Raw genomic sequence first — 57,671 nt, forward strand, 5'->3', positions numbered from 1 at the left:
GGAGTTCGCCGCCAGAAATAGTTCTTCTATTTGAATGCTCGGCAACTTGGCCATGCAAATGCAAAAATGCTTTTAAGATGTGCGTGAAGTGGATTGATGCTGCGAATCGCGGAAGGGAAAAAGCAAAAATGGAAGCCGTACTGCGCTTCCATTCATAATTTGCTGCCAACAATTTTCATAAAATAAATTCGGAGTTAACCCAAATTTATCCCAGCACTCCCGCAAATCCCGAGAATACTGGTAGGCACGATTGGACTCGAACCAACGACCCCTACCATGTCAAGGTAGTGCTCTAACCAGCTGAGCTACGCGCCTAAAGAAGCGAAATTATAATAGCAAATCTCGTTTGTGGCTAGTGTCTCGTATCAATTTTTTACAAGCTCAGTTTTGCGGCGGATTTTCTGCGGGGTTGGCCTCCGGCTGGCGCCATATGCACGCGCCTTTTGCATCCTTGTCCAAACCGTTGAGCAGCAACTCATGTTCGGCTAACTCTTCCGCGTTCGCCGTCCGCACTGCAATCTCCGCCAAAGGCAGCAATTCCAACGCAGCGCCTTCGCCATCCTTATCCCCGTGCCCCGCTCCCACGTCAATGCTGAAGCTGTTCTGCCCACGCGTCATCGCCAGGTATACCTCCGCCAGCAATTCGGAGTCGAGTAATGCGCCGTGCAAGGTGCGGTGAGCGTTGGAGATGCCGTAGCGGTCGCACAGGGCGTCTAGCGAGTTGCGCTTACCGGGGTACATTTCCTTGGCTTGTACCAAGGTATCGATGACGCCGGCGATATCACGCGAAAAGGGGCCATGGCCCAGGAATTTGTATTCGGCGTCCAGGAATCCCAAATCGAAGGGCGCATTGTGGATGATGACCTGGGCGCCGCGCGTGTACTCGCGCAACTCTTCAAATATTTCTGCAAACTTTGGTTTGTCGCTGAGAAAGGCGGTGGTCAAACCGTGGACTGCCAGCGCGCCTTCCTCTGAATCGCGTTCGGGATTGATATAGCGATGAAAATTATTGCCGGTCAGGCGCCGGTTCATTAGTTCGACGCAGCCGATTTCGATGATGCGGTCGCCGGTGCGCGGGTTGAGGCCGGTGGTTTCGGTATCCAGAACAATTTGTCGCATGGTCACTTAATCGTCAATACAAACATAAAAATATACTCAGCATAAGAGCATCGCCGGCAAAGTGGCGTGCTATTGCCGCTCTATACAACGGTGGTCACGCCGCGATTGGCCAACTGGTCGGCGCGTTCATTGCCAACGTGGCCGGCATGCCCTTTTACCCAGCGCCATTCGATTTTATGTTGGGCTTGTGCTGCGTCCAGCGCCTGCCACAGGTCGACGTTTTTCACCGGCTCGCGTGCCGCGGTTTTCCAGCCGCGCGCCTTCCAGCCGTGAATCCATTCGCTAATCCCCTTTTGCACGTACTGGCTATCGGTAAAGACCGTCACCTCGCAGGGGCGGGTCAAAGCAGTCAGCGCTTCAATCACCGCTTTCAGCTCCATCCGGTTGTTGGTCGTATTGCGTTCACCGCCAAACAATTCCTTTTCCTTGCCATCCGCCACCAATAACGCGCCCCAACCGCCGGTACCAGGATTGCCCTTGCAAGCGCCATCGGCAAATATTTCCACTTTATCCATACTTTTATGATTCACTTTCGCTGCTTTGTTATGACGGCGCGCCAGGGCTACCCAACGCGCCGGGTGTTGAAAAATACCAGCTTACTACTTTGCTCCGTTCTGATCCGTCTTGTGAATCTTGTTGGTGGCCGGCACGCCCCGTCCAGCCTTGATCACCTGCTTGCTGAAAGCCGGGCCGATCAGGTGCATGCCTTTCACCCGCTTGATCGCCTGCACAATGTATACCGCGCCGAAATACGGCCACCAGCGATTACCTGCCTTCTCCATGAAGGCAAAGCGGTGCAACCATTTGCTGCTGGTGTACGGCGGTGCGTAACAGCCAAAGTGGCCGCGATTGACTTCCATGTTCAGCAGTTTCAGCCAGTCTTTCAGGCGCAGCAAACTGATGAATTCGGCGTTTTGCGGCAAGAAGTGCACGCCAGACATACGGCCGACGGTTTGTCGAATACCCCATAAGCTGGCCGGATTAAAACCGCAAATGATAACCTGCCCTTCCGGGATCAGCACCCGTTCGACTTCGCGCAAAATCTGATGCGGCTCGGCCGCGAATTCCAGCACGTGCGGCAACACCACCAGATCCAGACTCTGCGAAGCAAACGGCAGCTCGGCAAAATCGTGGGTCACGACCACCCCGGATTGCACTTCGCCCGAATTGGGCAGGCGGCTATCCGTCAGCCACTTGTGGCGCATCCGGTTCGCTTGCAAGGCTTTGATTTGCGGCACGCCAATCTGCATCGCGTTGAAGCCGAAAATATCCGCCGTCATCGCGTCCAGACGCGCCTGCTCCCACTCCAGCATGTAACTGCCGGTGGGCGTCTGCAGCCAAGGGCCGAGCGCTATAATGGACTTTTCTGATGACGGATGTCCCATGCCTGCCTTAGTTGCTAAAATTGCTAAGTTAATCGATGAGTCGCCGGATGAATCAATGCATGATGAATCAATGCATAAGTCTCTGAGTGTATTGGCTGTGCCGGCATTTAACGACAACTATCTCTGGCTGATTAACGATGGCCGCCATGCCGCTGTGGTCGACCCCGGCGACGCCCAGCCGATTCTGGCCGCACTCGACGCAAATGGCCTGACACTTGTCGCTATTTTACTGACACATCATCATGCTGACCATGTCGGCGGCGTACAAACCTTGCTGCGGCATTTCAACATTCCCGTCTTCGGCCCTGCCGGCGAGACCATCGCCGGCGTCAGCCACACGCTCAGCGAAGGCGATACTGCGACCATCCCACAACTAGGGCTGAATTTATCGGTGCTGGACGTGCCGGGCCATACCAGTGGCCATATCGCCTATGTGGCGCAAGGCCAGCCATGGCTGTTTTGCGGCGATACGCTGTTCGCGGGCGGTTGCGGGCGCCTGTTCGAAGGCAGCCCGCAACAAATGGTCAACTCGCTGGCCAAGCTGAGCCGCTTGCCGGAGCACACCCAAGTGTATTGCGCACATGAGTACACGGTGTCAAACCTGCGTTTTGCGCTGACGGTAGAGCCGGACAATTCCGCCCTGGTAGCCCGCATGGCAGACGAACAAGCCAAACGCGAACGGCAGCAAGCGACGGTACCGTCGACCATCGGCCTGGAGAAGACCACCAATCCCTTCCTGCGCTACCAACAGCCAACCATTATTGCCAGCCTGCATGCCAGCGGCCGCCTTAACGATCCGCACCGGCAAGCCGACCCGGTTGCGGCATTCGCCGCGCTGCGCGAATGGAAAAACAATTTCAAGTAATCCGGCAAAAATAATTCGGCAACTCAGAACGTCGAACACAGTGATGCATTGTAAATGTTCGTTAGATAGCCCCTAGATATCGATTTCTCAAAAGTAATACCTGATAAATCAATCACTTATCGCTTGTAACAGTGCAATTTTTGCTTGACGGGAGAAAACTGCCTTACGTACACTGCGTCTAATCCATTATTACCGGTTGATGACATCCCGGTTACATAAATTGAACCCATGTATCAGCTAAAACTCAAGACTTTCGCTTTTGCCGCACTGGCTTTTTTCGGCGCCCCGCTCTTGGCCCAGGCCAACGACATTTCCATCTATACCCCCACTTTCAGCTTGATCGACCCGAACGACCCTAGCGCCGGCATGCTTGGCATGGAACAGGTCGATATCTGGGCTCGCATCCGCAAGGGTTTCGGCATTCCCGATCTGGACAACCAGCAGGTGGTCAGCCAGACCGACTTTTACAGCGCCCGCCCGGAATATTTCGAACGCACCACGGTGCGCGCTTCGCGCTATCTGTTTCACGTAGTACAAGAGTTGGAAAAACGCGGCATGCCAACTGAACTGGCTTTGCTGCCGTTCATTGAATCGGCCTTTAATCCGCAAGCCTATTCCAGCGCCAAGGCAGCGGGCATGTGGCAGTTCGTGCCGGCTACCGGCCGCGACTACAATCTCAAGCAGAACATGTTCAAGGATGAGCGCCGCGACGTCCTGGCCTCTACTGACGCCGCCCTGACTTACCTGCAAAAACTGTACGGCATGTTTGGCGATTGGCAACTGGCGCTGGCCGCCTACAACTGGGGCGAAGGCTCGGTGCAACGCGCCATCAACAAGAACCAGGCCGCCGGCCTGCCGATCGACTTCAACAGCCTGGCGCCGCTGATGCCAGCGGAAACCCGCAATTACGTACCCAAGCTGCAAGCCGTCAAGAACATCATTGCAGCGCCGGACATGTACAACATCGCGCTGCCTAAGGTGGACAATCAGCCTTACTTCGTCACCATTGGCAAGACCCGCGATATCGATGTCAAGGTTGCCGCCCAATTAGCGGAACTGTCGCTGGATGAGTTCAAGGCCCTGAATCCGCAGTTTAACCGCCCGGTGATCATCGGCAGCAGCGACACCAAGATCCTGCTGCCTGAAAGCAATGCCGAGAAGTTCAAAAGCAACCTGACCAAATGGACCCAGACACTTTCTTCCTGGACCTCGCACACTGTCAGCAGCGCCCGCGAACGGATTGAAACCATTGCCGCCCGCTTCGATACCACACCGGCGGTGATACGGGAAGTCAACCACATTCCGCCAAGAATGCTGCTAAAAGCCGGTTCCACCATCCTGGTGCCGAAAACCGAAGCTGCCAGCAACGACATCACCGCCGAAGTCGCCGACAACGCCACCATGGCAGTCACCCCGGACGCTCCCGAAACCCGCCGCATCTATGTCAAAGTAGGAAAACGCGACACCCTGGCGTCGATTGCCGCCCGCTATCGCGTCAGCGTGAGCCAGGTGAAGGAATGGAACGGCTTGCACCACGACGGCGTCAGCCGCGGTCAAAGCCTGCAGTTGCAAGTACCGAACCGCATGGTGGCTTCTTCCGGCGGCAAAAAAGCCAGTCACAACGTTCGTTATCACACAGCAAGCGCCAGTCATAGCAGCAAAAGCAAGGTAGCCGCGAAAAAAGGCGGCAAACCAGTGGTTCTGGCTTCGGCCAGAGGTTCGCGCAGCTGATCCCTGACCGCCGTCCTGCGGCAGAAATGACTCATGGCGCTGCTCGCAAGCACCATGAGTCATGGTAAAACCCTTCCCGATATTGAAAATACATCATCACCAGGCAAGCAGGCGGAGTTGCCGTCCTTGCGGCGAACCCCTACAATCCTGTCCTGTTCGATAAGAACTTCAACAGAATATCCGGTGCACAAGCATCACACCAACGCCAGCAGCACACGCGGCGCACATCTGGAGTCAATATGGCATTCCTGCAAGGCAAAAAAATTCTGATCACGGGCTTGCTGTCCAATCGCTCGATCGCTTACGGCATCGCGCAAGCCTGCAAGCGCGAAGGCGCCGAGCTGGCGTTTACTTATGTCGGCGAGCGCTTCAAGGAACGCATCACCAATTTCGCCAAAGAATTCGACAGCGAACTGATTTTCGACTGCGACGTTGGCAGCGACGAACAAATCAACGCCCTGTTTGCCGATCTCGGCAAGTCTTGGGAGCACCTGGACGGTCTGGTGCACGCCATCGGCTTCGCACCGAGCGAAGCGATCGCCGGCGATTTCCTGGACGGCCTGTCGCGCGAGGGCTTCAAGATTGCGCACGATATTTCCTCCTACAGCTTCCCGGCAATGGCAAAAGCCGCCCTGCCGATGCTGCGCCCGAATTCAGCACTGCTGACACTGACGTATCTGGGTTCGGAACGTGTCGTGCCCAACTACAACACCATGGGCCTGGCCAAAGCATCGCTCGAAGCCAGCGTGCGCTACCTGGCTGGCTCGCTGGGCCCCAAGGGTGTGCGCGTGAACGGCATTTCAGCCGGACCGATCAAGACCCTGGCTGCCAGCGGCATCAAGGGTTTTGGCAAGATCCTGGGTTTTGTAGCCGAGCACGCACCGCTGCGCCGCAACGTCACGTTAGAGGACGTGGGCAATGCCGCCGCCTTCTTGCTGTCGGATCTGTCCAGCGGCATCACCGGTGAAATCACCTATGTCGATGGCGGTTTCTCGCATGTGGTGGGTGGCATCGCCGAATAATTCGGTGAGCGGCCCTGTCCGTAGCAGCAGGACGCGGACATGCTGTCAATCTCAGTTCGAAAAAAACGCCCGGTACAGTCTGAGTCGGGCGTTTTTTCAGCTTCTTAGCATTACTGGTGGACACTCACTTCGACCCGACGACGGCTCAGACAATTTCCAATGCCGCTTTCTGTTCACTATCATTATTTTCCATAAGCGTGCCCCTATTGTTGAATTGCAAATATTTGATTGCATCTGATCTGAATACGTAAAACATGCACCGCAAACAACGCTACAGACGCAAATCGGCAGCTAATTCACAGCAATCGCATGAATAAGGTGCGTCAAATACAAAAGTCATGTATTATTCTGTGCTGCGTTGCAATATGAACGCAGACAGCGAGTTATTGGATTTTGATCATATTTATTTCCATTGGCGCTGTAAAAAACAATAAGTAGCTGCGCAAGCCTAAGCATGTCCTGATCTCTGTAGGGCATTGCATTGTAAAAGCCCTCCCGCCTTGTGTGTCGATCCTGACACCGTCCCGGCGCAAAGCTTTTGTGCCGAAATTTCTTTGTATTTGTTTCTTAGTCATTTCGTTGGTTGGCGTTGCTTTTTTGCGTTCGCTGCATTCGTCGCATGGTCGACTGTTTGCAGTTTATGACGCTGCACTTTACGAAAGAAAAAAATGACTTTTGAATCACTAGGCCTCCACACGTCCGTTATCAAAGCACTGACCGAAGCTGGCTACACAAAACCGACAAGCGTTCAAGAACAAGCTATCCCTGCCGCCATCGAAGGCCGTGACTTGCTGGTTTCCTCGCAAACCGGCTCCGGCAAGACTGCAGCATTCATGCTGCCGGCATTGCACAAATTCGCCTCGGAGCAGCAAGTTGCTCCGGCTGCAGTTGGCAAGACTCCTAATCAAGAAATGCAAGCCTCCCGTTCACGCGGCGAGCGTCCGCGTTTCAAGCCGGCACAACCAAAGATGCTGGTATTGACACCGACCCGCGAACTGGCTTTGCAAGTGACCACCGCTACTGACAAGTACGGTTCGCACATGAAGCGCGTCAAGGCGATCTCGATCCTGGGCGGCATGCCTTATCCAAAGCAAATGCAATTGCTGGCCAAGAATCCTGAAATTCTGGTCGCTACCCCTGGTCGTTTGATCGACCACATGGAATCCGGCAAGATCGATTTCTCGCAACTGCAAATCCTGGTGCTGGACGAAGCTGACCGCATGCTCGACATGGGCTTCATCGACGACATCGAAAAAATCGTCGACGCTACTCCTGAGTCGCGTCAAACCATGTTGTTCTCGGCTACGCTGGATGGCGTTGTCGGCAACATGGCAAAACGTATCACCAAGAACCCGATGATCATCCAGATCGCCGGCTCTGCCACCAAGCATGAAAACATTCAACAGAAGGTTCACTTCGTCGACGATCTGTCGCACAAGAATCGCCTGCTGGATCACCTGCTGCGCGACGTCACCATGGATCAAGCGGTTGTATTTACCGCCACCAAACGTGATGCCGACACTATCGCCGACCGTCTGAACATCGCCGGTTTCGCTGCTGCTGCTTTGCATGGCGACATGCATCAAGGCGCGCGTAACCGCACCCTGGACAGCCTGCGTCGCGGTCAAGTCCGTGTTCTGGTAGCTACCGACGTTGCCGCTCGCGGTATCGACGTCCCGGCCATCACCCACGTATTCAACTACGATCTGCCGAAATTCCCGGAAGACTACGTCCACCGTATCGGCCGTACCGGCCGTGCTGGCCGTAACGGTGTTGCCGTATCGCTGGTGAATCATGCTGAAGGCGTCAACGTCAAGCGTATCGAACGTTTCACCAAGCAATTGATCCCGGTCGATGTGGTTGAAGGTTTCGAACCAAAGCGTTCGGCATCTGCTCCGCGCTCGAACCACAAACCAGGCGGCTGGAAACCAGGCGACAACCGTGGCGGCCCTGCTAAACCAGGCGGCCGTACTTTCAGCAAGCCAGGCGCACCGCGTAAAGACGGCGGTGGCGGCGGTTACAAAGGCAATCGTTCCAACGACAGCGGCGCTCGTCGCTCGTTTGGCGACCGCTAAGTAACCAGGGCGATCTTGATGATCGCTCCGCAGTTCTGGTAATAAATAAAAAGGCCGCTGAAACTACAGCGGCCTTTTTCATTGAGGGCGTCGCAAGCAAGTCGCAAGTAAGTTGCAAGCAATAATCTATGCCGACCACCCCAGCGTCACCGCACCTAGCGCAATCACTGCGCACGATAATAACCTGCGCATAGTCAGCGCCTCCCCCAAAAACATGCGGGCGATCAACGCCGCAAACAATACCGAAGTCTCACGCAAAGCCGACACCGGCCCCATCGGCGCCAGGGTAATAGCCCAAATCACAATGCCATACGCCAGCAGCGACATCGCGCCGCCACCCAGCGCATTCCAAGTGGCGCGCTCACGCAAGGCAATCCGCAGGCTGCCGTGCATCGACAGATAAATCACCAGCAAGGGCAAGCCGTCCAGCAAGAACATCCAGCCGGCGTAGGATGCAGCACTCCCTGCCAGGCGTGAACCAAGGCCATCGACGATGGTGTAGCCGGCGATGAACAGGCCGGTGGTAAACGCCGACAATGGCGCATCCCATTGCCGGCTGACGGCCAAGCTGCCGGCGCGCGTGAATTTGATCTGCGCCAAGCTGATGATGCCGACCGAAATCAAGGCTACGCCAATCAGGGTCAGGGTTCCCAACTGCTCGCCTGCCATCAGGGCTGCCCCGAGCGACACTAGCAACGGCGAGGAACCGCGTGCAATCGGATAGGACTGGCCGAAATCGCCAGCCCGGTAAGCGCGGACTAAAAACAGGTTGTAACCGGCATGCAAAACCACCGACAGTAGAATGTAAGGCCAACTGGCAGGCGCCGGCAGCGGCGCCCACAGGACAATGGGGACGGCGGCTACAGCGGCGCCGATGGTCATCAAGGTGATGGCCCACAGGCGATCGCCGCTGCTCTTCAGCATGGCGTTCCAGGAGGCATGCAGCAAGGCTGCGCACAATACCAAAGCAATCACGCCAGCCGTCATGCGCTAGCTCCGCGGGAACACCATGAGTACTTGAACATAGATTTGAAATGACGGCGCTGAGTAGCAAAGCCGTAGATTGTAAATGCAACGCGGGGTTTGCGCCCACTGCCCGCTGTTACCCCCTCCCCGCATATTTTGCTGCTACCGCCAGAACTACCAAACCCGACTACTGAGCGCGCGTCCGGCCGGAACTGAGATAGTCGGCGATCGAGTCCTGGGTCACTTCCCCCAGATAGCTATTATCCTGGTCGATCACCGGCATCCAGCTGGTGCTGTGTTTGTACATCTTGGACAGCACCACGCGCAGATTTTCGTCGGGCGCCGCGCTGACGGCAAACGGTTTCATCTTATCGATGCAAGCGCCCTGCGCGCCGCGCGCATCGCGCCTGGCGACATAACCCAGCGCATGATTGGCGGCATTGGTGACCGTCACATACCGGTAATCGTGCTCGTCCATCACGCCGTACGCGACCGCCATGCTAGCGTCTTCCAGCACCGTCGCCGAGTTGGCGGCGGCGTCGCCGGCACGCACCAGCAGCAAGCGCTTCAAGGTAGCATCCTGGCCAACGAAAGAAGCGACGAATTCATCCTTGGGACGCGCCAGCAAAGTATCCGGACGATCCACCTGCACCAGTTTCCCGGCGCGGAAGATGGCGATCTTGTCGCCTAGTTTGATCGCTTCATCGATGTCGTGACTGACCATGATGACGGTTTTATTGAGCTGGCGCTGCATCTGGAAAAATTCATTCTGGATCGATTCACGATTGATCGGATCGACAGCGCCGAACGGCTCATCCATCAACAACACGGGAGGATCCGCCGCCAACGCCCGGATCACGCCGATGCGCTGCTGCTGGCCGCCAGACATTTCACGCGGATAACGCGACAGAAAGCGCTTGGGATCGAGCGCCACCATCGCCATCAACTCAGTAGCGCGCTCGTGACAACGTTTCTTGTCCCACCCGAGCAGCCGCGGCACCACGGTAATATTTTCTTCGATGGTCATGTTGGGAAACAGACCGACTTGCTGAATCACGTAACCGATTTTCCGGCGCAAGCTGACTTCATCGAGGCCGGTAGTATCTTCGCCGTTCAGCAATACGCGGCCGGAGGTCGGCGCAATCAGGCGGTTGATCATTTTCAGCGTAGTGGTTTTACCGCAACCGGATGGCCCCAGGAACACGCAGATTTCGCCTTCGGCAACCGTCAGGTTAACCTCATCCACCGCCTTGACTTTGCTGCCGTCCTTTTGTGTGAATACTTTACTGAGCTGGTCGAGTTGAATCATGATTTTTGCATTCCTTTCGGTGTAAGCAGCCGCTGCAGGACTTGCAGCAGCAGGTCGGCGATAATCGCCAGCAAGCTGATCAATACCGCACCGACTACCAGTTTTTGCATATTGCTTTGGCTGATGGCGTGCAGGATCAGGACGCCGAGACCACCGGCGCCGATAATCGCCGCCACCGCCATCACGCCGATGTTCATTACCACGGCGGTACGGACGCCGCCCAGGATGACTGGCACCGACAAGGGCAAATCGACCAGCCGCAAGCGCTGCCAGAAGGTCATGCCGATGCCGATCCCGGCTTCCTTGATGCCGTGGTCAATGCCGTCCAGCGCCAGATAGGTATTGCGCATGATCGGCAGCAAGGAGTACAGGAACACCGCCGTAATCGCGGGCAGCGGCCCAAGTCCTTGGCCAAAGCGGGAAAACAAGGGGATCATCAAGCCAAACAAGGCGATCGACGGCAAGGTCAGAATCACGGTAGCCAAGCCCATCAGCGGACTGGCCAGCCAGCGGTGGCGGATCATCACGACGCCCAGCGGCACGCCGATCAGAATCGCCAGGCCAACCGCGATCCCCACCAGCATCAGATGCTGGATCGTGAGATGCAGGATTTCCGGCCAGGCGCTCAGTAAATAATTAAAGAATGTCATGCGGCGCCCCTATATCAAACCTTCGGCGCGCAGGAAATCTGCGGCGACCTGGGATATCGGTAGCTGATCGATATCGACTTTTTTGTTCATCTCGGTCATCTTGGCGGTATCGATCTTGGCCGACAGCGCATTCAGCTGATCAGCAAGCTGCGGGTTGGCGTCGAGGATCTCCTTACGCACTATCGGCACCGCGCTATAAAAGGGGAAAAAACCTTTGTTATCCTGCAGCAGTTTCAGATTGAAGCCCTGCACCCGGCCGTCAGATGAATACGTCAGCCCGACATTCAACTGATCGTTATGCAAAGCGGTATAGACCAGGCCTGCATCCATCTGCTTTACTTCACTGCGATCCAACTTAAAACCATATAGCGCTTGCAGCGGGCCAAGACCGTCCGGGCGTGAAGCAAACTCGAAATCGACCCCCATCAGGTATTTTTTATCTGGGTCTTGCTGGCGCGCTTGATTGATCTTGTTCGCCAAATCTTCGATGGTATTCAAACCCTCTGCATCGGCGCGTTGCTGCGGCACCGCCAACGCATAGGTGTTGTTCAATTCAGATGGCTTGAGCCAGACCAGATTCCTTGGCGCATCCAGTTCCTTGACCCGTTGATAGGATTGGTCGCGGTCCAGCTTTTCATCTATCTTGTTGTACACAATCATGGCGGTGCCGGTGTAATCCCAGACGATATCGATCTGGCCGCTCTCCAGCGCCTGGCGCATGATGGTAGTGCCGAGGCCGTTCTTCAAATCGACCGTATAACCTTTGGCGCTCAGATACTGCTGCGTCATGGACGACAGAATCAATTGCTCGGTAAAGTTCTTGCCGCCGACGACCAGAGCGGCCGCACTCGCTTGCGCCATGCCGAACAGAGCGAGCGTGAAAGCGAGAAACGCTGCAATACGTGACGCTGTAATTCGTGCCGCTGTAGTACGTGCCGCTTCGATACGTGATGCATGCATATTTTTTTCCTTATTAGAATAGGCCGCCATCAGCGCAGCAGACCGCGCTTGCTCAGGTAAGCATTGCTGCCGAGCGAGACGATCGCATCCAGCATCAACGCCAGCACTGCGGTAGCGGTAGCGCCAAGCAGCAGTTGGCCGTGGTTGTTCAGATAGATGCCCGGGAAGATCAGGCCGCCCAGGCTTTCGCCGCCGATCAGGATCGACAATGGCGCGGTGCCGACGTTGATCGCCAATGCGGTGCGGATACCGCCAACGATGATCGGCAAGGCATTCGGCAACTCGACCCGGAACAATACCTGCAGCGGCTTCATGCCGATGCCCTTGGCCGCCTCCTTCATCGCCGGCGAGACCTGCCGCAAGCCCTCATAGGTATTGCGCACGATAGGCAGCAGCGACGCCAGCCACAAGGCAATGATGGCAGGCTTGTCGCCGATGCCGAACAAGGCCAGCGCCAGCGCCAGCACGGCCATGGAGGGGATGGTGTTACCGATATTGAAGATTTGCATCCACTTTTCGGCATGCCGCGCAAAATACGGCCGGCTCAGCATGATGCCGGCAGGTATGCCGCACAACAGCGCCAGCGACATCGACCACCCGACCAGCACCAGATGACGCCCGGTGTAATAAATCAGATCGCCCTGATATTGATGGATAACGGCGGGGCCAATCGACCAGCCAATGGCGGCCACGACCAGAATAGTGATGGCTGCGCCAACCATGGCGTTGCGATAGCGATTCGTCATGCTTACTCCCTTGCATAAGCAGCGGCAAGCAAAACGCGCGTCACGACACGCTGGCTTTTGCCAACGAGCGCGCAACCGGCTTTCTTTTCCGCTGCGTATTGAATGATCGCCAGCTACAGGACAGCCTAAGCAAAGGCACAGCCGGGACCTGTCAGCGCGACATACAACCTCAATTTTTTATGATCTCGTCCGGTCTTCCCGCAGGGAGGACATTGAACAAGCCGACTACCGCATGGGGCGGCAAAGAATGCGAGGACATCCCCGACTTTGATGAAACTCCGGCGTTGCCGAAGCGTGAGACAACCCGCTGACGCGAGTCACGAAACCCAAAAATGTGCCGTTGAGGCAGCACCATGTTGTTGAGAGTTTGCCATTATAGCCAACTTCCTTGATGACGTCCAGTAATGAGATTGGCAAAAGCTATTACCCGAATGTCTGAAGGTCAAGATAACACAGGACATTTCTACGAAATTTGAGAAAAATCCGATTCTTGCGGTAATAAAAGGTTTGGGGATAAAGATGGACTACAGCTAGGGGGTACAGCTAGTCGCAGCCGCCATGCCTGATAAGCATGGCGGCTGCTGCGGGAGGGAGGAGATGATTTAAAGCGCCTTGCGCAACTGGCTGGCGGCCGCAGCCAGTGCGGTGATGCGCGCCCAGTCGCCGGACTTCAAGAGTTCTTTCGGCGTCAGCCAGGAACCGCCGACGCAGGCGACGTTTTTACAGGCCAGGAATTCCGGTGCGCTATCCAGCGAAATGCCGCCGGTCGGGCAAAATGTGACATCGCCTAAAGGACCGGCAATCGCGTTCAACATGCCGACACCGCCTGCAGGCACTGCCGGGAACAGTTTCAATTGACGAAAACCGGCTTCCCGCGCCGCCATCACTTCAGACGGCGTCATCACGCCCGGCAACAAAGGCAGGCCGCTGGATTTGGCGGCGGCAATCAAGGCCGGCGTCAAACCAGGAGAAACGCCGAACACCGCGCCCGCATCGCGCGCCGCAACGAATTCGTCAGCCTGGGTCAAGGTACCGACGCCGACAATCGCGCCCGGCACTTGCTCGGCGATGGCACGGATTGCCGGCAAGCCATGAACTGTACGCAAAGTCACTTCAAGCACGCGAATCCCGCCTGCGACCAGAGCTTTGGCCAGTGGTACCGCATGCGCGATATCGTCGATCGCAATCACCGGAATCACCGGCGATGCACGCATGATGTCTAACAACTGGTTGCCGTAAAGGAGATTTGTGGATGTCATATCATTGCTTTCTGTGGTTGTTCCGAATGGTCGGCGCTTTCCGGGTTGTGCAAAACAGGCGGCAAGCCAAAGCTGGTAGCGCCCTCTTCCGCCGCGCTCACAGTGCCGCGGAACATCGCAAACAGCTCGCGGCCCATGCCGACTTGATTGGCGGATAAGTCGATCGCCAGCGGCTGGCGCTGCGCCCATTCGTCCGCGGGCACCAGGGCTTCGAGTATACCCTGCTCGGCGTCCATGCGAATCATGTCGCCGTCGCGCACCAGGCCCAACGGGCCGCCAGCCAGCACTTCCGGCGTCACATGGATCGCTGCCGGCACCTTGCCCGACGCGCCCGACATGCGGCCATCGGTAACCAAGGCCACATGGCGCCCGGCATCCTGCAAAATCCCCAGCGCCGGCGTCAAGGCGTGCAATTCCGGCATGCCATTGGCGCGTGGGCCCTGATGGCTCAATACCGCAATAAAATCGCGATCCAGTTCGCCGGCGCGGAAGGCTTTCATGAACGCATCTTGCGAATGGAACACCAGCGCCGGCGCTTGCACTACCCAATGCTCTTTCTTCACTGCAGAAATCTTGATGACGGAGCGCCCCAGGTTGCCGGTCAGCAGCCGCAAGCCGCCGTCAGCGGAAAATGGCTCAGTGGCGGTGCGCAATACCGATTCATCGCCGCTTAAGTCCGGCGCTGGCTTGAACACCACCGACTCGCCCTCCAGGAACGGCTCGGCACAATGCGCGCGCAGACTGTCGCCGAGGATGGTTTTGACATCTTCATGCATCAGGCCGGCATCCAGCAATTCGCGAATCACAAAACCGGTGCCGCCGGCAGCATGGAAATGATTGACGTCGGCATCGCCGTTTGGATAAATCCGGGTAACCAGCGGCACCACGGCGGACAGCGCATCGAAATCGTTCCAGTCGATGACGATCCCGGCGGCCTTGGCAATCGCTACCAGATGCAAAGTGTGGTTGGTGGAGCCGCCGGTCGCCAGCAAAGTGACGATGGCGTTGACGATGCTTTTCTCGCTGACCACATGGCCGACCGGCAAGTACTGATTGCCGCGATCGGTGATCCTCAAGGCCTGGCGCGCGGCCTCGGCGGTCAATGCATCGCGCAGCGGTGTATTCGGGGTGATGAATGCCGAACCCGGCAGATGCAAGCCCAGCGCCTCCATCAGCATCTGGTTGCTGTTAGCGGTACCGTAGAAAGTACAAGTGCCGGCGCTGTGATAAGACTTGGCTTCCGCTTCCAGCAATTCGGCGCGGCCGATTTTTCCTTCGGCGTAGAGTTGGCGAATCTTCACCTTCTCTTTGTTGGTCATGCCGCTGGTCATCGGTCCGCCGGGAATGAACACCGCCGGCAAATGGCCAAAATGCAGAGCGCCGATCAACAATCCCGGGACGATCTTGTCGCAGATGCCGAGATAGACCGCAGCGTCGAACATATTGTGCGATAGCGCAATCGCCGTCGCCATTGCAATCGCATCGCGCGAGAACAGCGACAATTCCATCCCCGGCTGGCCCTGCGTCACGCCATCGCACATGGCTGGCGTACCGCCGGCAAACTGGGCGACGCCACCAGCGGCATGAACCGCATCCTTGATAATTTGCGGATAACGTTCGAACGGTTGATGCGCGGACAACATGTCGTTATACGACGACACGATCGCGACCGATGAACTTTTATCCTGTTTCAGCCTCAACTTATCATTGGCTGGAAATGCGGCAAAACCGTGAGCGAGATTGGTACATGACAGCGCTCCACGTTGTACATCCTGACGGCGCGCATGCTCCAGGCGCGCCAGATAGGCGCTACGATAAGGCTGGCTGCGCGCAACGATACGTTCGGTGACTTTGGCAACGCTGGCTTGAACAGACATGATTAGATCCTTGAAACAGTAGGAATTTGAAATTTTACTACAAAATAATGCAGCAACGCTAATCCAATACCTTTTTTATCACCCTCACTTGCCTTTACCATTCTTTTCAAGGCAAGCTCGCTCCATACGCAACGTAGCACCCTTAGCCATACGACAAGCTATAGCAGTTACCTGGAAAAAATGGCGGCCAGCCCGGTCGCCACACTCAGCGGAACAACTCCAGACAAGCACATTACAAAATAATTTGTAGTGAAATTACCGCCAACTGTTGTATAGTCGTATAAATTCCTGACCGACAATAAAGACTCCGGATATGCCACAACCAGCGCTTAATACTACTGCCAGCTTTCAAGCCTTGCATGCACATTACGCAGCGATCAAAGATTTATCGTTGCGCGAACTGTTCAGCGCCACGCCATCCCGCTTCGAACAGTTCTCCCTCAAAGCAGCCGGCTTGTTCCTCGATTATGCAAAAAACAATGTCAGCGCGGAAACCATGGCGCACTTGTTTGCCCTGGCGCGCGAACGCCAGGTCGAAGCGCAGCGCCAGGCCATGTTTGCCGGCGCAAAAATCAACACCACCGAAAATCGCGCGGTGTTGCACACGGCGCTCAGAGCGCCGCGCATGCCTACGCTGGAACTGGATGGCCAGCAGGTCAGCGCCGATGTGCACGCGGTGCTTGAGAGAATTCAGACTTTTACCAGCGCACTTCGTTCCGGCACATGGCAGGGATACAACGGCAAACCGATCAGGGATATCGTCAATATCGGCATTGGCGGCTCCGACCTGGGCCCCAAGATGGTATGCCAGGCGTTGCGCCCCTATCAACAGGCCGACCTGAATCTGCACTTCGTCTCGAATGTCGACGGCGACGATCTTGATGCAGTGCTGACGCAAATCGATCCGCAAACCACGCTGTTTGTCATCGCATCGAAAACCTTTACCACCGCGGAAACCATGATGAACGCGCACTCTGCGCGCAACTGGTTTTTGCAAAACGCGGCTGGCGCGCAAGAGTCGGATTTGCGCAAACATTTCGTCGCCGTCTCCACCAATGTCGACGGCGTTACAGCGTTCGGCATCGATGCGGCCAATATGTTCCCGTTCTGGGATTGGGTCGGCGGCCGCTATTCGGTGTGGTCGTCGATCGGTTTATCGGTAGCGCTGGCGATCGGCTTCGAGCAGTTCAGCGAATTCCTGGCCGGCGCGCACGCCATGGACCAGCATTTCCAAAGCGCGCCGCTGGAACAAAACATGCCGGTAATCCTGGCTTTACTGGGCGTCTGGTATCGCAATTTCTTTGATTACCGCTCGGTCTCGATTGCCCCCTATCACCAGGATCTGGGAAGTTTTCCCTCCTATCTGCAGCAGCTTGAAATGGAAAGCAACGGCAAGCGCGTCAGCCTCGACGGCAGCCCGCTTGAGGAAGAATCCTGCCCGATCATCTGGGGCAATGTCGGCACCAACGGCCAGCATGCCTACTTTCAATTGCTGCACCAGGGCACAGACATCACACCGGTCGATTTCATTGCGACATTGAACGCCAGCCATCGCTTGCCCGGCCATCAAGCCGCGCTGCTAGCCAATTGTTTCGCCCAGTCGGAAGCCCTGATGCGCGGCAAACATGCGGATGAAGTGCAAGCGGAAATGCAGGCCAAAGGCATGTCGGCCGGGCAGATCGCCGCCCTGCTGCCGCATCGCACCTTCCCTGGCAACCGTCCCAGCAACACCATCCTGATGGAGGCGCTGACGCCGGCCAGCCTGGGCGCGCTGATCGCCCTGTATGAACACAAGGTATTCGTCCAGGGAGTTATCTGGGACGTCAACAGTTTCGATCAATGGGGCGTCGAGCTCGGCAAGGTTTTGGCAAGCAATATCTTGAACGAACTGACCACTGCTCCTGCGCCGCAAGCTGCAGAAAATGCGCACGACAGTTCGACCAACGGCTTGATTGCGATGGCGCGTTCGGCTTTGTCATGACAGGGTTATACGAGGTTATATATTCATAGCAGGATGAAATGTCCGGCGCTGCACCCATCCACCCAGCATCTGTCTCTCACTATATCTCTCACTAGCGGCAGCAATTTATAGGTCTTATTTATCATGGCACTTGCAGAATTTGATTTGGCAATCTTTGGCGGCACCGGTGATCTGGCAATGCGTAAGCTGCTGCCGGCAATGTATGCGCGCGACCGAGCTAACGACTTGCCGCCGGAGGCCCGCATCCTGTGCATCGGCCGCCATGACAGCAGCGACGAGGATTTCATCAGACACGTGGAACGGGACGCCAAGCCGCACATCGGCAAGGAAAGTTTCGACGCCAGCGTCTGGCAGCGTTTTTGCAAACGCATCAAATACGTCGGCATGGACGCCACCGATGCTGCCTCGTACAAGGCACTGGTCGACGCCATGCGGCCCGACCACGCGATTACCAATGTGTTTTACCTGGCGACGCCGCCCAGCCTGTTTTCAAAAATCTGCAAAAACCTGGCGGCCAGCGGCTTAGCCACCTCCAACTCGCGCGTAGTGCTGGAAAAGCCTTTGGGCCGCGACCTCGCCAGCGCCAAGCAGATCAACCTCGAAGTTGGCGAAGTATTTTCCGAGTCGCAGATTTTCCGTATCGATCACTACCTAGGCAAAGAGACAGTGCAAAACCTGCTGGCGCTGCGCTTCGGCAATGTATTGTTTGAGCCGTTGTGGCGCCGGGAATGGATTTCCGATGTACAGATCACGATTGCCGAAGAGCTGGGAGTCGGCAACCGCATGGGCTACTACGAGACTTCGGGCGCCTTGCGCGACATGCTGCAAAACCACTTGCTGCAACTGCTGTGCATCGTCGCCATGGAACCGCCGGTATCGATTACGCCGGATGCGGTGCGCGATGAAAAACTCAAAGTGCTGCGCTCGCTAAAACGCTTCACGCCGACTACGCTGGCGCAAAACGTGGTGCGCGGCCAATACCGCTCCGGCCATGTCGAAGGCGTTGCGGTGCCGGGCTATCGCAAAGAGGCCGACGCCAATCCCCATTCACGCACGGAAACCTTTGTCGCCCTCAAGGCCGAAGTCGACACCTGGCGCTGGGCCGGCGTACCGTTTTATCTGCGCACCGGCAAACGCATGGCCGATCAGCTGGCGGAAATCGTGATTCGCTTCAAGACCATTCCGCACTCGATTTTTGCCCAGCCGAACAGCAGTTTTGAGCCTAACTGCCTGGTGATCCGTTTGCAGCCGGACGAAGGCCTGACCCTGAACCTGATGGCCAAGACGCCGGGCGACGGCATGCGCCTGAAGCCGGTCGAACTGGAACTGAATTTCCGCGAGAGTTTCAAATCGCCGCGCATGGAAGCTTACGAGCGCTTGCTGCTGGATGTCTTGCGCGGCCAGCTGACACTATTCATGCGCAGCGACGAGCTGGAAGCTGCCTGGGAATGGGTAGAGCCGATCCTGGAATTCTGGGATCAGGAAGAAGATGACCCGATTCCCTACACCGCCGGCACATGGGGCCCGGCCGCGGCCAGCGCCCTGATCGCACGCGACGGCTTGCAATGGCGTGAAGAAGCGCTGCCGGAGCTATAGCATGACCATGCTGCTGGATGCAATCCGGACCCAGATCGACCTGCTGTCAAAGTCAGAGAAAAAAGTCGCCTTGACCATTCTCGACAATCCACAGCTGGCGCTGGCGGAAAACATCACTGCCCTGGCAAAAAACGCGCAAGTGTCGGAACCGACGGTAGTGCGGTTTTGCCGCGCCATCGGTTACGAGGGCTGGCATGATTTCAAGCTGAAGCTGGCGCAAAGCCTGGCGGTGGCCCTGCCGGGCGCCAACGAAATGCTGGCGCAAGACGATATCGCCGCCGATCTGGTCAACAAGATTTGCAGCCGCTCGATCAACACCCTGCTCGATCTGCGCAACCATTTAAGCGCCGACGCGATCCAGAAAGCGCTGGACGTCTTGCTCAAGGCGAACAAGATCGAATTCTACGGCCAGGGCACTTCCGGTATCGTTGCGGCCGACGCCCAGCATAAATTTTTCCGCTCCGGCGTCCCTACCGTAGCCTACTCCGATCCGCATATCCACAGCATCGCGGCCTCGCTGTTGCAACCGGGCGATGCGGTGGTCGCCATCTCGCAGCGCGGCGGCAATGCCGCCCTGTTGCGCAGCGTGCAGCTGGCAAAAAAAGGTGGCGCTGACATTATCGTGCTGGGTCCCAGCGGCACGCCGCTGGCCGAACTGGCCACGGTGCTGGTGCCGATCGACCTCAGTTTCAATATCGATCCCTACACGCCGATCTCGGCGCGCCTGGCGCATCTGGTGGTGATCGACATCCTGGCAGTTGGACTGGCGCTCAAGCGCGGTCCCGAATTCCGCAAGAAAATGCAGAACGCGCAAAAAGCCTTGCAGCAGTTCGACATGCAGTTCGACTCGTTCTTCCGTTGACGAAATCTCACCTTTATCGCCAGCGACGCATCCATAAAAAAACCAATCATGAGACCAGCCGCCACTTCAGCCAACTACCGCGATCCGGAATTCCTGCGCGACAGGATGCGACGCGACATCGCCTTCTTTCATCCGCGCGCGATTGATCCCAACGGCGGTTTTTTCCATTACCTGAACGACGATGGCAGCGTCTACGACAGCGCCAGCCGGCACCTGGTCAACAGCAGCCGGATGGTGTTCTGCTACGCCCTGGCCTGGCGTCTCGACGGCAAGGAAGAATATCGAGATGCAGCGCGGCACGGTTTGCGCTTCCTGCAGCAACAGCATTGGCAGCCGTCTTACGGCGGTTATGCCTGGGTCCTGGAAAACGGCGTCGCCGTCGATCGCACCCAGCATTGCTACGGCCTGGCGTTCGTGCTGCTGGCGCACGCCCATGCTCTACGCATCGGCATCAGCGAAGCAGCCGACGGCGTTGCAGCCACTTTTGATTTAATGGAAAAACTGTTCTGGTCGGAAGCGGACGGTTTGTATGCCGACGAAGCAACCGCCACGGGCCTGGTCTCGCCTTATCGCGGCCAGAACGCCAATATGCACAGTTGCGAAGCCCTGATCGCCGCCTTTGAAGCGACTGGCGAGCAACGCTACCTGCAGCGCGCCGAGCTGCTGGCGCACAACATCACCGTACGCCAGGCCGCGCTGGCGGATGGCTGGATCTGGGAACACTATCACGCCGACTGGAGCATCGACTGGGAATACAACCGCCACGACAGCAGCAATATGTTCCGCCCCTGGGGTTTCCAGCCCGGCCACATGGCCGAATGGTCCAAGCTGTTGCTACTGTTAGAGCGTCACCGCCGTCATTTGCAGGGCGACGCCGGCTGGTTGCTGCCACGCGCGCGGGAATTGTTCGATGTCACCATGCCGGCCGCCTGGGATCAGGAATTCGGCGGCCTGGTATATGGGCTGGCGCCGGATGGCAGTGTCTGCGACGGCGACAAGTATTTCTGGGTGCAGGCGGAAGCCCTGGCCACCGCAGCGTTGCTGGCGGCGCGTAGCGGCGACCAGACCTATTGGGACAGTTACCAGCAATTGTGGGAATACAGCAGCGCGTATCTGATCGACCAGGAGCGCGGCGGCTGGTATCGCATTCTGCATCGGGATAACCGGCGCTACGGTCCGGAAAAACCACCGCACGGCAAAACCGATTTCTATCATCCGATGGGCGCCTATCTGGAAGCATTGGCCGCTGTTGGCTGCCCGCTTGAATAGTCACATAAATAAGTTACGTAAATAAGTTACGTAAATAAGTCGCGTAAATAAGCGCTTGAAAAAAAATTACACTAAACATTGTATGGATGCTGTCATGCCTGAAACAAGCAAACCCGCCCAAGCCTTCCCCCAATTCGTCAGCGCCGGTGAAGCACTCACCGATTTAATCCGCGTCGGCGCCGATCAATGGCTGAGCAAGACCGGCGGCTCGACCTGGAACGTGGCGCGCGCCGCCGCCAGCCTGGGCGCCTCATCCGCCTTTGCCGGCGCCATCAGCCAGGACTGGTTCGGCGACGAACTGTATGCAGCCAGCCAGGCCGCCGGCCTCGACCTGCGCTTCCTGCAGCGGGCGGCGCGCTCGCCGCTGCTGGCCGTCGTCTATGAAACCACGCCGCCGCAATACAATTTCATCGGCGACAACAGTGCCGACCTGTCATTTGATCCCAGCGCTCTGCCCGCCGACTGGCAGCAGGCGGCGTTATGGGTGCACTTCGGCGGCATCAGCCTGACGCGCTCGCCGTTGGCAGAGCACTTAATCGAACTGGCCGAGGATTTGCACAGCCGCGGCGTAAAAATCAGCTACGACCCGAATTTCCGCAATGTGATGGACCAGCGTTACGATGCGGTGCTGAAAAAAATGACGCAGCTGGCGGACCTCGTCAAAGTCTCGGACGAAGATCTGGCCGGCTTGTTCCGCAGCGATGATACCGAGGCCGCCCTGGCGACCCTGCGCGGCTACAATCCAGACGCAACCGTGCTACTGACCTTGGGCTCCAAGGGCGCTGCCATTTATGCCGGCGATCAATATTGGCAGGTAACGCCGCCGCCGATCACCGTTGTCGATACGGTAGGCGCCGGCGATGCCGGGATTGCCGGCCTGATCTACTCGCTGATACAGGAAACCGCTGCAGTATCGGCGGCGTCGGCTACATCCCGTCAGCCGTCAGCACCTGACTGGCTGCAGCACCTGCGATTTTCCGTCGCCTGCGGTTCGGCCGCCTGCTTGAACGCCGGCGCCAAACCGCCGCAATTGGCGCAAGTGCATGCACTACTGGAAAAGATCTAGGGCGGGAAAAGATCTTAGGCGGCAGACGGCGCCGCACGCGCAAACGCTCACAGCGCCATGGAAATGTATCAAAATTACTTGTAGTAAAAATACAGATAAAAGAATTTCCGCAAATAAACAATTAAAAAAACCACTAAACAATGGCATTTTTCAATAGGCCTTTCAGTTGCCACAACTATGCATTGCACGCATGAAAAATCAACCAATGCTGTAAATTAGCAACAGAAATATAGTAAAACTACACAAATAAAACAAAAATTTCATAAACCGGTTTACCATCTTCAACAACAAAGAGATCGGCAACACAACAAGCAACAATGAATGCCCGGTTCAAGAATTTCGAGCTACACAAGACTCGGAAAGCAGTGGTCCACGCCACATTTTTACTTAGGAGATGAAATGAGAAAATCTGTTCTGAAAGCCATACCGTTGGCCAAGCCACTCGCAGTTGCGGCAGTTCTGGCTTGCGCCTTCGCTAGCCAGGCCCAAGCGCAAACCAATGTGATTATCTACGGTCGCGTTGACGCAGGCATCAACTACCAAAGCAATCAAGTCGGCAAAGACGCAAATGGCAACACCATCCGTGGCGGTCAATGGGGCGTCGGCGGCAACGAATGGGGTACCAGCATGATCGGTTTCAAGGGCACCGAAGATCTGGGTGGCGGCCTGAAAGCGATGTTTACCTTAGAAAGCGGATTCCAAGCCGACACCGGCCGCTTCAACGGCACCGGCCTGTTTAATCGTCGTTCGACCGTTGGCTTGAACGGTGGCTTCGGTACGGTGAAAATCGGCCGTGATCTGGCGCTGCCAAGCGACCGCGTATGGAGCATCGACCCTACCGGCCAACAGAACATGAGTACTTCGACCTTGTTCAAAGGTCGTAACTGGCCACAAACCAGCAACCAGATTCAGTACATCACACCAGAGATGGGCGGCCTCTACGTGCACCTCATGTACGGCGCTGGCGAAGCTGCAGGATCGACTACACGCGGACCAGCTGGTTCAGGAATCGGTAACAGCACCGGTGTCGCAATCGGTTTCGTACAGCCCACCTATGAATTGCTGGCGATGTACGATACGGCCCATGACGAAAACGGCACTTACGACAGCTTGTTCTCCCGCTCCAAGGAAATCACCGTCGGCGGCAACGTTACGTTCGGCGCAGCAAAACTGTTTGCAGGCTGGCAAAATCTGTCGGCACCTGCCCAGGCTGTCGATCCTCTGAATCCCATGACCAAGGCCAACAAAGCCAACCAGTTCTGGCTAGGCGCCAACTACCAGCTGACCCCGGCTCTGACACTGATCGGCGCGGCTTATCACGTCAAGCTTAACCACGACGTAGGCAGCGCAAATCTGTTCATGCTGGGCACCAACTACAGCCTGTCCAAACGCACCCTGCTGTACGCGAGCATTGGTACTATCCGCAATGGTTCGAACACCGATTTCCAAGTTCAAACCGGCGACAGCACTGGCTTGGCTGGACAGAACCAAAACACGTTCTACACTGGTATCAGCCACTCGTTCTAAGACAGCAAGCCGCAATCGGCGCGCCGCTTGAGCTCGGCGCATCGATTGCGCTTGCCAGCACTACCGTTGTGCTTGCTACGCAAGTGGCATTAGTGAGAGACGTCCCTGGGTAACTCCCAGACTTTGCCCATTCGCGTGCGAATGGGCATTTTTTATGGGCCTGCAGGATCCCGCTCTTGATTTTCGCCCCCCGCCGGTTTCCGACTTACCCCAAAACGGTATCGCCGCTGCAACTGCTGCTGCGGCGCCAGTAGTGTCAAGCCATTGAGCATCGGGCCGCCGGCTAGATTATGCGCATTGATGGCGTGGTCGACCGGTTCGAAACAGAAATAATCTGCGCCGACCGGCGTGTATAAGATGTAATACTGCGCCTCGGCGTCTAAGGTCAGGCACAGGCGGAGCTCCGGCCACCAGATTTCCGCGTGACCGTCCCAACCGCTAAAAGCATGATTTACCAAGTGATCCGGCAAAATCTGACAACGGGCGAAATCCCATTGCGCCGGTGTCGGCCCTTGCCTCAGCGGCAGATAATCCTCTCCGCTCAGCCAGACATGAGGCGCCGCAGCGCGCAATTGCACATCCGCGCTGCGCGGCATCCAGGGGTGCAGCCCAAGACCAAAAGGCAGCGTTACCGTTCCGGTATTCCTCACCTGCAAAGTCACCAGCATGGCGGCGCCATCCAATTGGTAAGTCATGCTAGCCGTATAAGAATACGGATCGCCGCTGCGGCGGTTGAGCCGCAGAGTCACCGCGCTCGCGTTGCGCGCAGCCACTTGCCAGGGATGCTGCTTGCTGGTGGAATACGATATTGCGGCGGGGAGACTGCTGCGGCTATTCGATATAGAAACGCCATTGCGGCTGCATTACCATCTGGTCTATGCGCCGCATGCGAAAGACAATCCGGCGTTTAAGACGTTTTATGAATGGCTGCTGAAGGAGAGAAACAACCGGGACGGATAATTTAGGACATACGCAAAACAGCCCCAGCGGCGTTGCTCCTCCTAGCCGTGCAGGTGCACTGTCTTCGTCGTCGCGCCTTGCTGGGGCAGCTTTGCGTAAGTCCTAATAATGTCGCGCAGCCGCGAAAAAACCGTCCCCATCCAGTGCGGATTATTTGATATGCGAAATCACATTCGGCGACAAGGTCACTTCCTGATCGGCACGCGCCGACTGTACCGGCTTGCCGTCACCCCCAGCAGTGATCTTGTCGCTGGCGGATTCACCCAGCGAGGCAATATGCGTCAAGATGCCGCGCTTGGCCTGGCGCTGCAATTCTGCAAACGGACTGGAACGGTTGAGCGATACTCCCACCGCCAGCACGTCGATCAGCAACAACAGCAGAATCCGCGACACCATCGGGATGTGCATCATGCTGCTTTCGTCGTGCTCGACCGCCAGCGTGTAATGCGCACGCTTGGCCAATTGCGAATTGCTCGGCGCCAGCGCAATGATGGTGGCGCCGGAATGCACCGCCACCTCGACTGCCGGCGCCAGATGGCGCAAGCGCCCTGAATTCGAGATCACCACCACGACGTCGCTGCTTTTCAGCATGGCGGCCGAAACTTCCTGCAACTGCGGATCGGTGTACGCCGAAGATGGAATCCCCAGGCGGAAGAATTTTTGCTGCGCATCCTCCGCCACCAGGCCGCAACTGCCGAAACCGTAAAACTCGATGCGGCTGGCCTGGCTCAATACTTCAATCACTCGCGATAAAGTATCGGCGTTGAGATTGTCGCGCACTTCCAGCATCGCTGAGATGGTGTTGTCGACCACCTTGACGCCGACATCCAGCGACGAATCGCCGACATGCACCTGGCTGTGCGCGACCGGCACCGTACCGGTGACACCGGACGCCAGCTTCAGTTTAAAATCGGCCAAACCCTGGCACCCCATGGTGCGGCAAAAACGGATCACCGTCGGCTGGCTGACGTCGGCGCGGCGGGCGATTTCTGAAATCGGCTCGCTCATCACGGCGCGTGGATGGGCCAGAATCAGGCTGGCGACCTTTTGCTCGGCCGGTGAAAACTGATCGCGCGCCTTGCGGATTTTTTCCAGGATAGGCACGGCGTTGCCGCCGCCCAGATGCTCGGAAAGTATCGCAGCAACACCCACAAAAGCCGGGTACGGCGCAGTAATGACGAAGGTCGGGATTTTGGCGAGATAATTGCTAAAACGCCCTTTGCTTTCGAAGCGCGCGCGAAACGGCGAGCGTGCGAAATATTCTCCCAGGCGCGGCACCACGCCACCGCCGATATACAAACCGCCCAAGGTTCCCAAGGTGACGGCAACGTCGGCCGCGACGGTTCCCAACATTGAACAAAAGCATTCGACCACGTCCATGCACAAGGCATCCTGGTCCTGCAACGCGCGTTCGACGATTTGTGCGGTATGCAAAGGCTCAGGCTTGGCGATTCCCTGCAGCTCGGCCAAGGCCTGATAAATCATTTCGATGCCGGGGCCGGAAACCAGGCGTTCGGCCGAGACGTGCGAATAAGTACGCCAGCAGTAAGCCAGCACCGCCGCCTCACGCGCGTCGCCCGGGGCGAAGGTGACGTGGCCGCCTTCGCTGCCCAGCGCAATCCAGCGCCCCTCGGTCGGGATCAAACCGCCGACACCAAGCCCGGTACCGGCGCCGACCAGGCCGATCACGCCGCCGCTCAACGCCCTGCCGCCGCCGATCTGGATGCAATGTGCGTGCTCAAGATGCGGTAAGGACATCGACAAGGCGGTGAAATCGTTGACCACCAGCAGCGTATCCAGATTCAAGCGGCGGCGCGTGTTTTCAATCGAGAATTCCCAATGGTGATTGGTCATCTTGATGTCGTCGCCCTGCACCGGATTGGCAATCGCGATCGCCGCGTGCCGCACTTGCGGATGCTGGCTGGAAGCCAAATACGCCTCGACCGCCAGCGCGAATTCGGCATAGTCGGCACAACGCAAGGTTTGTATTGTGTCGATCTGGCCCGGTGCACGCTCTAGCGCAAAACGCGCATTGGTGCCGCCGACATCTGCCAGCAGGCGCGGGCCATCCAGATAGCTAGTTGCAGAATTCTCGCTAGCGCTCATGATCGTGGATGAAGACATGGTGTAAAACTTTCACTTAAATACTAATACTGTTAGTAGGATGCGCGGTGCGATTGTGATTATTTATGCGCCTTGCCACGCTTCTCAATTTTCTTAATCAGGCGATTCAACGATCTTCCGGCCATTGAGCACCAGCACGCGCCATCATCGCAAACGACGCGGTCGGCCCCCAACTGCCTGCCATATACGGTTTAGGCTGGGATGAACTGCTCTGCCAGTGCTGCAGCAGCGGCTCGACCCAGCGCCAGGCGGCTTCTTGCTCGTCACGCCGCACGAACAAGGACAAATTGCCGCGGATGGCGTCCAGCAACAGACGCTCATAGGCTTCGGCCCGGCGCTGCTTGAAAGCCTGGTCAAACGCCAGGTCGAGCGCTACCGGCTGCACTGTCATGCCGTCGCCAGGCTGTTTTGCCAGGCAATGCAGTTGAATCGATTCGTCCGGCTGCAGCCGGATCACCAGACGGTTGCTGCTGCCCCCGGCCTGGCCGCCCGGCATCGGCAAGATGGCGTGCGGGATAGGCCGGAAGGTGATCACGATTTCCGCCGTGCGTTGCGCCAGACGCTTGCCGGTGCGCAAGAAAAACGGTACTCCGGCCCAACGCCAGTTATTGATCTCGGCATGCAGGGCGACGAAAGTTTCAGTCTGCGATTGCGCCGCCACTCCAGGTTCTTGCTGATATCCCGCGACCGACCGCCCTTCGACGGCGCCGGACACATACTGGCCGCGCACCGCTCTGAGCTCCATGTCTTCCGCCGAAAACGGCTTCAAGGCCCGCAACACACGCAGTTTCTCATCGCGCACCGCATCGGCGTCCATCGAAGTCGGCGGCTCCATCGCCACCATGCACAATAATTGCAGCAAATGGTTTTGCACCATGTCGCGCATAGCGCCGGTGGCGTCATAGAATTCGCCCCTGCCCTCGACCCCCAGTTGCTCGGCAATCGTCAACTGCACATGGGCCACCGATTCGCGCCGCCACAGCGGCTCAAATAAAGAGTTGGCAAAACGCAAAGCCAACAGGTTTTGCACCGCTTCCTTGCCCAAATAGTGATCGATGCGATAGATCTGGTCTTCGGCGAAGACGCGAGCTACCGCATCGTTGATCGCGCGCGAGGACAGCAAATCATGGCCTAGCGGTTTCTCCAGCACCAGCCGCGCCTGTGACAGATCGATCCCGCTGGCGGCAAGATTGGCGCAAATCGGTTCGAACAGCGAGGGCGAAGTCGCCAGATAAAATACCGAAACAGCCTTGCTGGCAGCCAGTGTGTTTGCCAACACCTGATAACCGGCGCGATCCAGCAGATCCAGCGGTAAATAAGTGATGCGCGCCAGAAAACTTTGCCAGAGCGCCTCATCCTGCGCACCGGCAACGCCGCTCTTCACATACGGGATAGCGCTCTTGCTAACCCAGGCCAGGTAATCGTCCTGACTGAAATCCTGCTTGGCGACGCAAATAATGCGACCATCCTGATGCAACTTCCCTTCCCTATGGGCAACAAACAACGCAGGAAGAATCTTCCGCATCGACAAGTCGCCGGTCGCTCCGAATAGGGTAAAAATAAAGGGGATATGTGTTTGCATCAAAATTTTTGTAATAAATAAAAAACTTATATTGCAATATTAATGTAGCATTACTACAATTACAAGCGGCGAAAGGAGTAAATCCTTGATTTTTGCAGGGAAACTCAAGATCGCATGTAGTTTTACTAGTTTTTTCACATGATACACATGGGCCGGCAAATGCGCAGAGCTTCGGCGATGCGCTGGGACATGGCCCTTGCTTCATAGCACGGCTTAAATAGCAAGACTTATCACCACAGGCAATTAAGTATTCATCGCAGATTCAACTCAACCAGGAGACAAGAATGAAACTAGGTCAAATAATAAAATCGGTATTCGCAACTACTGCACTGCTGTCCAGCGCCGCTGCGGTTCACGCGGCAGAAGTCGAAGTACTCCATTACTGGACCTCGGGCGGCGAAGCAAAATCGGTCGCCGAGTTGAAAAAAATCATGGAAGCCAAGGGCGTGACCTGGAAGGATTTTGCGGTTGCAGGCGGTGCTGGTGAAAACGCCACTACCGCGCTGAAAGCCCGCGTGATCGCTGGCAGCCCACCGACAGCGGCGCAGATCAAAGGGCCGTCGATCCAGGAATGGGGCCAGGAAGGCGTATTGGCGAATATCGACGCCGCAGCCACTGCGGGCAAATGGGATGCGCTGCTGCCTAAGGTAGTCTCCAACACGATGAAGTACCAAGGCCACTATGTAGCGGCGCCAGTCAATGTGCATCGCGTCAACTGGCTCTGGATCAATCCTGAAGTCCTGAAAAAAGCCGGCGCCAAAACACCGACCACCTGGCCAGAGTTCTTTGACGCTGCCGACAAGATCCAAAAAGCCGGCTTCGTCGCCATCGCCCACGGCGGCCAGCCTTGGCAAGATGCGACCGTGTTTGAAACCGTCGCGCTGGGCGTAGGCGGCGCCGATTTCTACAACAAGGCCCTGGTCAAGCTCGATCCAGCCACCCTGACCGGCCCGACCATGATCAAGACCTTCGACACACTGGGCAAGATCAAGGGTTATATCGACAAGAACGCCGCCGGCCGCGACTGGAACCTGGCGACTGCGATGGTCATCAACGGCAAGGCCGGCATGCAATTCATGGGCGACTGGGCTAAAGGCGAGTTCACCGCTGCGGGCAAACAACCTGGCAAGGATTTCTTGTGCGTTGCGGCTCCTGGCACCGACAAGTCATACACTTACAACATCGACTCGATCGCCATGTTCAAGGTCAAGAATCCTGATTCGCAAAAAGCTCAGCTGACCCTGGCAACCGCCATCATGAGCCCGGAGTTCCAGGAAATTTTTAATTTAAACAAGGGTTCGATCCCTGTGCGTCCTGATATCCCGCGCACAAAATTCGACAGCTGCGCCACCAAGTCGATGGACGACATGGCCGCATCCAGCAAAGCCGGCACGCTGGAACCAAGCATGGCGCACGGCATGGCAGTCAATTCTGCAGTACAAGGGGCTATCCTTGACGTAGTTTCGAAGTTCATGAATTCCAACATGACCTCGCAAGCTGCGGCACAGGCTCTGGCAAAAGCAGCAAAGACGCAATAACGCAATGACGAAGTGGCAATAAGTAGTTGTTTGCTGTGTTATTTTTCAAATAGAGAAAATGAGAACAGGGGCCGAAGCGAGTAAGATCGACTTCGGCCCCCGCCGTGTCCGGCAGTGGCTGCCATTGCACCGCCAGACACGGCTCTGATCCTGCTTCAGGAGACTTGCATGTCCGATCACACTCTCCCCTATACAGCTGCGGCTGTCGGGAGCTCAAGCAACACGCCCAAGCAGCAAGGGCGCATTGCGGCAATCGCCGATGCCTGGTTACCGCGCATCGTACTGTCGCCCACTATCATCCTGTCACTGGTCTTCGTGTACGGCTTCATTGGCGTCACCGCCTGGCTGTCGCTGACCAATTCGCGGATGCTGCCGAATTACGAAATTTCCGGCTTCAATCAATATGTCGCGCTGTTCGGCCTCGATCGCTGGTGGGTTGCTGCCGCCAACCTGGGCATTTTCGGCGGCTTGTTCATTCTGTTCTGCCTCGCCATCGGCCTCATCATGGCGATCCTGCTGGACCAGAAAATCCGATCCGAAGGGGCATTGCGCGCAATCTATCTGTATCCGATGGCGCTCTCGTTCATCGTTACCGGCGCTGCCTGGAAATGGATCTTGAATCCAGGCCTGGGCCTGGAAAAAATGATGCACGACTGGGGCTTCGCCAATTTCCATTTCGACTGGCTGGTGAACTCCGATTTCTCGATTTACACCGTGGTGATCGCTGGCGTCTGGCAATCCTCTGGCTTCGTGATGGCCCTGTTCCTGGCCGGGCTGCGCGGCATCGACGACAGCATCATCAAAGCAGCCATGGTCGACGGCGCCAGCTTGCCAACCATCTACCGCCGCATCGTGATCCCGGCTCTGCGGCCGGTGTTTTTCAGCGTGCTGCTGGTATTGGCCCACATCGCGATCAAGAGTTTTGACTTGGTGATGGCGTTGACCGCAGGCGGTCCGGGAACCTCTTCCGACCTGCCGGCAATTTTCATGTATCAGTTTTCCTTCTCGCGCGGTCAGCTAGGCTTAGGTGCGGCGTCCGCCATGATGATGCTGGCAACCGTACTGGCAGTGCTGGTGCCCATGATGTACCTGGAAACCAAAGGAGCGCGCAATGGCCGCTGACAGCACTAGCAACACCATCTATAACGAAAACAGCAAACTCAGCGTCGGCCGCGTCGTCATCTACGCCCTGCTGGTCTTGTGCGCGCTGTATTACCTGGCGCCGCTGTATGTGATGCTGAGCACCTCGGTGAAAACCTTGGATGAAATCCGCTCCGGCAACTTGCTGTCGCTGCCGATGGCGCCAACCAGCGCCGCCTGGGGCAAGGCCTGGAGCAGCGCCTGTACCGGTGTCGATTGCAACGGCCTGGCGCCGTTCTTCTGGAACTCGATCAGGATGGCGGTGCCGGCGGTCTTGATTTCGACCCTGGTCGGCTCGCTCAACGGCTATGTACTGGCGCACTGGCGTTTCCGCGGTTCGGAAATTCTGTTCACAGCCTTGATGGTGGGTTGCTTCATTCCATTCCAGGTAGTGATCTTGCCGATGGCGCGCCTGCTGGGCACGGTCGGCATGGCCAACACCACGCCTGGCCTGGTATTCGTCCATATCGTCTACGGTATTGCCTTCACCACGCTGTTCTTCCGCAATTACTACGTCACGGTGCCGGAAGAACTGGTCAAGGCGGCGCGCATCGATGGCGCAGGCTTTTTCATGACTTATCGCAAGATCATTTTCCCTTTGTCGCTGCCGATTTTCATGGTCTGCTTCATCTGGCAATTCACGCAAATCTGGAACGACTTCCTGTTCGGCGTGGTGTTCGGCGGCTCGGACGCCAAGCCGGTCACGGTGGCCTTGAACAACCTGGTGAATACATCGACCGGCGTCACTGAATACAACGTCAACATGGCGGCGGCCATCATTGCCGCCTTACCGACCTTGGTGGTGTATCTGCTGGCGGGAAAATATTTTGTGCGCGGCCTGACTGCTGGTGCGGTCAAGGGTTAAGCGGTGGCGCGGCGGCTCTGATTTTCGGAGCCGCCTCGGCAATTAATAAAATTTAAGGAATGGTTCAAAATGGCAAGCTTATCAATTCGCAATGTGCGCAAGGTTTACCCGAACGGCAATGAAGTTCTCAAAGGCATCGACCTGGAAATCGAAGATGGCCAGTTCCTGATCCTGGTGGGCGGCTCCGGCTGCGGCAAATCAACCCTGCTGAACATGATTGCCGGGCTGGAAACGGTGTCCGAGGGCAAGATCATGATCGGCGACCGCTGCGTCAACGATGTCCCGCCCAAAGAGCGCGACATCGCCATGGTGTTCCAGTCTTACGCCTTGTATCCGACCATGACGGTGCGTGAAAACATCTCGTTTGGCCTGGGCATCCGCAAGGTATCGAAAGCGGAACAAAAACAGATCGTCGACCGCGTCGCCACTACCCTGCAAATCACTCATCTGCTGGATCGCAAGCCAGCGCTGTTGTCCGGCGGACAACGGCAGCGCGTCGCCATGGGCCGCGCTATCGCCCGCGATCCTTCGCTGTTCCTGTTCGACGAACCGCTGTCCAACCTGGACGCCAAGCTGCGGGTTGAGATGCGTGCGGAAATCAAGCTGATGCATCAACGCCTGGGCAGCACCATCGTGTATGTCACGCATGACCAGATCGAAGCGATGACGCTGGGCGACCGGATAGCCGTGATGAAGGATGGCGTGGTGCAGCAGTTCGGCAGTCCGCAAGAAATCTATGACAATCCTAGCAATCTGTTCGTGGCAGGTTTTATCGGCTCGCCGTCGATGAATTTCATGCGCGGCAATCTGGTCGCCAACGGCCACGGCCCGGCCTTCGAACTGGAACACGCAGGGCAAACAACCCTGCTGCCGCTGGCTCCGGTGCAGGCGCAGAATCCACAGATTGCGTCCTGGATCGGACGCGAAGTGATCCTCGGCATCCGTCCCGAACATGTCACCGACGCCCAAAGCGCACGCGGTTCGGAAATCACCGACAGCAACGGTAACGGCAACTATCATCCGACTGAAGTCGGCTGCACCGTGGAGCTGACCGAACCGACCGGGCCCGACACCTTGGTGTTCACCAGCTTCAATAACGCCCGCGTGACCTGCCGTACTCATCCACGCGCCGCAGCCAAACCCAAGGATCAGATGCAACTGGCGTTCGATCTGTCGAAAGCGGTTCTGTTTGACGCCAAGACCGAGGAACGGATCAGCTGATCGGGCCAGTTGTAACATTGGCCGATAAATTGCGTAGAATGGCGGGGAGGCATTTCGTTGTATTTCCGACTAACAGTCCCTGCTTTTCTAGGCTGCCATGAACCAACTCGAACAACTCAAGCAATTCACTACCATCGTTGCCGACACCGGTGACTTCCAGTCCATCAAGGCGTTTGCGCCGCGCGACGCCACTACCAATCCGTCGCTGATCCTGAAAGCGGTGCAGAAGCCGGAGTACCAGCCGTTGTTGAACCAGGCAGTGAAGCAATACGGCCATTTGCCGGTCACCGACATCATCGATCATTTGCTGATCGCATTCGGCCAGGAAATCCTGAAAATCATTCCGGGCCGGGTTTCCACCGAAACCGATGCCCGCCTGTCGTTCAATATCCAAGGCACCATCGACAAAGGGCACGCCCTGATCAAGCTGTACGAGGCCGCTGGCATAGACCGCGAGCGCGTGCTGATCAAGATTGCCTCTACCTGGGAAGGCATACGGGCTGCCGAAGTACTGCAAAAAGCCGGCATCCATTGCAACCTGACCTTGCTGTTTTCATTGCCGCAGGCGATTGCCTGCGCCGAAGCCAATGTGCAGCTGATCTCGCCGTTTGTCGGCCGCATTTACGATTGGTACAAAAAAGCCAGCGGCCATGACTACACTGGCGCCGACGATCCAGGCGTGCAGTCGGTCAATCAAATCTACAGTTATTTCCGCAAATTCGGCTACGCCACCGAAGTCATGGGCGCCAGCTTCCGTAACACTTCGCAAATCGTTGAACTGGCCGGCTGCGACCTGCTCACCATCAGCCCCGATCTGCTGCAGAAGCTGGCGGAGAGTGAAACCCCGGTCAGCCGCAAACTCAGCCCGGAAGCGGCGCAACAGAGCGACCTGAAAAAAATCGACCTGGACGAAACCACTTTCCGCACCATGCTCAACGACGACGCCATGGCAACCGAAAAACTGGCCGAAGGGATACGCCAGTTCAGCGCCGACGCGGTCAAGCTGGAAAAACTGGTAGATGCTTTGCGCTGAGCGGCCGCGGCCGTCTGGCAGCCGCATTGCTATGACTACGATGTTATAAAAAATGGCCCCGATGGGCCATTTTTTTCGCTGCTTATTTGCTTACTTACCTACTTGCTTACTTGAACACCACCGTCTTGTGCCCGTTGAGCAAAATCCTGTGCTCGATAAACCATTTCACGGCCCGCGCCAGCACCACGCATTCAACGTCACGCCCAATGGCGGTCAGGGTCTCCGGCTCCATTGCATGATCGACCCGCGCCACGTCCTGCTCGATGATCGGCCCCTCATCCAGATCGCCGGTGACGAAATGGGCGGTGGCGCCGATCAGCTTCACGCCGCGGTCATGCGCCTGATAGTAAGGTTTGGCGCCTTTGAAACTCGGCAAGAAAGAATGGTGGATATTGATGGCGCGTCCGGTCAGTGCGGTGCACATGGCTGGCGACAGGATTTGCATATAGCGCGCCAGCACCACCAGATCGATCTTATTCGCTTCGACGATTTCCATCACCCTCGATTCCTGCGCCAGCTTGGCTTCAGTTGAAGCGCCTGTGGCCAACGGCAGATGATGGAAGGGAATGTTGTAGCTGGCGGCCAGCTGGTAGAAATCGGTGTGATTGGAAACGATGGCCGAAATCTCTACCGGCAGCAAACCGCTCTTGTAGCGGAACAGCAAGTCATTCAGGCAATGGCCGATTTTCGACACCATCAGCATCATGCGCGGCTTCTTGTGCGCATCATGCAATTGCCAATGCATTTGCATGGTGGCGGCCAAGGCGGAAAACTCTGCTCTCAAGCGCTCGTCGGCAACCGTCGCATCCTCGGAGGAGAAATGCACGCGCATGAAAAACAGCTCGGATTGAGCGTCGCCGAACTGGGCTGAATCGATGATATTGCAACCGTGCTCCGCCAGAAAACCGGAAACGCGATGGACGATTCCGCGTTGATCGAGGCAAGACAAGGTGAGAATGTATTCTGGATAGCTCATGAGATTTTGTGTGAGGCGGGAAAGCGCTTTAGCGTTGAGCCAAAAGACGCTATTGTCGCATGCCTGCATGCACATGACAAAAAACCAGGGTGGCCCTGCGACCACCCTGGTTACTAGGAGCCTGTCGGACTTAGGAATGATCGGCTGCAAAAATAGCTGAGCGGTCCATATTTCACCGGCTTCTTGGTCAATAGCCAGCTATTGACGCTGCGAACCCGGCAAAATCTGTCCTCGCCCAGCTATTTTTTCGCTTCGACCACCTAAGTCCGACAGGCTCCTAGCTTGCTGCAAATGATAGCGGCAAACAGTCAGCTCGGACGCCGACCCGGACGTTAACCTCCGACGTTAAACTTATGCTACCGCAGTAACGGCAGCCGGCTTGACGGCGCTGGACGCGGTGCCGACTTGCACTTCGCCAGTCAGTTGACCGCCTTCTTCGATGACAACCTTGCCATAACGGATTTTGCCGGAAACCTTGCCGGTCGAATAAATCACCAGCTTTTCACGGACCGTCAGGTCGCCGTCGAATTCGCCGTAGATTTCTGCCAGATCGATTTCGGCCGAACCCTTGAATGCGCCTTTTTCTGCGATATGAATCACGCGGGAATTCATCGTAGCTTCAACCCGGCCTTCGACCACCAAGGTGTCGCAATCGGTAATTTCAACGCCCTTGAGCTTGATATTCGGACCGACGATCAACTTGCTGCCAACTTCATTAGTGCTGGAAGCCGAATGATTGACCGGTGTGCTCACAGGATTGCTAGCCTTTGGAATGTTGGGAGTGCTGCCCGAAGTCAGATTGCTGCTGGCGCTGAATGGTGAATTGGATGTTGGTGTTTCTCGCTTGCCGCCGAAAAACGTGTCTGATTTAAGCATGGGATCTCCTGAAAGGTGTTGCGTGCACTAATGGGCCAGCGCGGCGATGTAAAAATGAAAATATGGAAATGACCGGATGAGACAAAGGTCTCCTGCCTTCGAGGATACCCTCCGGAAAAAGTTCATGGCAAAAATCTTTAATTTGTAACCGTGGCGGAAATGCTATCGACAGCAAAAAAAACTGCTATTGACTTTTGATTATCAATCATTCATCTTGTCTTCCGACAACACCAATATAAATCACACCAGGGAGAAAACCGCAATGAGTCTACCACCTAGCGACGCATCGCCGTCTGGCTTTGACGGAGGCCAGACGCCTGCATCAGCGCATCAGGTCGAAGCATTTGTTTTTTCGGGCCGAGGCAGCGAATATTTCCGTATATGGATAGTCAATCTTCTGCTGTCTATCATCACCTTGGGGATTTACTCGGCATGGGCCAAGGTCCGCCGCACCCGCTATTTCTATGACAACACGACTATCAACGGCAGCAGCTTCGAGTATCACGGCAATCCGATAGCGATCCTGAAAGGACGCATCATTGCGGTGATTCTGATTGGCGGCTACCAGATTGCCTTCAAGTTTTCACTCGGACTTGGCGTATTGGCACTAGCCCTGATGCTGGCCGGAATGCCGTGGCTGATCTGGAAGAGTTACCAGTTCAAGTTATACAACTCTAGTTATCGCGGCATCCGTTTCGGTTTCCGCGGTAGTGCCGGGCGTTCCTATTTCAACTATTTGCTGTTGCCGCTGCTGGCTGGCATCACGCTATGGCTGGCGCTGCCATTCGCCCACCAACGCATCAAGAAATACCTGCATCAGGAAAGCAAGTTCGGCGCGACGCATTTTTCATTCGACGCCAGCGTCGGTTCCTTTTACAAGACTTACCTGATCGGCGCCGGCGTAGCCTTGCTTGGCTACATCGCCATCATGATAACGTTTAGCAGCACGCTGGCGGCCTTGGGTGCCGGCCTGCAGCATGGGGGAGCGGCTGTGATAAGCAGCGCCGGCCTGCTGTTCCTTAGTTTATATGCCTGGACCTTCCTGATCATGCCGCTGTTCCTGACCATGATCCAGAACCTGATCTGGAACCACACCAAGCTGGGACAACACCAATTCCAGAGCCAGCTGAAATGGTCGAAAACGGCTTTCATCATGATCACCAACCTGATCGGGATTGTCATCACGCTGGGCTTGTTCGCGCCGTTCGCGCACGTTCGCTGGTTCAAGTATCGGATCGAATCGGTCACCTTGCTCGCTGCTGGTTCGCTCGACAACTTCGTTGCAGACGAGGAAGCACAGGGCTCGGTTGCCGGCGAAGGCATCTCGGATCTGCTTGATTTCGATCTGTCGCTGTAGACCCGCATCAAACCAATGCAAGGTATGCAAGATGCGCAACCCAAGGCGGTGCCAGCTTTTTATTTCGACGGCAAGACATCGCGCAGGCATGCGGTTGAGCTGACGGTGGCAGCGGGCGTCGCCAGCATTTCCGGGGAAGCGCAGCGGCAGGCGCCGCTTAGCGAGCTGCGCGTTTCCGAACGCGCTTCGCGCGCGGCGCGCAAGGTAACCTTTGCCGATGGCGCCTATCTTGAGATCGTCGACGTCGGCGCCTTTGACGAATTACTGGCCAGCACCGGCTATCAAGATCCGCTGGTAGTGCGGATGCAGCAAAGCTGGCGCACCACACTGTATGCAACTGTCGCCCTGGTGCTGATTCTGGCGCTCGGCTACCGCTATCTGCTGCCGGCCGCCGCAGGCCTGATTGCCAATGCTTTGCCGGAATCGGTAGAGCGGCGGATCGGCAGCGGCACGCTGGCGTTTCTCGATCAGCGCATATTCGCCCCCACTACCCTGCCCGTGGCGCAGCAAGAGTCGATTGACAGCCGGTTTCGGGCATTGCAGCCGCCGCATCAGGGCGCGCCCGACTATCGCATCATTTTCCGCAAAAGCAAGATCGGTCCCAACGCCTTTGCCCTGCCCTCCGGCGAAATCGTCTTGACCGATGAACTGGTCAGGTTGCTGGACGACGACGATGCGCTGATGGGCGTACTGGCGCATGAACTCGGGCATTTGCATCAACGCCACCTGATGCGGCGCTTGATACAAGGCTCAGCGATTGCCGCTACCGCAACATTATTGTTTGGCGACGTCTCGGCGCTGATCGCCAGCATTCCACCGGTAATGCTGGATCTGAAATACTCGCGCGATATCGAACTGGAAGCCGACGACTACGCGATCGCCATGTTCAAAGCCAACGGCATCAGCCTCAACAAACTGGCGCGCACCTTCGAAAAGCTCGACAGCCAGCCGGGCGAATTCTCGCCCTACCTGTCGACCCATCCGCCAAGCAAGGAGCGGATTGACCGGATCTTGAAGGCGGCGATGGAATAAGAGCGGGAGTAACAGCGGGAGTAACAGCGGGAGTAACAGAGGGAACGCAAGCAGCAATAAGAGCGGTGGACAGATGCGTTACAATCTCACGATTCGCTTCTGTCATCTGTTCCTGTCATCACAAAAAATGCGCCAATACCTAGATCTCATGCGTCATGTGCAACAACATGGCACTCTCAAAACCGACCGCACCGGCACCGGCACCCGCTCCGTGTTCGGTTATCAGATGCGCTTCAACCTGCAAGATGGCTTTCCCTTGCTGACCACTAAAAAATTGCATCTGAGATCGATCATTCATGAGCTGATCTGGTTTCTGGCCGGCTCCACCAACATCCAGTACTTAAAAGACAACGAAGTAAAAATCTGGGACGAATGGGCCGATAGCGACGGTAACCTGGGACCGATCTACGGTTATCAATGGCGCTCATGGCCAACCCCGGCGGGCGAACATATCGACCAGATCAAGCAAGTGGTCGAGCAAATCAAGCACAATCCGGATTCACGCCGGCTGATCGTCTCCGCCTGGAACGTCGCCGATATCCCGCAGATGAAACTGCCGCCCTGCCACGCCTTCTTTCAGTTTTACGTGGCCGACGGCAAGCTGTCTTGCCAGTTGTACCAGCGCAGCGCCGACATCTTCCTCGGCGTGCCCTTCAACATCGCCTCCTACGCCTTGCTGACCCATATGATGGCCCAGCAATGCGGATTAGAGGTTGGGGACTTTATCTGGACCGGCGGCGATTGCCATTTGTATTCCAACCACACGGCGCAGGTCGAGGAGCAGTTGTCACGCACGCCGGGGCCGCTGCCGCGCTTGCACATCAAGCGTCATCCAGACTCGATTTTCGACTATCGTTTCGAAGATTTCGAGATCCTCGATTATCACCCGCAGGCGCACATCAAGGCGCCGGTCGCGGTATAGCCCTATTAGAACTCATTTCATAAATATCCGTGAGATGCGTTCTTGGCAGAAGAGGCGCTGGCAAGGCGTGCGACGCGTCCAATAGCGAGCTATTGGCAAGGAGCGCAACGCAGCCAGCGCCTCTTCTGCCAAGAACCCTTCGGGAACGGCTGCAGGCGTCGCATGCCGTTGTTGCAACTCCTTGCCGTAGTGCCGCTACGTCGCGTCGTTGCGCCTAGGCACACAACGCCTGCCGCGCGTTCGCACTCGCGGATATTTATGAAATGAGTTCTAGCTGCCCTGCGTCGGCTCGGCAGCCGGCTGGCCGGCAGGTACGTCCTGCCAGCCCCCGCCCAAGGCTTTATATAGCGACACCGTGGCTTTCAAACGTTTCAGCTTGATCTGCCCCAGCTCATTCTGCACTTCCGACAACGAGCGCTGCGTATCCAGCACCGTCATCAAATCCTCGGCGCCGACGCGATAGCGGATTTCCGACAATTCGAAAGCAAAGCGCGCCTGCTCCATTTCCGTGATTTTCAACTTGCGTTGCTCATCCAGGCTGCGGATCTGTCCCAGCGCCGTATCGACTTCAGACAGCGCCGCAATCACGGTGGAGCGATAGACCTGCACCAGTTCCTGCTTCTGCGCGATTGCCAGGTCGCGCTGGCTGTTCAGGCGGCCGGCGTCGAAAATAGGCGCCACCAGTCCCGCCCCAAAATTTGCCAGCATATTGGGAGCATTAAACAGCGACAGCAAGGCATTGCTCTGGCCGCCGGCCGAACCGGTCAGGCGAATACTGGGAAACAGTGCGGCGCGGGCCACGGCTACGTTGGCGTTGGCCGCCGCCAGCGCGGCTTCAGCATGGCGGATATCCGGACGGCGCGACAGCAGTTCCGACGGCAAGCCAGGGGTTACCTGCGGCAGCAAAATCTTGGCTAGTCCGGGCTCATTCACGGTAAAGGTTTGCGGCGGCCGTCCCAGCAAGATCGCCAGTGCAGTCTGCGCTTCGCGCTCCTGCTGTTTCAGATCGGGTATCACCGCTTGCTGCCCGGCCACCGCCGAGCGCTGCCGCGCCAGGTCCAGCGGCGAAGCAGATCCGGCGCGGCTTTGCGCCGCCACCAGTTTCAACACGCGTTCCGCATTGTCGACGTTTTTCTGAGCGATTTCGATACGATCGCGCAGCGACAACACCTGCAGGTAAGTCGAGACGATGCCGCTGGTGACGGTCAACGCCACCGTTTCGCGGTCATAACGATTGGCTTGCAAGGTCGCTTCGGCAGCAACCAGCCCAGCCTTGTTCTTGCCCCAGAAATCGACTTCATAGCCAATCTCGAGCAGGCCGCTGGTGGAGGTCACGCCGCTACCGCTGGAGGTCAACGGCAAGGCACGGTTGATGCTGGTGGAAAAATCCGCATTCGGCAGCAAGGGCGCACCGGCAATCCGTGCTTGCGCTTCGGCCTGGCGCACGCGTGATATGGCTGCCGCAATTTCCAGATTGCTGGCCTGCCCCTGCGCCACCAGCTGGCTCAATTCGTCGCTGCCAAAACGCTTCCACCAACCGCTGTCGGGCCAGTCTTGTTCGCCAGTGTTGGCGGACAGATCCCAGCTCTGCGGCAGCTCTACGCTAGGAGTCGGCTCGCGGATCTGAGTCTGGCTGGCGCAAGCCGATAGCAACAACAATGCGCTGACACAGGCAGCCACGGAAGACCGGCGGCGGGAGAAATGCTTCATGTACAGCTCCATCAGCGCGCTTTGGGTATAGACACAGGTACCGATGCAGCCGGCGGCGGCACGGCTTTTTTCACTGCCGGCGCTGCAGCGCCGGCAGGCACCACCACCCGCTCACCAGGCTCCAGTCCCGACAGGACTTGCACCATCTGCTCGCTGCGAATGCCGATTTTTATCTTGCGCGGAGTGCTTTGCTGATTTGCCTGATTTGTCCGAGTTGTCTGACTCGCGCCGGCCACCTGCACCAGGTAACTGCCGTCAGCCTCCGGCTTACCCACCAGCGCCAGCGGCAACAGCACGGCATCATGCACCTGCGCCAGCACAAAACGCACCTGGGCGCTCATGCCGCTCATCAGCTCTTGCTGCGGATTATCGACTTCGAACAAGACATTATAAAAAGTCTGCTTGCCTTGTTCGCCCGAGCCGTCGGCCGGCACCGGAATCACTTGCCGCAACTTGCCCGACCAGCGTTTGCCGGGGTAGCCAGGCGTAGTGAAATAGGCGGTCATCCCCTTGTGCAGCAGCGGCACGTCGATTTCCGCCACTCTGGCTTGCACCGTCAAGCGGCTCAGATCGGCAATCCGCAGCAGCGGCACAGTCGCCTGGCCGGCGGCGATCATCTGCCCGCTGCGGGCCGCCACCGACACCACCGTGCCGCTGATCGGCGCCAGCACTTGCGTATGGCTGCGGGTCTCCTCATCGTCTTTCAAGGTTGCCTCGATCTGGCGAATCTGGGCATTGATCGCCTCGACCCGCGCCGCCGCTGAATACACGCTCATGCGGCTGGATTCGAAAGATTCCTCGCGCGTGGCGTTCTCCGCTTTCAGCTGCGTCTGGCGTTTGAACTGCAACTCGGCAAAATCCTGTTGTGCCCGCTGGTCCGACAATTCCGCCCGCAACCTCGCCAGTTGGGCGCGATTGCTTTCCAGCCGCGCCGACGGCACGGTCGGCGTCAGCTCGACCACCATCTTGCCGGACTTGACTTCGTCGCCCACCGTTACCAGCACATCCTTGATCTGGCCCGATACCTGGCCGAAAACGTCGCTGTATTTATGCAATTGCAATTTACCGCTGGCGAATACCGCCTGTTCGATATCGCCGCGCTGCACCGTCTCCGTCTGCAGATACACCGGCGCCGGCTTGGGCGCCGGCGGCGGTGGTTGCCAGAATGCTTTCCACACCAGGAATCCCGCCCCCAATGCAATCAGGAGCGCCAGGATTGCAGTCAGCCAGCGCCGGCCGGAATGGCCGAACGCGATTGGCGAAGCAGATTTAGCTATCGGTTCAACAGTCATTGGTGCAAACTCAAGAATAGTCAGATTTCAGAAATAACGAACGGCATTGTTTGAGTTTGTTTAAGCTTGGCGCAGTATTTCGCCAATACGAAACACTACGCCAATACAGCCTGGGTCTCGCCCGGCAATTCATCTTCATCCACTTCCTCGCCCAGGAAACCACCGCTCTGATGCGCCCACAAGCGCGCATACAGGCCGCCGTGTTCCAGCAAGCTGCGGTGATCGCCCTCTTCGACGATGCGGCCCTTGTCGAGCACCACCAGACGATCCATGGCGGCAATGGTCGACAAGCGGTGCGCTATCGCCACCACCGTCTTGCCTTCCATCAGCCGGTACAAGCTGGCCTGGATCGCCGCTTCGACTTCCGAATCGAGCGCGCTGGTAGCTTCATCCAGCAGCAGGATAGGCGCGTCTTTCAACATCACGCGAGCGATCGCTATCCGTTGCCGCTGGCCGCCGGACAGCTTGACGCCGCGTTCGCCGACGTGGGCGTCGTAACCGGTGCGGCCCTTGGGATCGGTCAGGGTCAGGATAAATTCATGGGCCTCGGCGCGTTTCGCCGCCACCAGCATATCGGCGTCGGTCGCATCGGGACGGCCATATAGCAAGTTGTCGCGCACCGAACGATGCAACAAGGACGTATCTTGCGTCACCATGCCGACCTGCGCCCGCAAGCTGTCTTGCGTGACGTGGGCGATGTCCTGGCCATCGATCAGGATGCGGCCTTGCTCAACGTCATAAAACCGTAGCAGCAGGTTGACGATGGTCGATTTACCGGCGCCGGAGCGGCCCACCAGGCCGATCTTTTCACCGGGACGGACGTGCAGGGACAGCTGGTCGATCACCGGCCGCTCACCGCCATAGGCAAAGCCGACCCGTTCGAAGTCCAGTGTGCCCTGTTTCACTTGCAGCGGCTTGGCGTCGGCTTGATCCTGTACTGCATGTGGCCGCGACAAGGTATTGATACCGTCCTGCACCGTGCCGACTTGTTCGAACAAGGAGGCAAATTCCCACATGACCCAGTGCGAGATGCCATTCAGGCGCAGCGCCATCGCGGTCGCTGCAGCCACCGCACCGATGCCGACCTGGCCCTGCGTCCACAACCAGAGCGCGGCGCCGGCAGTACTCAGGATCAGCAACATGCTCAAGGTATGGTTGACGATTTCAAAGCCGGTCACCAGACGCATCTGGCCGTGCACCGTCTGCAAGAACTCCTGCATCGCCGAGCGCGCATAACCGGCCTCGCGGCCGGCGTGCGAGAACAGCTTGACGGTAGCGATATTGGTATAGGCGTCGGTAATCCGTCCGGTCATCAAGGAACGCGCGTCGGCCTGCGCTTTGGCGACCTTGCTCAGGCGTGGCACAAAGTGGCGCAACGCCAAGGCATACAAGGCCAGCCAGCTCAAGAACGGCACCAGCATCCAGCCGTTAAAGCTGCCCACCACCGCTACCATCGTGACGAAATAAATCACCACGAATACCAAAATGTCGCACAGGATCATGCAGACATCGCGCACCGCCAACGAAGTCTGCATGACTTTGGTGGCAACCCGGCCGGCAAATTCGTCCTGATAAAAATGCATGCTTTGATTCAGCATCAAACGATGGAATTTCCAGCGCAACAACATCGGGAAATTACCCGCCAGCGCCTGCTGCTTGAACATGCTTTGCAGGGCGACGATCACCGGGCTGGCCAGCAATATCCCCGCCAGCAACAGCAAATTAGTGCTTTCATGGGTCCACAAGGTGGACGGCTCAACGTGGCCCAGCCAATCCACGATGCGCCCCATCATCGCAAACAGCAATGCCTCGAAGGCGCCGGTGACGGCGGTCAACAAGGTCATGGCAATAATATAAGGACGCAGACCCTTGGTGCAGGCCCAGACAAACGCAAAAAAACCGCGCGGCGGCGGCGTCATGACCGTATCCGGATAGGGATACAACAGTCTTTCGAACCAACCAAACATGGAAATACTCCAAAAATAGGCAGGGCAAAAACCAGCCCAAGCCCGACAGTATATTGTAAATTTATCAGGCGCTTCTGGCTCGCTGCCAAGCACGGATGCAGCGCCGCGAGCTAGCGAATTGAATCGCTCGCAACGCCGCAACGACTAGTACGTACGCTTGGCCGGCGCCGGCGGAGTCCATTGATATAACCAGGTCTCGCTCAGCGGCTGGCCGTCTGCCTCCAGGTAGAGGCGCACGTCAATCGGCTCGATGCTATCGTCAGCCGGTTTCAAATCGAACATCGCGCGATAGCCGTGGATGGCGTCCAGCGGACGCGCCGAACTGATTTCCACCTTGCCGCGCGAGACGCTGATCATGGCCTTGACCTTGACGTCCTTGCCCAGCAGAGCCAGGTCGCCGCCGGCAAAATCGATCGCGAAACGCCGTGAGTAATAAGCGCGCTTCTGGCCGACCACGCCGCCCATGCCGGTGCGGGTCGCGACCACTTGCGCCAGCGACGGCGAGAACGGCATCTTGCTGCCCCAATGCAGGCGGTAGGCGAACAAGCGTTCCTGCCCGGCTTGCGGTTTGTCGGCCGGATTCCAGAACGCTACGATATTGTCGAAGGTCTCGTCGGCGGTCGGGATTTCTACCAAATCTATCGCACCCTTGCCCCAACCCGATTTCGGCTCGACCCACAAGCTTGGGCGGCGGTCGTAAAACACGCCGTCGTCCTGATAGTGATCGAAATTGCGATCGCGTTGCAGCAGACCGAAACCGCGCGGGCTCTCATCCTGATAGGCATTGAAACGCAGATGCTCGGGATTGGTCAGCGGCCGCCAGATCCATTCGCCGTTGCCGCGTTGCATGGCCAGTCCGTCGGAGTCATGGATTTCCGGACGCCAGTCGTCGCTGGCGCCGATGCGGCGGTCATTCTCGCCATACTGAAACATGCTGGTCAACGGCGCCACGCCCATCCGTTCAATCGTCTTGCGCGGATACAGGGCGACATCGACATCCATCACCATGGTGGCCGAAGGCTGGATCTCGAAGCGATAGGCGCCGGCTACGCTAGGCGAATCGAGCAGCGCATACACCACCAGTTTGCCGGAATCCTTGGCCGGGCGCTCCAGCCAGAAACTGGTAAACATCGGAAATTCTTCCGGCCTGTCCATGCCGCAATCGATCGCCAGGCCGCGTGTCGACAAGCCATACTGCCATTCGGCGCCGACCGCGCGGAAATAACTGGCGCCCAGGAACGCCGTGACATCGCGCTCCAGATCGGTATGGAAATTCACCCGGAATCCGGCAAAACCAAGATCCTTCGGCATGTGATCCGCCTTCAAACCGCTCTTGCCATAGTTGAACATCGCCGGATCGTAGGCCAGTTCCTGCGCCTGGCCGTTCTTCAATTCGTAGATCTGCACCGGACTCTTGAAGAACAGGCCGAGATGAAAAAACTTGACCTGGAAACGCAACTTTTCCTCACCCCACAGGGCATGGCCGTCACGATAGCCGATCGCCTGGTATTGATCCCAATCGAGCGCCTTGACCTCTGGCGGAATATGGTTCACCGGCGGCTGATAGGGTTGGCTCGCCAATTGTCTTGCGTGGCCCTTGAGCCAGGCGTAATCGAAGGCTTGCGGCTGGCCCAGGAATTTCAATTGCGCTGGCGCGGTTGCTGCTGCCAGTAGCGAAGTTGCCGGGAAACCGGCGGCAGCAAGTGCCGCCGACGCTTTTAGAAAATCACGTCGTAACATGGTGCTCCTTATCGGATTTAAATCGAATTAAAGCAAGAGCTGGCTCAGCGCGCTGCAGCAGTCAACGACTGCCAACGCCGGTTAGCTTGCTCTGAATTCCAGATTTCGAAATGCAGCTGTGACAAGGTCAGAGGATCGTCCAGCAAGGCATTCTTTTGACGCGGCGTCAAACCGTCCGGGCCACCTTTCAATGCCGCCTGAAGCAGCGCTGCACGCGCCGCCAGGGTAGCTGCCGGCACACCAGGGCGTGCACTTACCGCCGCACACACCAAGGCATTCTGAATCGGATCGACCACTGCGTCGTTAAATTTCGCCAGCACCTTGCCGTTGTCGTTATAGACCGTAGTAGCCGCCAGTTCAGGCGGCAAATCGACCTCTTCCGGAATCACGAACAAGCGCGCATGGCGGAAGCTGCGGCCAAGCGTGACCCGGCTGGAGAATACCGACAAGGGAATCGACAACATCAAGGAGCCGACGATAGGCAGCAACCACCACAGGAAGCCCGGCTCCAGCCAATACACGCCGCCGCCCCAGACCAGCCCCAGCAAGGTATGGCCGCCATGACGACGCACCGCTTCGCCCCAACTGGTTTCAGCATCTTCGCGCGGTGGCGACTTCCAGCTGATCGCCCAGCCGAGGAACGCAGCCACCACAAAGCGGGTGTGGAATAGCATGCGCACCGGCGCCAGCAACATCGAAAACAAGAGTTCCATGATCATGCTGGCAGTCAGGCGCAAAGCACCGCCAAACTCACGCGCGCCCTTGATCCAGATCAGCAGCACGCTCAGCACTTTAGGCAGGAACAACAGGGTTGCGGTAGCCGTGAACAAAGCCAGGGCGCGTTCCGGATGCCATTCCGGCCAGACCGGGAACAACTGCCCGGGCGTCGTGAAATATTCCGGCGCCACCAGGGTGTGCACCGCCAGTAACGCCGTCGACAGCAGCAGCGACAAGAACCACAGCGGCGCTGACAGATAAGCCATGACACCGGTCACAAACACCGCGCGGTGCACCGCATGCATGCCGCGCGCCAGGAACAGGCGGAAGTTCATCAGGTTGCCCTGGCACCAGCGGCGGTCGCGCTTCAGTTCGTCGAGCAGGTTAGGCGGCATTTCCTCGTAGCTGCCGGCCAGATCGTAGGCGATCCAGACACCCCAGCCGGCGCGCCGCATCAGCGCTGCCTCGACAAAATCATGCGACAGGATTTCGCCCGCCAAAGCGCCCTCGCCGGGCAGCGGCGCCAAGGCGCAATGCTCCATGAACGGTTGCAGGCGGATGATGGCGTTGTGCCCCCAGTAATGCGATTCGCCCAACTGCCAGTAATGCAAACCGGCCGTAAACAAGGGCCCGTAAACACGTGTCGAGAATTGCTGGATCCGCGCGTACAAGGTATCGCGGCCAGCTGCACGCGGCGCGGTCTGGACTATCCCGGCGGTAGGATTGGCCTCCATCAACCGCACTAGGGTAGTCAGGCAGCTGCCGCTCATAACGCTGTCCGCATCGAGCACGATCATGTAGCTGTAATTGGCGCCCCAGCGCCGGCAAAAGTCGTCGATATTGCCGCTCTTGCGTTTCACCCGACGGCGCCGATGGCGGTAAAAGATACGGCCAAAGCCGCCTATGGTGCGGCACAAGCTGGCCCAGGCATCCAGTTCGGCGCTGCAGATATCGCTATCGCCGCTATCGCTCAACACGAAGAAATCGAAACGATCCAGCTCGCCGCTGGCGGCAACCGATTCGTAAGTAGCGCGCAGGCCGGCGAACACCCGCGTCACGTCTTCATTACAGATCGGCATCACGATCGCGGTTCTGGCGCTGGCTGGGATCGGCCCCGGCGCGGCTTCTTCACGCGAGATCACGTAACGATCGCTGCCGCGCATCAGCACCAGAAAACCTGCCATGGCGGTCCAGAAGCCGGCCGAGACCCAGCAAAACAATAGGGCAAACAAGCCTAGCGTGACCACCTCCAGCGGTTTGTCGCCGTGATACGGCAGCACCGCGCTCATGAAATACGTCGCCATTGCCGTCTGCGCCAGCATCAACAGCAACAGCACGATGCGCCGCAGATTGCCGTGTGACTTGCTTATATGCTGGTCCTGGCTATCCACTGCGGCTACCGGCATTGGTTCCGGCTGCGGCAGTACAGTCGAGCGTGTCGCTTTTTTATAGCGCCGCTGTTTGGCGCGCGGCCGCAAGTCGAATTTCTTGTTCGCGGTTTCGATCCAGCGCACCAATGGATTCAAGGTTCCCCACGGATGGGCGACAATCGGCGTGCGTTGCAACGGCGGCGCGATGGCGATGCGGGCGCGGCCGTCGGCGTCGGTGCTGATCTTGGGCAAGCCGTCGGGCGTCGCATGCGGTGCAGCTGGAGTGACCGAGTCTGCACCAGCCGCTGGCGTAAAAGCCAGTTGCAGCCGCGCTGCCACCGAACCGTAGGCCGGATTGGCGCTGGTCAATGCTGGCAGCAGCGCTGCATCGGGATCAGGATCGGGATCAGAATCGGCAGCGCGGGCCAAAGCCAGATGCAAGGCCGCCATCGGCTGCATGCCATGCGCCGCCAGTTGCGTAGACAATGTCGCCCGGCGCTCCGCCGATAACGGCAGGCGTTCCAGATAGCGATCACAAATATCCGGCAGGCCCGGGTCCAGCTTGGGCGCCTGCTTGTGGTCTAGTTGGGCGGTAATATGTAGCTCCAGGTTTCAGATAGGGTTGTGCTGCCGCCGCGCAAAAATCCGCGCAGCTCGACCGGTTTGCTGTCTTCGTTACGCCGCACGCGCAACATCATGCGCCAGCCGCCGGTAACCTCGTTGCGGAACACCTTGGTCTCCAGCACCTTGCCGTTGTCGTCGGCGCTGACCACGCCTTCCGGTTGTACCTTGTCCGACAATTTCTTGAAGACCGGGCCTTCAAAATCGACTACCAGGCCGATGCTGTTGTCGTCGCTTCTCTCGCTCTTCTTTTGGAAACCGAAGCCACGCCGGGTCTGCGTCACCCATGACAAAGGCGGCCGCTTTTCAGCCTCCTTCTGCCATGACAAAGTGTATTCCAAATTGAAAGGCTGGCCGACCTTGGGCGCGGTTTCCGGCACCCAGAACGCCACCACATTGTCGTTGGTTTCATCCGGCGTCGGGATCTGCACCAGCTCTACCCTGCCATTGCCCCAGTTACCCTTGGGCTGAACCCAGGCGCTCGGGCGTTTTTCATATCTGGCGTCCAGATCCTGGTAGCTGGCGAAGTCGCGGTCGCGCTGCATCAGACCGAAACCAGCCGGATTGCTCAGCGAGTACGAAGTCACCAGCAGCCGCTTCGGATTGACCAGCGGCCGCCAGATCCATTCGCCGGTGCCGGAGGCTACCGACAAGCCATCGGAATCATGTACCTCGGGCCGGTAATCCTCGCCTGGCGAGCGTTGGTTATCGCCATGCAGATACATGCTGGTCAGTGGCGCATAGCCTAGTTTGCTGACGTTTTCACGCAGGTACAGCTGGGCCTTGACATCCACTGTCGTGTCGACGCCCGGCTTCAGCACAAAACGATAGGCGCCAGTGATGCGGCGCGAATTGAGCAAGGCATAAATGGTCAGTTCCTTGTCGCTGGTTTTTGGCCGCTCGATCCAGAATTCGGTAAAGCGCGGAAACTCCTCGCCTGAACTCAAGCCGGTATCGATAGCCAGGCCCCTTGCCGACAGGCCATAGTTTTGTTCCTTGCCCAAGGCACGGAAATAACTGGCGCCCAGAAACGACAATGCCTCGTCTTTGTATTTAGCCGTGTTCAGCGGGTAATGCACACGGAAGCCGGCAAAACCCAGCGAGCGCAGCTTGCGCGTATCGAGCTTGTTGCCGCCATAATCGAAATCATTGGGATCGAAACGGATTTCACGCACGCTCTGGCCGTTGATCTCGTTGATCTTCACCGGCTGGTCGAACGAATATCCCTCGTGAAAGAAGGCTAGCTCGAAAGGTAGCTTCTGGTTGCGCCAGGTAAATTTTTCGGGACGAAAACGAATGTCTTTATATTGCTCGTAATCGAGACCGCTGATCTCTTTCGGCAGATTACTCTCCGGCTTGCTATACGAGCTGGCCGCCAGTTCCTTGGCCTGCTTGGCGACATTATTGAAATCGAAGGCGAAGGCGCTGCCGCCAACCCCTGGCAACAACAAGGCTAGCGGCAAAATCGCAGCGCGTACTTGCGCTAGAGCGGGGAGGCGCGACTGCGTCCGCTGAAACAAATTTAAATGCATTGGGTTCCCATCTGACACTGCTGTTGTGACCTGCCCGAGCGTGCCAGTGCTGGCAGCATCGAGAGTAGGCGGTAGTTTATCAGTGTTCTATAATTTTTTATGTCCATCGAGAAACTAGTTGGCGCCACTTTCCATTGGCGCCCGCCTTTAGAGTCTGCTGCAGTAACTATGCAAGGCGCATGCCATTGCATTGCCAAAGATTGCCAAATTGGCAGCAGAGCGGCGCCAAAAAAGTGAAAAAGAAGAAAATCCCTGACTTACCCTGGAGAGCCTTTGCAAATCTCAGGTTATCAGGCCATGGCATTTAAGAGCAATGACAAGCGGACAAAGTTCCTTGCGAGACTTTATAGTAATATCACCCTTTTTTACCCAGCCTGTAAATAACACATAGCAGGCCCATGCATCAGCGCCCATGACTTCTCGCCTCACCATTATTGTCGCGACCGACGCCCGCAACGGCATCGGCATCCGCAACACCCTGCCCTGGCATTTACCGGAGGATCTGGCGCATTTCAAACGCACTACCTCGGGCCACCCTATCATCATGGGCCGCAAGACCTTTGAATCGATAGGCCGGCCATTGCCGCAACGGCGCAATATTGTTATTACCCGCAATCCCGACTGGCGCCACGACGGCGTCGAAAGCGCGCCCTCGCTGGCTGCAGCGACGGCCATGGTGGGTGACGCCGAAGCCTTCATTATCGGCGGCGCCGAGATCTATGCTGCGGCACAGGAATTGGCACAGCGGCTGATCGTCACCGAGATCCAGCACAGCTTCGATTGCGACGCTTTTTTCCCGCCACGCGATGCCCGGCAATGGCAGGAGATTTCACGCGAAACCCATCATTCCGCGGCCAACGGTTTCGACTACGCGTTTGTGGTGTACGAACGCTGCTCGCCCAGCCTCGGCGAGACCAACAGCTGACCCGGCCCGATGACGGAATGACATCTGTTGTTTTCTGCAGGAATTTCCTCATCTTTGTCCCCAATTTCGTGCAATTCTGCGAGAATTCGACTTTCTTTTTTGAGTGTTGCCGCCATCTGCGGTGATGCGCAAAGCAATAGGCTGTATTGCCCTACCCTGGCAACTCCGCGAACGCCTCTGGCGCCAAGCGGTACAACGTTTTTTTAATCGCCGCTACGCGCGGCCTTATTTACAGCCCCTGTATACAGCCTTGTTATCAACCACCGTCTCCTGGAGACCTCGATGAAATTCCGCTTCCCCATCGTCATCATTGACGAAGACTTCCGTTCCGAAAACACTTCCGGCCTCGGCATCCGCGCACTGGCCGACGCCATGGAGGCAGAAGGCATGGAGGTATTGGGCGTCACCAGTTACGGCGACCTGTCGCAGTTCGCCCAGCAGCAATCGCGGGCGTCAGCCTTTATCCTGTCGATCGACGATGAAGAATTCGGCGCCGGCTCCTTCGAAGAAACCGACCACGCGCTGAAATCGCTGCGCGCTTTCGTCGAAGAAATCCGCCACAAGAACGCCGACATCCCGATCTACCTGTACGGTGAAACCCGCACCTCGCGCCATATCCCGAACGACATCCTGCGCGAACTGCACGGCTTCATCCATATGTTTGAAGATACGCCGGAGTTCGTTGCGCGCCACATCATCCGCGAAGCCAAATCGTATCTGGACGGCCTCTCGCCGCCATTCTTCCGGGCGCTGGTGCACTACGCGCAAGACGGTTCCTACTCCTGGCATTGCCCGGGGCACTCGGGCGGCGTGGCTTTCCTGAAATCGCCGATCGGCCAGATGTTCCATCAATTTTTCGGTGAAAACATGCTGCGCGCCGACGTCTGCAACGCGGTCGAAGAACTCGGCCAGCTGCTCGACCACACCGGCCCGGTAGCCGATTCGGAACGCAATGCAGCGCGCATCTTCAACGCCGACCATTGCTACTTCGTCACCAACGGCACCAGCACCAGCAACAAGATGGTGTGGCACTCGACCGTGGCGCCGGGCGACATCGTGGTGGTCGACCGCAACTGCCACAAATCGATCCTGCACTCGATCATCATGACCGGCGCGATTCCGGTGTTCCTGATGCCGACCCGCAACCACCTCGGCATCATCGGCCCGATTCCGCTGGAAGAATTCACGCTGGAAAGCATCCGCAAAAAAATCGAAGCCAATCCGTTTGCGCGTGAAGCCGTCAACAAGAAACCGCGCATCCTGACCATCACGCAATCGACTTACGACGGCGTGATCTATAACGTCGAAACCCTGAAGAACATGCTCGACGGCGAGATCGACACCCTGCATTTCGACGAAGCCTGGCTGCCGCACGCGACTTTCCATGATTTCTACAAAGACATGCATGCGATCGGCAAGGATCGCCCGCGCGCCAAGAAATCGATGATCTTCTCGACCCAGTCGACCCACAAGTTGCTGGCCGGCCTGTCGCAGGCGTCGCAAATCCTGGTGCGCGAATCGGAGAGCGTGCAACTCGATCAGGACGCCTTCAATGAAGCCTATCTGATGCACACGTCGACTTCGCCGCAGTACTCGATCATCGCCTCTTGCGACGTTGCCGCCGCCATGATGGAAGCGCCGGGCGGCACTGCGCTGGTCGAGGAAAGCATTCTGGAAGCGCTGGATTTCCGTCGCGCCATGAAGAAGATCGACGAAGAATGGGGCAAGGACTGGTGGTTCCAGGTGTGGGGGCCGAACAGCTTTTCGGAAGACGGCATCGGCAGCCGCGAAGACTGGGTCATCCGCGCCGAAGACGACTGGCACGGTTTCGGCAATCTGGCGCCCAACTTCAACATGCTCGATCCGATCAAGGCCACCATCGTCACGCCTGGCTTGTCGCTCGAAGGCAAATTCGGCGAGAGCGGGATTCCGGCATCGATCGTCACCAAATACCTGGCCGAACACGGCGTCATCGTCGAGAAATGCGGCTTGTATTCGTTCTTCATCATGTTCACCATCGGCATCACCAAGGGCCGTTGGAACACGCTGCTGACAGCGCTGCAACAGTTCAAGGACGACTACGACAAGAACCAGCCGATCTGGCGCATCCTGCCTGAATTCGCAGCCGCCAATCACGGCAAGAATGCCCGCTACGAGCGGCTCGGCTTGCGCGACCTGTGCCAGCAGATCCATGAGACTTACAAGTCCTACGACGTGGCGCGCCTGACCACCGAAATGTATTTGTCCGACATGCAGCCGGCCATGAAGCCATCCGATGCGTTTGCAAAAATGGCCCACCGCGAAATCGACCGCGTACCTATCGACCAGCTCGAAGGCCGCGTCACATCGATCTTGCTGACGCCTTATCCACCGGGCATTCCGCTGTTGATTCCGGGCGAACGCTTCAACAAGACCATCGTCGATTACCTGAAGTTTGCGCGCGATTTCAACGAGAAATTCCCGGGCTTTGAAACCGACGTGCATGGCTTGGTGAAACGGGAAGTGAATGGCAAGCGGGACTATTTTGTCGACTGCGTCAGGCAGTAAGCCAGCGTACTGCCAGTGATGGCAAAACGGGGACCAGGCATGCATGCCTGGCCCCCGTTTATCGTATGCGCCTCTGGAATTACAGTGGTGCAAAGCGCCGTGCGCCATTTTCCAGAACGCCGTTGAACAATTCGGCGGGCCGTACCCATAATCCTGGAGCATGCGGCCACAGGTGCTCATACACCACCATGCTTTCCTCGGTTTCCGAATGCCTGGCAGTACCGACGAAACGATATAAGCCGCCCTTGTAATGCCGGTGCGTGGCGATCTTTTTCGCGTCTTCTTCAGTCATTCAACTCTCCATGTGAAATTTCATTTCATATATACCGGCAATTGCATTCCGCCCGATCGCCAAATTCCACCGCAACTCTCGCTCGTCAACGGCGCATTCGCCCAAGTAAATTTTTATGATGAGGTGGAGCGATCGTACAACGATTGGGGGAGGTTACTTCTCTAAACTAACTTCGACTGTAACTGAGATTTTGAAATGATCTGGCGTTCTTCAACGCACGCCAGATCAACATACTACCGGACGGTTTTGCTAACAAGGCCAAATTCATCAATTCGCATAGGGTAAACTTTCTTAATGAATTGATCTCTAGCATTCAAAGACAAAAAATTCTCGAACACATGGGACTCAATGCTCCGAGCTTTATCCCCATTTTCCGACTTCACCGCAATGCTAACGCCCGTTGTATCGGGATCTGATAGTAAATCTGAACCTTGCGATGGATCAAAACCTAAACTCTTAAAAGATTCCCAGAGCTGAGCAATCGCCCGGTCTTCTTGCCAAGTTAGCTGCCTACGATCCATATTTCGATGTTTTTTCAGACAGTTACTAATGGTAGCTCCGATCACACCAAAATGCTGATGGTCGATTAAAATCGCGGTTTTGTTTGCTTCAACATCTTGAGCCCCTACCATTTGACGCTCCCAAGCAACCGCGAGCGCATGACATATCAGATCTTGATACTGAAGATTTTTTGCATCTAATAGCAAACAAAGAAATGCAAAATCAGCGGTCTTAATTGGAGCTTCTTTAATCGCGAGATAAAGAAAGGAGTGTATTTCTTGACGTGAGTTCCCCTCAACCTCTCGCAGATTTTCGTAACAAAAAATAGCAACGTGATGTACGTTCAACTGTTGCGGTTTCAGTTTTTTAATTGCATGCTTAACTTCATCATTTAGTCTTAGCAGACGAAGAAAATCCAAACTAACGCGTGTTTTGATATTCAATAATTCAAACCATTTCAACAAATGATCATGAGCTGGTGATTTTTTCAAAAAATCGACTATGTCCGGCGTAAGTGCGGCACTAATCTTTGACAATGTGCTCGGCTCATCGATTTTTGCTTCTACCATCCAGGAGGAAACAAGAAATTCTTGAAAGGATCGATGCGCAAAATACAGCACGTCGGCATCTTTTTGTTCTGTTAGCGATGAGATCAAATATTCCGACTTTTTTGCGGCCAGATCGATTGCATCCCCGCTGGGAAGATGTTCAAGAAGCGATAGCGGCACTTCATCTTTTCTGAAAACACCTTGAGCTGAGTTATCACGGGTCCACGCCCACCAAGCCAAATCTCGTAAAAAGGTAATTCTTGCATGATGTGGAATTTTTTTTCGAGCCGGCTTCTCTTGCTCTCTGTCAATCATTTTTCCTACGAAGTCAGCATATAATTTGAATAAATTAATTCTGGCAAAGTTATAATTTGTATCCGCTGCCAGCTGCCCCACGATGCGCGCTTGCACTGGTCTTTGCATAAGATCGACGTGGATATCGGCTAAAATTCGACCGACCCTAGTTTCGACTGCAGCCAAGTTCGTATCATCACTATACCTATTCCGCGAATAGGTTAAATATCGCGTAAGAAATTCACGACTTTCAGCACTAGTAAAGAAATCAAGTGTCTCCTCACGCCAAGCAGGAAAATCTGTATCTACATATGATTGGTCGGCCATTCTTCCCAGACCTTTAACCAAAAGGTCATACGACTCTGAGGACAGTGCATTTGGCCGTCCGAGCAATAACACTTTAGATTTTCCTGCAAGACGAAGTTTGTTGAATTCTCTAAAATTTGCCTTAAAATCCGCCTCAGTCATTGCATGCTTCATTTCATCGAAGCCATCTAAAATAATGAGGATACGACCGGCCTGATTGAGATGCAAAAGGGTTCGATAAGAAAATTCCGGGAGATGAAACTGGTCGTTGAACTCTTTCCCGAAAAGGCCTGCTAATTCAGTTTCATGAACAACATGCCCTAACCTCAGCAGAATAGGAATTCGCTCAGACGGGTCCTGGAGATAGCGCTTTGCTTGTTCAGACGCCAGCCGTTTTGCAAGACTACTTTTGCCAAGCCCATAGCCACCAAGAACTGCAAAACCAGTTCCTTTATCCTCGGCCATCCATTTGGAAAGAGCTTCTAATGCAGTACCGGCGCAGCCACTAAAACGCCCTTCGATGTAGTAGGCATGCACTTCATCACCGTCAAACTGGCGTGCGAGATCTTCTACGTACGGTCGTAAGCCAACTAGCGACTCTTCAAGCTGAGAAAATGTCTGAAAGCGCAGCAATGGATTGGTAGAAATGAGTTGACGTGAGGCTGCCTCTAATCCATGGACAGAGACAATTATGAGTTTATGAATTTCTTGATTGCTCAGTGCTGCACTGTAGTCCCCAACGATCTTATTAAGATCAGCCGTGTTGAGTTTTTTCGAATATTTCTTGCACTCCACTGCAACCCTTATACGACTACCATGATCCATCTGCGTATAAGTAATGTCAGCGTTTTTCCAAGCCACCTTCGTTTCTGTTGTGGCGTCTGGATATTTTGTTCTTAACAAATCGCACACCCGATCCCGAAATGCGTTTCCTTCTGCTGTAGTATTCATAGATACCTAATGTATCGATCCATTAAATTTAGAAGTATTGTATTGCGGGCACCATTGACCTTGAACGGCAATCGTTTGTGACATAAATTAATTGTATCCGATCTGATTTCCATCAAAAAATAGCTTTATGCCATGACTCACTTAGATTCTTCAAGATCGAATAAGGGTATCAATTTTTAAAGCCATTCATCATGCCTCTCCTTGATTGAACAGATAGCGTATGAACGACGAACCATATGACGCAGGATTATCATCTAGCTCCAAGCGACCGTTATAGCAGCAGGGCAGCGGTTCAGGGCACTTGGATCAAGACACAAGATTGCAGCCGGCCGAAATTTCTGTCGCACCTCCTGTCCTTCTAGCCCGCCCCCCAAAGCACGAAATGCGCGGACCTACCATTTCGACTGGTCCAAGCAATAATTACCAACCGCCCTGTCTCCAATTGAATTTTAGTTTGTCGCAATAGC

General features: G+C 56.6%; 45 protein-coding genes and 1 tRNA gene. 22 read left to right on the forward strand and 24 right to left on the reverse strand.

All coding sequences use genetic code 11. From position 1 onward, the window contains the following. Positions 1–238 precede the first annotated feature (238 nt). The 4 genes from VNZ60_RS21835 to VNZ60_RS21850 form a co-directional block, all read right to left on the reverse strand. A tRNA-Val gene (locus tag VNZ60_RS21835) sits at positions 239–315 on the reverse strand. Positions 316–381: 66 nt separating this feature from the next. Beyond that, positions 382–1,119, reverse strand: a complete 738-nt coding sequence (dnaQ, locus tag VNZ60_RS21840) for a DNA polymerase III subunit epsilon (protein ID WP_325662935.1) — start codon at positions 1,117–1,119, stop codon at positions 382–384. Positions 1,120–1,199: 80 nt separating this feature from the next. Continuing rightward, positions 1,200–1,634, reverse strand: coding sequence for a ribonuclease HI (gene rnhA / locus VNZ60_RS21845; protein ID WP_325663033.1), 435 nt, complete (start codon positions 1,632–1,634; stop codon positions 1,200–1,202). An 84-nt stretch (positions 1,635–1,718) separates the two neighbouring features. Further along, on the reverse strand, positions 1,719–2,504 hold the full coding sequence (locus VNZ60_RS21850) for a class I SAM-dependent methyltransferase (protein ID WP_325662936.1): 786 nt from the start codon (positions 2,502–2,504) through the stop codon (positions 1,719–1,721). A gap of 70 nt (positions 2,505–2,574) precedes the next feature. On the opposite strand from VNZ60_RS21850, the gene gloB reads away from it, so the two are divergent. The 5 genes from gloB (at position 2,575) to VNZ60_RS21875 (ending at position 8,197) form a co-directional block, all read left to right on the forward strand. Continuing rightward, positions 2,575–3,369 carry a hydroxyacylglutathione hydrolase gene (gene gloB, locus VNZ60_RS21855; RefSeq protein WP_325662938.1) on the forward strand — a complete coding sequence of 265 codons (795 nt, stop codon included), beginning with the start codon at positions 2,575–2,577 and terminating at the stop codon, positions 3,367–3,369. A 228-nt stretch (positions 3,370–3,597) separates the two neighbouring features. Continuing rightward, positions 3,598–5,100, forward strand: coding sequence for a transglycosylase SLT domain-containing protein (locus VNZ60_RS21860; RefSeq protein ID WP_325662940.1), 1,503 nt, complete (start codon positions 3,598–3,600; stop codon positions 5,098–5,100). 33 nt (positions 5,101–5,133) lie between these two features. After that, positions 5,134–5,370 carry a hypothetical protein gene (locus VNZ60_RS21865; RefSeq protein WP_325662942.1) on the forward strand — a complete coding sequence of 79 codons (237 nt, stop codon included), beginning with the start codon at positions 5,134–5,136 and terminating at the stop codon, positions 5,368–5,370. Next, complete coding sequence (fabI, locus tag VNZ60_RS21870; RefSeq protein WP_325662944.1) at positions 5,340–6,122, forward strand: enoyl-ACP reductase FabI; 783 nt, start codon at positions 5,340–5,342, stop codon at positions 6,120–6,122. The genes VNZ60_RS21865 and fabI overlap by 31 nt, the downstream gene beginning before the upstream one ends. Before the next feature lie 668 nt (positions 6,123–6,790). Continuing rightward, a complete protein-coding gene (locus VNZ60_RS21875) occupies positions 6,791–8,197 on the forward strand; it encodes a DEAD/DEAH box helicase (protein WP_325662946.1) in 1,407 nt (468 codons plus the stop codon). 126 nt (positions 8,198–8,323) lie between these two features. On the opposite strand, the gene VNZ60_RS21880 is transcribed toward VNZ60_RS21875, so the two are convergent. From VNZ60_RS21880 to edd, 7 genes are all read right to left on the reverse strand, one after another. Next, the gene (locus tag VNZ60_RS21880) at positions 8,324–9,184 is read right to left on the reverse strand and encodes a DMT family transporter (protein WP_325662948.1); all 861 of its coding nucleotides are present in this window, start codon (positions 9,182–9,184) and stop codon (positions 8,324–8,326) included. Positions 9,185–9,350: 166 nt separating this feature from the next. After that, the gene (locus VNZ60_RS21885; RefSeq protein WP_325662949.1) at positions 9,351–10,472 is read right to left on the reverse strand and encodes an ABC transporter ATP-binding protein; all 1,122 of its coding nucleotides are present in this window, start codon (positions 10,470–10,472) and stop codon (positions 9,351–9,353) included. After that, positions 10,469–11,122 (reverse strand): ABC transporter permease, encoded by a 654-nt coding sequence (locus VNZ60_RS21890; RefSeq protein ID WP_325662951.1) that lies wholly within the window; start codon positions 11,120–11,122, stop codon positions 10,469–10,471. The genes VNZ60_RS21885 and VNZ60_RS21890 overlap by 4 nt, the downstream gene beginning before the upstream one ends. 9 nt (positions 11,123–11,131) lie before the next feature. Next, positions 11,132–12,082 carry a glycine betaine ABC transporter substrate-binding protein gene (locus VNZ60_RS21895; protein WP_414648941.1) on the reverse strand — a complete coding sequence of 317 codons (951 nt, stop codon included), beginning with the start codon at positions 12,080–12,082 and terminating at the stop codon, positions 11,132–11,134. Between the two features lie 29 nt (positions 12,083–12,111). Continuing rightward, entirely contained in the window at positions 12,112–12,804 is a 693-nt protein-coding gene (locus VNZ60_RS21900; protein WP_414648944.1) for an ABC transporter permease, read from the reverse strand. Positions 12,805–13,430: 626 nt separating this feature from the next. Continuing rightward, positions 13,431–14,087: a bifunctional 4-hydroxy-2-oxoglutarate aldolase/2-dehydro-3-deoxy-phosphogluconate aldolase gene (gene eda / locus VNZ60_RS21905; protein WP_325662955.1), complete on the reverse strand. Its 657-nt coding sequence runs from the start codon at positions 14,085–14,087 to the stop codon at positions 13,431–13,433. Further along, complete coding sequence (gene edd / locus VNZ60_RS21910; RefSeq protein WP_325662957.1) at positions 14,084–15,964, reverse strand: phosphogluconate dehydratase; 1,881 nt, start codon at positions 15,962–15,964, stop codon at positions 14,084–14,086. The genes eda and edd overlap by 4 nt, the downstream gene beginning before the upstream one ends. Positions 15,965–16,277: 313 nt before the next feature. On the opposite strand from edd, the gene pgi reads away from it, so the two are divergent. The 6 genes from pgi (at position 16,278) to VNZ60_RS21940 (ending at position 24,265) form a co-directional block, all read left to right on the forward strand. Then, complete coding sequence (gene pgi / locus VNZ60_RS21915) at positions 16,278–17,945, forward strand: glucose-6-phosphate isomerase (RefSeq protein WP_325662959.1); 1,668 nt, start codon at positions 16,278–16,280, stop codon at positions 17,943–17,945. Positions 17,946–18,068: 123 nt separating this feature from the next. Then, the gene (zwf, locus tag VNZ60_RS21920; protein WP_325662961.1) at positions 18,069–19,541 is read left to right on the forward strand and encodes a glucose-6-phosphate dehydrogenase; all 1,473 of its coding nucleotides are present in this window, start codon (positions 18,069–18,071) and stop codon (positions 19,539–19,541) included. A 7-nt stretch (positions 19,542–19,548) separates the two neighbouring features. Further along, on the forward strand, positions 19,549–20,403 hold the full coding sequence (locus tag VNZ60_RS21925; protein WP_092398567.1) for an SIS domain-containing protein: 855 nt from the start codon (positions 19,549–19,551) through the stop codon (positions 20,401–20,403). A 48-nt stretch (positions 20,404–20,451) separates the two neighbouring features. Continuing rightward, entirely contained in the window at positions 20,452–21,672 is a 1,221-nt protein-coding gene (locus VNZ60_RS21930) for an AGE family epimerase/isomerase (protein ID WP_325662963.1), read from the forward strand. A gap of 94 nt (positions 21,673–21,766) precedes the next feature. Then, on the forward strand, positions 21,767–22,738 hold the full coding sequence (locus VNZ60_RS21935) for a carbohydrate kinase family protein (protein WP_325662965.1): 972 nt from the start codon (positions 21,767–21,769) through the stop codon (positions 22,736–22,738). 399 nt (positions 22,739–23,137) lie between these two features. Further along, positions 23,138–24,265 (forward strand): porin, encoded by a 1,128-nt coding sequence (locus VNZ60_RS21940; protein ID WP_325662967.1) that lies wholly within the window; start codon positions 23,138–23,140, stop codon positions 24,263–24,265. A gap of 152 nt (positions 24,266–24,417) precedes the next feature. Here the strand turns inward: VNZ60_RS21940 and VNZ60_RS21945 are convergent, their stop codons facing one another. Further along, a complete protein-coding gene (locus VNZ60_RS21945; RefSeq protein ID WP_325662969.1) occupies positions 24,418–25,038 on the reverse strand; it encodes an aldose epimerase family protein in 621 nt (206 codons plus the stop codon). Between the two features lie 16 nt (positions 25,039–25,054). Here VNZ60_RS21945 and VNZ60_RS21950 point away from each other — a divergent pair, with 16 nt between their 5' ends. Further along, entirely contained in the window at positions 25,055–25,225 is a 171-nt protein-coding gene (locus tag VNZ60_RS21950) for a type 2 periplasmic-binding domain-containing protein (protein WP_325662971.1), read from the forward strand. A 150-nt stretch (positions 25,226–25,375) separates the two neighbouring features. Here the strand turns inward: VNZ60_RS21950 and VNZ60_RS21955 are convergent, their stop codons facing one another. Both VNZ60_RS21955 and zwf (VNZ60_RS21960) read right to left on the reverse strand, forming a co-directional pair. Beyond that, the gene (locus VNZ60_RS21955) at positions 25,376–27,349 is read right to left on the reverse strand and encodes a glucokinase (RefSeq protein ID WP_325662973.1); all 1,974 of its coding nucleotides are present in this window, start codon (positions 27,347–27,349) and stop codon (positions 25,376–25,378) included. 106 nt (positions 27,350–27,455) lie between these two features. Further along, the gene (zwf, locus tag VNZ60_RS21960; protein WP_325662974.1) at positions 27,456–28,931 is read right to left on the reverse strand and encodes a glucose-6-phosphate dehydrogenase; all 1,476 of its coding nucleotides are present in this window, start codon (positions 28,929–28,931) and stop codon (positions 27,456–27,458) included. Between the two features lie 284 nt (positions 28,932–29,215). On the opposite strand from zwf (VNZ60_RS21960), the gene VNZ60_RS21965 reads away from it, so the two are divergent. The 5 genes from VNZ60_RS21965 to tal all read left to right on the forward strand — a co-directional run bounded on the left by VNZ60_RS21965 (position 29,216) and on the right by tal (position 34,728). Continuing rightward, complete coding sequence (locus VNZ60_RS21965) at positions 29,216–30,469, forward strand: ABC transporter substrate-binding protein (RefSeq protein WP_325662976.1); 1,254 nt, start codon at positions 29,216–29,218, stop codon at positions 30,467–30,469. A gap of 168 nt (positions 30,470–30,637) precedes the next feature. After that, positions 30,638–31,591: a carbohydrate ABC transporter permease gene (locus tag VNZ60_RS21970; RefSeq protein ID WP_325662978.1), complete on the forward strand. Its 954-nt coding sequence runs from the start codon at positions 30,638–30,640 to the stop codon at positions 31,589–31,591. Further along, positions 31,581–32,474, forward strand: coding sequence for a carbohydrate ABC transporter permease (locus VNZ60_RS21975; protein ID WP_325662980.1), 894 nt, complete (start codon positions 31,581–31,583; stop codon positions 32,472–32,474). The genes VNZ60_RS21970 and VNZ60_RS21975 overlap by 11 nt, the downstream gene beginning before the upstream one ends. A 69-nt stretch (positions 32,475–32,543) precedes the next feature. Continuing rightward, positions 32,544–33,695, forward strand: a complete 1,152-nt coding sequence (locus VNZ60_RS21980; protein ID WP_325662981.1) for an ABC transporter ATP-binding protein — start codon at positions 32,544–32,546, stop codon at positions 33,693–33,695. Between the two features lie 97 nt (positions 33,696–33,792). Next, complete coding sequence (gene tal / locus VNZ60_RS21985; protein ID WP_325662983.1) at positions 33,793–34,728, forward strand: transaldolase; 936 nt, start codon at positions 33,793–33,795, stop codon at positions 34,726–34,728. 106 nt (positions 34,729–34,834) lie between these two features. Here tal and purU read toward each other — a convergent pair whose 3' ends face one another. Together purU and VNZ60_RS21995 are read right to left on the reverse strand one after the other, a co-directional pair. Then, a complete protein-coding gene (gene purU, locus VNZ60_RS21990; RefSeq protein ID WP_325662985.1) occupies positions 34,835–35,704 on the reverse strand; it encodes a formyltetrahydrofolate deformylase in 870 nt (289 codons plus the stop codon). 351 nt (positions 35,705–36,055) lie between these two features. After that, positions 36,056–36,580: a bactofilin family protein gene (locus VNZ60_RS21995; protein ID WP_325662986.1), complete on the reverse strand. Its 525-nt coding sequence runs from the start codon at positions 36,578–36,580 to the stop codon at positions 36,056–36,058. A 262-nt stretch (positions 36,581–36,842) separates the two neighbouring features. Between VNZ60_RS21995 and VNZ60_RS22000 the strand changes: the two genes are divergently transcribed. From VNZ60_RS22000 to VNZ60_RS22010, 3 genes are all read left to right on the forward strand, one after another. Further along, a complete protein-coding gene (locus tag VNZ60_RS22000) occupies positions 36,843–37,937 on the forward strand; it encodes a YjgN family protein (protein ID WP_325662987.1) in 1,095 nt (364 codons plus the stop codon). A gap of 15 nt (positions 37,938–37,952) precedes the next feature. After that, positions 37,953–38,969 carry a M48 family metallopeptidase gene (locus VNZ60_RS22005; RefSeq protein WP_325662989.1) on the forward strand — a complete coding sequence of 339 codons (1,017 nt, stop codon included), beginning with the start codon at positions 37,953–37,955 and terminating at the stop codon, positions 38,967–38,969. A gap of 127 nt (positions 38,970–39,096) precedes the next feature. After that, positions 39,097–39,891 (forward strand): thymidylate synthase, encoded by a 795-nt coding sequence (locus tag VNZ60_RS22010; protein ID WP_325662991.1) that lies wholly within the window; start codon positions 39,097–39,099, stop codon positions 39,889–39,891. 270 nt (positions 39,892–40,161) lie between these two features. Here the strand turns inward: VNZ60_RS22010 and VNZ60_RS22015 are convergent, their stop codons facing one another. The 6 genes from VNZ60_RS22015 to VNZ60_RS22040 form a co-directional block, all read right to left on the reverse strand. Then, a complete protein-coding gene (locus VNZ60_RS22015) occupies positions 40,162–41,601 on the reverse strand; it encodes an efflux transporter outer membrane subunit (RefSeq protein WP_325662993.1) in 1,440 nt (479 codons plus the stop codon). Between the two features lie 11 nt (positions 41,602–41,612). Continuing rightward, positions 41,613–42,893 (reverse strand): efflux RND transporter periplasmic adaptor subunit, encoded by a 1,281-nt coding sequence (locus VNZ60_RS22020; protein WP_325662995.1) that lies wholly within the window; start codon positions 42,891–42,893, stop codon positions 41,613–41,615. A gap of 95 nt (positions 42,894–42,988) precedes the next feature. Continuing rightward, entirely contained in the window at positions 42,989–44,860 is a 1,872-nt protein-coding gene (locus VNZ60_RS22025; RefSeq protein ID WP_325662997.1) for an ABC transporter ATP-binding protein, read from the reverse strand. A 144-nt stretch (positions 44,861–45,004) separates the two neighbouring features. Next, positions 45,005–46,600 (reverse strand): OpgD/OpgG family glucan biosynthesis protein, encoded by a 1,596-nt coding sequence (locus tag VNZ60_RS22030; RefSeq protein ID WP_325662999.1) that lies wholly within the window; start codon positions 46,598–46,600, stop codon positions 45,005–45,007. 44 nt (positions 46,601–46,644) lie between these two features. Next, the gene (mdoH, locus tag VNZ60_RS22035; RefSeq protein ID WP_414648946.1) at positions 46,645–49,296 is read right to left on the reverse strand and encodes a glucans biosynthesis glucosyltransferase MdoH; all 2,652 of its coding nucleotides are present in this window, start codon (positions 49,294–49,296) and stop codon (positions 46,645–46,647) included. Next, positions 49,269–50,840, reverse strand: coding sequence for a glucan biosynthesis protein G (locus VNZ60_RS22040; RefSeq protein WP_325663001.1), 1,572 nt, complete (start codon positions 50,838–50,840; stop codon positions 49,269–49,271). Before VNZ60_RS22040 ends, mdoH begins: the two co-directional genes overlap by 28 nt. Before the next feature lie 412 nt (positions 50,841–51,252). Between VNZ60_RS22040 and VNZ60_RS22045 the strand changes: the two genes are divergently transcribed. Next, positions 51,253–51,765 (forward strand): dihydrofolate reductase, encoded by a 513-nt coding sequence (locus VNZ60_RS22045; protein ID WP_325663003.1) that lies wholly within the window; start codon positions 51,253–51,255, stop codon positions 51,763–51,765. A 282-nt stretch (positions 51,766–52,047) separates the two neighbouring features. Further along, entirely contained in the window at positions 52,048–54,312 is a 2,265-nt protein-coding gene (locus VNZ60_RS22050) for an arginine/lysine/ornithine decarboxylase (protein WP_325663005.1), read from the forward strand. 79 nt (positions 54,313–54,391) lie between these two features. Here the strand turns inward: VNZ60_RS22050 and VNZ60_RS22055 are convergent, their stop codons facing one another. Continuing rightward, positions 54,392–54,604, reverse strand: coding sequence for a DUF1653 domain-containing protein (locus tag VNZ60_RS22055; RefSeq protein WP_325663007.1), 213 nt, complete (start codon positions 54,602–54,604; stop codon positions 54,392–54,394). Between the two features lie 233 nt (positions 54,605–54,837). Beyond that, positions 54,838–57,204 carry an NACHT domain-containing protein gene (locus VNZ60_RS22060; protein ID WP_325663009.1) on the reverse strand — a complete coding sequence of 789 codons (2,367 nt, stop codon included), beginning with the start codon at positions 57,202–57,204 and terminating at the stop codon, positions 54,838–54,840. Between the last annotated feature and the right edge of the window lie 467 nt (positions 57,205–57,671).

It is taken from the genome of Collimonas sp. (assembly GCF_035566375.1).
GTDB lineage: Bacteria > Pseudomonadota > Gammaproteobacteria > Burkholderiales > Burkholderiaceae_D > Collimonas.

Bases quoted from the DNA above. Each gene is read 5' to 3' on its own strand.
- dnaQ (WP_325662935.1), bottom strand. From the start codon at position 1,119: ATGCGACAAATTGTTCTGGATACCGAAACCACCGGCCTCAACCCGCGC.
- rnhA (WP_325663033.1), bottom strand. From the start codon at position 1,634: ATGGATAAAGTGGAAATATTTGCCGATGGCGCTTGCAAGGGCAATCCT.
- VNZ60_RS21850 (WP_325662936.1), bottom strand. From the start codon at position 2,504: ATGGGACATCCGTCATCAGAAAAGTCCATTATAGCGCTCGGCCCTTGG.
- gloB (WP_325662938.1), top strand. From the start codon at position 2,575: ATGCATAAGTCTCTGAGTGTATTGGCTGTGCCGGCATTTAACGACAAC.
- VNZ60_RS21860 (WP_325662940.1), top strand. From the start codon at position 3,598: ATGTATCAGCTAAAACTCAAGACTTTCGCTTTTGCCGCACTGGCTTTT.
- VNZ60_RS21865 (WP_325662942.1), top strand. From the start codon at position 5,134: ATGGCGCTGCTCGCAAGCACCATGAGTCATGGTAAAACCCTTCCCGAT.
- fabI (WP_325662944.1), top strand. From the start codon at position 5,340: ATGGCATTCCTGCAAGGCAAAAAAATTCTGATCACGGGCTTGCTGTCC.
- VNZ60_RS21875 (WP_325662946.1), top strand. From the start codon at position 6,791: ATGACTTTTGAATCACTAGGCCTCCACACGTCCGTTATCAAAGCACTG.
- VNZ60_RS21880 (WP_325662948.1), bottom strand. From the start codon at position 9,184: ATGACGGCTGGCGTGATTGCTTTGGTATTGTGCGCAGCCTTGCTGCAT.
- VNZ60_RS21885 (WP_325662949.1), bottom strand. From the start codon at position 10,472: ATGATTCAACTCGACCAGCTCAGTAAAGTATTCACACAAAAGGACGGC.
- VNZ60_RS21890 (WP_325662951.1), bottom strand. From the start codon at position 11,122: ATGACATTCTTTAATTATTTACTGAGCGCCTGGCCGGAAATCCTGCAT.
- VNZ60_RS21895 (WP_414648941.1), bottom strand. From the start codon at position 12,082: ATGCATGCATCACGTATCGAAGCGGCACGTACTACAGCGGCACGAATT.
- VNZ60_RS21900 (WP_414648944.1), bottom strand. From the start codon at position 12,804: ATGGTTGGCGCAGCCATCACTATTCTGGTCGTGGCCGCCATTGGCTGG.
- eda (WP_325662955.1), bottom strand. From the start codon at position 14,087: ATGACATCCACAAATCTCCTTTACGGCAACCAGTTGTTAGACATCATG.
- edd (WP_325662957.1), bottom strand. From the start codon at position 15,964: ATGTCTGTTCAAGCCAGCGTTGCCAAAGTCACCGAACGTATCGTTGCG.
- pgi (WP_325662959.1), top strand. From the start codon at position 16,278: ATGCCACAACCAGCGCTTAATACTACTGCCAGCTTTCAAGCCTTGCAT.
- zwf (WP_325662961.1), top strand. From the start codon at position 18,069: ATGGCACTTGCAGAATTTGATTTGGCAATCTTTGGCGGCACCGGTGAT.
- VNZ60_RS21925 (WP_092398567.1), top strand. From the start codon at position 19,549: ATGCTGCTGGATGCAATCCGGACCCAGATCGACCTGCTGTCAAAGTCA.
- VNZ60_RS21930 (WP_325662963.1), top strand. From the start codon at position 20,452: ATGAGACCAGCCGCCACTTCAGCCAACTACCGCGATCCGGAATTCCTG.
- VNZ60_RS21935 (WP_325662965.1), top strand. From the start codon at position 21,767: ATGCCTGAAACAAGCAAACCCGCCCAAGCCTTCCCCCAATTCGTCAGC.
- VNZ60_RS21940 (WP_325662967.1), top strand. From the start codon at position 23,138: ATGAGAAAATCTGTTCTGAAAGCCATACCGTTGGCCAAGCCACTCGCA.
- VNZ60_RS21955 (WP_325662973.1), bottom strand. From the start codon at position 27,349: ATGTCTTCATCCACGATCATGAGCGCTAGCGAGAATTCTGCAACTAGC.
- zwf (WP_325662974.1), bottom strand. From the start codon at position 28,931: ATGCAAACACATATCCCCTTTATTTTTACCCTATTCGGAGCGACCGGC.
- VNZ60_RS21965 (WP_325662976.1), top strand. From the start codon at position 29,216: ATGAAACTAGGTCAAATAATAAAATCGGTATTCGCAACTACTGCACTG.
- VNZ60_RS21970 (WP_325662978.1), top strand. From the start codon at position 30,638: ATGTCCGATCACACTCTCCCCTATACAGCTGCGGCTGTCGGGAGCTCA.
- VNZ60_RS21975 (WP_325662980.1), top strand. From the start codon at position 31,581: ATGGCCGCTGACAGCACTAGCAACACCATCTATAACGAAAACAGCAAA.
- VNZ60_RS21980 (WP_325662981.1), top strand. From the start codon at position 32,544: ATGGCAAGCTTATCAATTCGCAATGTGCGCAAGGTTTACCCGAACGGC.
- tal (WP_325662983.1), top strand. From the start codon at position 33,793: ATGAACCAACTCGAACAACTCAAGCAATTCACTACCATCGTTGCCGAC.
- purU (WP_325662985.1), bottom strand. From the start codon at position 35,704: ATGAGCTATCCAGAATACATTCTCACCTTGTCTTGCCTCGATCAACGC.
- VNZ60_RS21995 (WP_325662986.1), bottom strand. From the start codon at position 36,580: ATGCTTAAATCAGACACGTTTTTCGGCGGCAAGCGAGAAACACCAACA.
- VNZ60_RS22000 (WP_325662987.1), top strand. From the start codon at position 36,843: ATGAGTCTACCACCTAGCGACGCATCGCCGTCTGGCTTTGACGGAGGC.
- VNZ60_RS22005 (WP_325662989.1), top strand. From the start codon at position 37,953: ATGCAAGGTATGCAAGATGCGCAACCCAAGGCGGTGCCAGCTTTTTAT.
- VNZ60_RS22010 (WP_325662991.1), top strand. From the start codon at position 39,097: ATGCGCCAATACCTAGATCTCATGCGTCATGTGCAACAACATGGCACT.
- VNZ60_RS22015 (WP_325662993.1), bottom strand. From the start codon at position 41,601: ATGAAGCATTTCTCCCGCCGCCGGTCTTCCGTGGCTGCCTGTGTCAGC.
- VNZ60_RS22020 (WP_325662995.1), bottom strand. From the start codon at position 42,893: ATGACTGTTGAACCGATAGCTAAATCTGCTTCGCCAATCGCGTTCGGC.
- VNZ60_RS22025 (WP_325662997.1), bottom strand. From the start codon at position 44,860: ATGTTTGGTTGGTTCGAAAGACTGTTGTATCCCTATCCGGATACGGTC.
- VNZ60_RS22030 (WP_325662999.1), bottom strand. From the start codon at position 46,600: ATGTTACGACGTGATTTTCTAAAAGCGTCGGCGGCACTTGCTGCCGCC.
- VNZ60_RS22040 (WP_325663001.1), bottom strand. From the start codon at position 50,840: ATGCATTTAAATTTGTTTCAGCGGACGCAGTCGCGCCTCCCCGCTCTA.
- VNZ60_RS22045 (WP_325663003.1), top strand. From the start codon at position 51,253: ATGACTTCTCGCCTCACCATTATTGTCGCGACCGACGCCCGCAACGGC.
- VNZ60_RS22050 (WP_325663005.1), top strand. From the start codon at position 52,048: ATGAAATTCCGCTTCCCCATCGTCATCATTGACGAAGACTTCCGTTCC.
- VNZ60_RS22055 (WP_325663007.1), bottom strand. From the start codon at position 54,604: ATGACTGAAGAAGACGCGAAAAAGATCGCCACGCACCGGCATTACAAG.
- VNZ60_RS22060 (WP_325663009.1), bottom strand. From the start codon at position 57,204: ATGAATACTACAGCAGAAGGAAACGCATTTCGGGATCGGGTGTGCGAT.